Below are 57,671 nucleotides of genomic sequence, written 5' to 3'. Positions count from 1 at the left end.
TCGGAAAAATGGGGCCTAATCCAGTATAGTTCCAAAGAGATGAATCCAACTCGCTTACTTCTTCCAGAGTATGAGAGGACGTACCCAAATAGAGTTTAGATTTAAAGAGTGTATTCTTTTCTTCTAAATTCAAAGCTTCATAATCTTCTTTTCCGACATGAGCTCCAAAACAATTCCATTCAATAGCCTGTTTCCAGAAGTCGTTGACAATCCAAAACAAATCCGGATATAAATCCTGTAACGATTTTACTATAAATTCTAATTCATTTATAGAAGCTGACTTAGCCCGAATCTGTATAAAAGGAATTAGATCTGGATATTCTATCCAAAATTTCGGAAGACTGAAATAATCCAGATTTCTACTTTTACAAAAATCTAAATCGAGGATAGGATAAATTCCAGGCACTCGCCAAGGAAAACTGTTTGCTCTCACTCAATCAACCTTACGATTTGAAATCGATCCAATCCCATCTTTTAATTTGTAACATCGAATTCATAAATGCACCTTTTTGTTTCTCTAAAACCTGAAAACTATCACATACTACCTTTAGTTTCAAATATTCTAATAAGCCAAACTTCATTAAAAAAAGATAGATCATACTATAGTTTCACTAAACCCAATATCTTATTTACTATATTTAGAGAACCGGAGAATCACTAAGTTTTTTTCAATAAAGAACGCCTAGAATAAATTACTTTTGAATCTTCAATAAAATGTGGTAGTTCCCACAAAACCATTGTACTGTATAATTATAGTTTTTTAACATTCTTTTTTTATTATAATTTTTGTATGAGTTCCCATATTGAACGGTTTTGTAACAAACTCAAAGTAAGGCTCAATTCCAAAACATTACATAAGACAAAATACTCTTCAATTTAAGTTTGAAAAAATGAATTGGATTTTAATTCCATTCGTGAAATGGTTTCTAGAAAGTTTGGTTTAGGAATCTTTAAACGTCCAATCTTTTTTGATTTACGTAGAATTCCTACATTGGCAACTATACATTTATGAGGAAATTATTTTCGATCCTACTTCTTTCATTCTTCTTTTTCATCGTGATGTCAAACTGTAACGCAAGAAAGGATACCACGAAAGAAAAAGCGATTACAAACTATATGTTATCTTGTGGTCCAGGTGGAACAATCGATTCCTGTAACGCAGCTTGCGGAGCCACTTATGGAGAAACCGTAACAAACGCAAATTTACAGGCACTCAACACATGTACGAGTAATTGTTCTAATAACTGTAACGTTCTTAATTTGCTCATTCAATTCAACAATCTCAACAAATAGTAGAATAACGAAATAACGAGGCCGTAAAAACTACAGCGGTCTCTATTTTTAGAATTGTATCCCCTACCTTAATTCCAGGTATATTTCTTTCTTGGAGCAAAAGAATTTCCTTCTCTCGAAAACCACCCTCCGGACCTATGATCCAAATTGCATTTTGAAAGAATTCAGGTTTTAGTTTCCATTCCCCTTGCGGATCCAATCGATAGATAGAAAGATTTTGTTTCTTTTGCGAAATCAAAAATTCTTTCAACGAAACCGGGGAAACTATTTCTGGAAGAAAAATTCTTTTTGATTGAATCGATGCCTCTTCCACGATCTTTTGAGCCCGATTCAAATTGAAATCCTTTCGATCCGATTGTTCGAAATTTAAAAAATAAAAATGAGTCAAACCCAATTCGGTTCCTTTTTGTAACAACCACTCCAATCGATTTCCTTTAGGAATAGCTGTCGCAACCGCGGAAACCCTTTCCGATTTCAAATGAGTGATCGTCTTTTTGAAAATCCCTTGAACTGAATTTCCTGGAATCTCATAAATCCATTCGGTTCCAATTCCGTTCAATACTCTTAAATTTTTATCTTCTGAAAAAATCCGAAGCGCTTTTAAATGGGAAATTTCTTCTTTGTTTAAATGAAAAGGATATTCTTCATTCCATTCTCTTCTGAAAAGAATCGCCTCTTTCAAAATAAAACCCTATCGATTTAAATTGGCTAGATCAAAAAGAGAAGGATCTGGTTTTACTTCCTTATCTATTTCAATATATTCTAATACACTAACAGATCCGGTATTCAAATCTAACATCTCAAGTCGATTTGCGTGTTCTTCTTTTGTAGTCTTTTGATTTTGTTTCACTTTTACGGGTCCGTATTTGATATTCATCGTTTTAAATAATACTCCGTCCCGATCATGAAAATCCAATCTTGTAGGTTTTAACGAATCCAAACTCAAAAGCAAAATTAACTTAGAATAAAAATACGGTATGATTGGTTTGAGAGAAACTCTTTTAAAAGATTGATCCGCGGTTTTAAGATCACTCTGTACGATAGGATTATAATTTGCCTGATAGGACGCTCCGGATAAATCCATAAAACTAAATCCGGTCGCCAAATGAGATTCGTATTTCTCCTCGTCTACTTTTCTAAAAATCTTTTTAGAAAGTGCATTAAATATGTAAATCTGTTCACCTTCATCCTTAATTAAAATTTTATATTCGAGTCCTTTCCCACTACTTTCAAATAAATAAAGTGTATCATCTTCTTTTCTGAATATACTTACATCCCAATTCCAGGTTTCTCCGTTTCTTCGGATTAGAATCAAATTCCCTTTGATCAAACCTTGATTTGATTTTACGAGAACCTGATCGAGCCTAGCAACTAATTCCTGAGCGACTCTTATAGCAGATCCTTGCGAGTTTATTTCTTTGCTCAATACTACAAGAGCAAAAAAACCAAACGTAAACGCAAGAATCCGATCCAATTACTCCGCCCTCATAGTAGGAGCACTAAAAGAATAGAGTCCATGTACTGAACCCTGAGCCTGTGCGGATTCGGACCTTCTTTCAAAACGCAGTTTCCCATCCCTAAGAGCTTTATGAATTTCGGGTATGGATTTATAACCCATATCTTGAAAGGATAATCTGAGACCTTGAGATAGGTAAGGAATAAAATTCAAAATCGATCCTCTGTCTACTACGGACCCACTGACTCCTTGAGCCACCTTTACTTTTTGACCTTCGTTAAAATAACGTTTATCTCCACCTGCTTTCATAGCTTCGATGGACGCCATTCCTCTGTATTTTTTAAGGCGAATCCCGTTCTCATAAAAATATTCTCCGGGAGCTTCTGTGGTTCCGGCAAACATAAACCCCATCATACACGTAGACGCACCAATCGCGAGTGAGTTTGCAATATCTCCTATGTTAGAAATTCCACCATCTGCAATTACAGGAACGTCATACTTTGCGGAATGTTTTGCAGTTTGATAGATTGCAGTCGCTTGAGCACGTCCCACTGCCATTGTATCTTGAGTAATACAAATAGAACCGGGGCCCATTCCAATTCGAAGCCCATCCGCACCCGCACGAATTAGATTTTCTGCTTGAGCACGTGTCACTACGTTTCCTGCAACTATGTCTAGATTTTTAAATTCCTTTTTAATGAATTGAATCATTTCGATTTGGTAATTAGAATTTCCTTGGGCAGAATCGATGATGATCACGTCTACTCCCGCTTCATACAACGCAGCCACTCTATCTCTAGATTCCAGCAAAGTAGAAACTGCAGCTCCACAACGAAGCCTTTTTCTTTCGTCTTTGGAGGCATCTGGGAATTCTTTATTTTTCTTTAAATCGGAACGACTTACAAGAGATACTAATTTTCCTTGAGAATCTACAATCGGAAGTTTTCCGATCTTAGATTTTTTGATGATTTCGTTTGCGTCTTGTAAAGTGATCCCCTCTTTTCCAGTAATTAGATTGGTAGTCATCACTTTGTCCAAGGTGATTTCTCTATTTTTTTCGAAATCTATATCTCTGTTTGTTACGATTCCGATAAGTTTAGAATTTCTTGTTCCATCCTCAGTTACCGGAATTCCTGTAAATCCTTTACGTTCTTTAATTGCATCTAAATCACGAATGACGTTTTTTGGCCCTAAAATCACCGGATCTGTGATAAATCCGTTTTCAAAACGTTTTACCTTTTCTACAAGTGCAACCTGTTCTTCGATCGTATTGTTATAATGAATGATCCCGATCCCTCCCATAAGTGCTTGGGCAATCGCCATCTGGGATTCGGTAACTGTGTCCATAGGAGAACTGATAAAAGGTCTTTTCAATTTTATATTTCTGGTCAGTCTGGTTTCAAGCTCAACTTCAGAAGGATGGAAGTCGATAAATCCAGGTAGAACGAGAAAATCTCTGTAAGTTAGACCAATCTGAAGATTGAATAATTCCTCTCCAGATAGTCCGTCTAAATATTCGGAGTCGCGGTAAGTTTGGTTTGACATTACCTAGTACATAAAAGGTAAACTGAGAACTAAGATCAAGAGAATTTCCCCTCGTTCGCTTTGAAAAACTATGGAAACAATTCAGAGAAAAAAAAGAGAGAAGGAAACGATCTCGGACCCTACTAAAAAGTTTCATATTATTTCTAAATTTCTAGTACAAACAGATATTATAGCCCAAACTTCCAATTCCTTAAAACAAATCGTCAAAATTCTTCAAGTTTCTAAAGACGCCACAAAAATACTGGTTCAAACACAAACGCCTAACGCACTTCCGTTAAACTCTCATGTTACCCTCGCAAAACTATTGGCAAAATATGTAGAACTCAGTTGTGAGGTTATCGATGAAAAACCTAACAATCAATTTATTCTTTCCGTTTCGGAAATTTCGATCGCGAGCAAAGAAAGAAGTCTCAACCGAATCGTACCTCCAGAAGGAACCGTTTGGATTACGAATATCCGTACTAGCAAAACTACAATCGACGCAAACTTATTTAACATCCCCACTTCCGTAAAAGTAAATTTTGCAGACTACGAAACAAAGCTGAAGTCAAAATACGATTTTCTAAAAGTAGACGTATTTGGAACGATCGGAGATAAATTCGATCTGGTAAAAAAAACTCGTAAGATTCTTTATATTTCAAATACTCAAAAAGAACAAAGTTATGCGGCATACAATCAAGAGGACTTTATAGACTACGCCGCAGAGTTGGGAGATGAAGAAGACGTTCATAAAAGAATCATTGAATATGCGAATCAAAAAATAAAATCAGAGCTAATCGTTCCTGTAATTTACTTAAGTCATGAAGAGCAAGCAATCCCGATCGGATTTGTACACGCTCAAAACCGTAGCAGAGAAATTGATATTTTAGAAGTAATGGAAATCAAAACTCTTACTTTCGAAATGGTAGATCGAATTCGCGAGTCAAACACCATTCTTGTAAAAGAAAGATTCCCAATCGTAAATATTTCTACGGGAGGTTTGAAAGTGAAAATCAATCATCCAGATTTAAATCAAGACTTTATCAAAAGAGCCGGATTTACATTTGATATTTTTTTCAAAATGCAAGCACCACTTACAGCGTTTGGAGTCATTCGTTCGGTCACTAAAGATACAGAAGGAAACTTATACGTTGGTCTTTCTATCGAAGGAAACTCTTATAGGCCGGGAGAAAGAAAGAAATATATAGATAACGTCAATAGACTTCTTGTAGAAGCTAACCCAATTCAAAGCCAATTTTGAACTCAAACGTTATCCTGAAATTTCAAATACTCATTCCTACAAAATTAAATATTAGAGTTGTTGAAAAATTAATTCTCCATCTACTTCCGTTACATTGAAAAGAACATTAAAGCAGTTTTGTTAATTTCCACTATGAATTTTTCAATAACTCTATTATATTATTGGAAAGTCGTATTTCAATGCAAAATGTTAGTATTTTATTATATATCCGAATAACGTAAGCTTCGCTTATTATTCAACCTAAAGTTCGACGTAATTCTGGAAAAAGTTGGAATTTGAACTTTACAAATTGATTCTTTAAATATGGGAATTACCAGAATTTATAAAGAGTTTGTCCCAAAACCTCGAAAAATTTATGCGATAATTCTTTAGAAATTTTTAATGAAATGCAGTAGTTCCTACAAATTAAGTCGTATTGGTAATTTGTGAAGTTTCGAGTAGTTCTAATGTCGTTAAATTCTCGTAGTAGTTCCCACATTGGACGGTTTTGGGACAAACTCAAAATAGAAGTTTATAACAATTGAATCTGTCGTGTTCAAGTTGTGGGAACTACCACAAAACTTAGGTTTGTCTGTAAAATGGTGTGAGAACTACTGCAAACCAAGATTTTACAAACAAATTCTAAAATGGTAGGAACTACTACTTTGAGGAAATTTTTACTCGCACTGAATTCATGTTACTACTCGGACGCATGAATAGAATACTTGGGTTAAATTGTTTCAAAAATTTGAATATTTTGATCCTGCTTTAAAATGTAGTAAATCCCGAATGTGCGGTATTTTTTAAGTACCACTATTTTTTTCGTAAATTCAGCCGTTAATAACTTGGTACTATTTTCATGCGTCCGGGTAGTAAAATGGGATTTAAATTTTGATGATGGCCGCAAAACAGCGATTTGTGCAAAATCGTATTGTAAGATGATTCTTTTTGTATTTCCTAGTAGTTCCCACAATTTATAAAGTTTAACTGGTAAATTAACGATTTGTGAGAGTTCCCACATTTATTTTTTTACAAAAAAATTGACTTAGGATAAAACGAATTTCTCCACGAATTCACGTTATTCAAGAATTATATAAAATATCCAGAAATTTGTTTTCTAATTCATCTCAAAGTTTATAGTATTCTAAAGATTTTACTCATCCCTATTCTCAAATTTTTATAAAAAACATTATTTCAAAACAAAATATTGAATAATAGTTTATTATATATTTCTAATATTCAAGAACTTGAGCATCTACAAATAGTACATTTTGCTCAGAAATTTTTTTACTATACGTCACGAGAAGAATTCCGTAGCTGATGTCGTAATACGGATTACTAATAATCCATTCCGCTCGAGTATCCTTCATTGATTTATAAAGTTGTTCCAAAAAATACGGTCTCCAACTCCAATTTCTTCCTACAAAAGAAGAATCTATGTCTATAGAAGAATTTCCAATTTTCATATAGTTTGGAGAAACCTGGCTTCCAATCAGATTGGTAGCATAAATTCGAAATACAAAATTGCTCAGTAAGTTAGGGTTCTGGATTTGAATCGAACAAAGTTCTTCTTCTGCATTTACTATAATTCCGGAAAGATCCAGCTTCTCTTCCAATTCTTTTTCCAACTGAATTCTTTTTACTAACTGATTTCGTTTATGGTTTAAGAAACATTCATGAACAGCAGAAAATCTAAGTTTTAACTCCTCTTGACCTACCATATTCGGAAGGGCTTCTGCAAAATAAAATCCCTGTAAAAAACGTGCGCTGTAAGTAAGAGATTGAAAAAGTTCCGTCTCATTTTCAATCCCTTCAAACAATAGAGAACAACCTAGAGATTCAGAAAGTCTAGAAATTGTAAAAAGAATCTCCTGAAAATTTCTAGAAATGACCGAATGCCTAAGCATCTGAAGATCTACTTTCAAAATATCCGGATGGAAAATTCCAATTCGATCTAAATTAGAAGAACGAGAACCCAAATCGTCAATCGCTACTAAAAATCCTTCTTCTTTATAACGAGAAATGAGAGGTCTTAAACTTTCTATACTTCCGTCAAAATGTTCTTCTACAATTTCAATAACTATTTTGGAAGGATCTAAACCAAATTCTTTCACAAGTCGAATTGTATATGGATCTACCTCTTCTTCCTCGATATGATCCCTCATATACGCGGGGGAAATATTTACGAATAATTTTGCTTCTGGAAATCGATTCTGATTTTTTAAAAGATGGAGAAGTGCTTTTTTACGAATACTACGATCAATATCTCTTTTAAGAATGTAGATCTCTCTTCTTTCTTGAAGATCTTCTACCCCGGACAACGCATTCAAAAAGAAAGGACCTAAAGAATGGATTTTTCCGGATTGATCTCGAAACCTTCCCAGAGTTTCATAACCGAAAATAGAATCCCTTTCTACAGAAAGGATGGGTTGAAAAAAAGGAACAATTTCTCCGGATTGGAACCAAAGATCCCATTCCAATTTCGTTTTTGGAGAAATGCCGATCATTTAGATTAACACGTTTTTGGAATGTCTTAATCCTACAAGGAAATTCCGTGAAATATAAAAAAACAACATTACTTCCTGACATTGCTTATGAAAAAAGGAACACAATTTTGAAACGTATTTTATATTTTGCAATTAGTGTGGTATTAATTTTATTCGGAGTAACCACTTCTTATAGGATGCGTTGGATTTCGGATGACGCGTTCATTAGTCTTAGATACGCAAAAAATTTCGCAGACGGAAAAGGTCTAGTATTCAACGAAGGAGAATTTGTAGAAGGGTATACAAATTTTTTTTGGACGATTCTGCTAATTCCATTTCATCTTTCCAATCAAATTGATCCCGTAGAAGCCTGTTACTTTTTTGGAATTCTCTCTTTTTTTGGAACTTGTATTTACCTGATTTTATTTTGTAAAAAGTTATCTCCTATTCCATTTGCTCTTTCTTGTTTTGTTTTACTCTATCACAATCGGATTTTTGCAACGGGAGGATTAGAAACTTCATTACACGGATTTATACTTTTATCAGCTTCTTATCATTTAATATATTGTAGAACAACCAATTTCTATAAAATTATACCTGGAATCCTTCTTTCTTCTTTAAGTTGTCTCAATCGACCAGACGGAATTTTATTTCATATTCTCGCGGGCATTTATATAATTCTGAAATTTTTACAAGAATCTAAATCAAATCATACGAATCTTCGTTTCGATTTTTCTTTAGTGATTCTTTGTATTACCTATTTACTTCCAGTATTTTATTATATTTGGAAATTAGAATATTATGGAAATATACTTCCAAATACGTTCTACGCCAAATCAGGAGGAAGTCCACGCCTTACTCAAGGACTCATATATCTTTGGTATTTTTTAAAAATGTATTACGGTATGATACCGATTTTAGGATTTGTTCTTGTTTCTTTTTTTTGGACAATTCGAAAACAATGGATTCGTAAAAACATAGAAAAAGACTTTCGCTGGATTTTACTTGTTCTATTTCCAATTCTTTATGCGGGTTATTATACTTGGATTGGAGGTGATTTTATGTTTTCTCGATTTTATCTTCCCATTCTCCCTCTCATTTTTGTTTGGACCGAACAAGAAATTCTCTATTTAATTCAATCACACTCTAAACACAAAAAAACCGCATATTTGATTCTTTATTCTATCCCTATTTTAATTTTATTACGTTGGGACATTTACAAAGGCCTTTCATTACCAGTCGTATCCGGAATCGCAGACGAAAATCAGGTTTATAAAAGAGAATCTATGGAACGAATCCGAAACGAAATACTTCCTTGGAGAAAACATTTTGAAAAATCCAAAGTCAGAGTAGCGTTTGCAGGTTCCGAATGTTTTTTGATCTATTATCTAAATCCAATTCTGGCAATCGAAACGGAAACTGGCCTTACCGATCCAATAATTGCAAGAACAGAATTCAAAGATTTAGAAAGAGTAGGACATGGAAAATCTATTCCTCTACAATACCTCAAAGAAAGAAATATTCATCTCATTCTCTATTCAAATGGACTTCCAGAAAAAACGGAATACAACGAGTTTCTCACTGGAAATTTTTCCACACCTTGGAGGATTTTAACGTATTCACCTTCCGTAATGAAAGAACTTCTTAAAATTCCATCCTTTCACGCAGTAGATTTTGAATCCTATTTGGACACCTATAGATACGAATATAGGAAGTTAAATGTGACACAACGAAAAGAAAAATTTTCTGAATTTGATTCTTATTATTTTAAAAATGGAGAAGATAAAAATAGACGGGAATGGTATCAAAATAATTTATAATTTTTAAAAGTGTTACCTTTTTACAATCCGTAGAATCTTGATTGCTAAAATTGGGGAGCGAAGATACTCTGCATTTATCATTGTCCCAAAAAAGAACTAACAAAAGATAAATGAGTCAGTATCTCAATTTGAAAACCGTTCCTCTTTTAATACTCGTCTTTTCTCTCTCTCTATTATTTTTTTTCGATCCTTCCAACCCTTCTCTTTCTAAAGATTCTGTTGTATTTAGTTTTTTTATTTGGGCGGTATGTTTAGGAATTTCATTTCGAAAAAAGAGACGTAAAGTTCATCCTCTTTTCCAATTAGCATGTATCTTATTAATCGGACTTTCTACGATCAATGGAATCAACGGAGCTCCTGTTGTCTATTTTCCTCAGAAGTTGAATTTAAAACTTCTCTATGTTGCTTCTCTATGTTTTACAATTTATTTATTTCTTAAAAATGTTCATCCGATTTTTTTATTTATTCATACGGTTGCTTTTTCGTGTTCCCCTCCTCTTTTTTCCAGTATCAAATCGGTTCCTCTTTTACTTTTTGTAATTGCTTCTTTTTTTTATCTGATTCCAAAACGGATCCGAATCCACAAACTACACGCTATCATTTCGTTTTTTTTCTTCGTCTTACTGATTTCCTCCTTACTTTCTTATAAATCTCAATCTGCCCTTTTGCAACTTTGTCTTTTATTTTCCGGAGTTTTGATCTTCTTTTTACTTTCCTCTTATCCAAGTCGATTGATTAAAAAAGGACTTCTTTTGATTCTTTCTTTAAATTTACTTTTGAATATTGTAAATTTATTTTCTGCGGTTCATTTAATTTGGCCTTTTAATTTTTTTGTACCTCCTCTTTTTCTTACTTATGCAGGTTTTCCAGTATCAGCAATCGCAGTCATATCCGCATTTTCTGCGTTAGTCGTTTTTTATACTGCGTTCCAATATCGTATATATTCTTGGTTCTTAATCCCAGTAGGTATCATCTCTATCTATCTAGTGTTCTTTAATCATTCCCGGGCGAGTTTATTGGCTTTTATACTTGCGGCGCTTTATATCATATTATTTTTCTGGAACAAAAAAAGAATCTCTCTTAGAATTCTAATACCTATATCGATTCTATTTCCTTTATTACTAATCGGAAGTATACTTTTTACACCTCTGGAAACGGCTTCTCGTTATTTTAATGCTGAAACCCTTCTAATCCGATTTTCACTTTGGAACTTTCATTTTCAATCGGTCCTTCAAAACTTTCCACTTTTTGGAATTGGGTTAGACGCAGATTCTCTTTTGGCCCACCTCCCAGGAACAAATTCAGAAAGAGTCGGGTACGAAGACTTTTATAGATTTTTGCATTCCTTTAGATCTTATCCTCAAGCTCATAATCTTTATGTAGAAACGTTTACAAGTTTAGGGATTTTAGGTTCATTACTTTTTTTATGGATTGGGATCTATCTTCTGTTTATCACCTATCTAATGTTAACTTCCAAAAGTAAGGAGGTTACAAATTCAGGAATATTTATTTCGGGTGTTTTGGTGTTTGTTGCCGTTCATGAATTCTTCGATTACAATTTAGGGGAACAGCATTTTTTTATTCCGGTCGTACTTTCTTTATCTTTGATTCGGATAAAACTGAGTTTTCCAATCCGAAAATTCAAACAGAATCTTTCGTTTAAAACAGTTTATATGATCGTATTGATTTTGTTAGGTTTTCTTTCTTTTCAATTAATTTGGGAACAAAGACTCAAAAATCTAATTTTAGCCTCTACCCAAGACGAAATAGAACTTGATAATTTTCTAATTTACAAAGAGAAAAAACCTTCCGGAAATCGTAAAAAGTTCTCCCATCCATTTGAAGAAATATTAAAAAATCAATTTTGGATCCGTTCCGAGGAAAATATAGTTTTGGCGTCTTTAATTCTTCGTAAAAGTCCGGATTATCAGGATTTGGTAGAATCTCTTTTAAATCGATGTGTAATTAAAAATCCGTATTCATCCGTTTGCTGGAAAGAAAAAGCGGACGTTCTTAGTAAAAAAGATCAGAACGTTACGAGAGAACTAGAAGAAGGTAAAAAAACGGATCCTTTTCATATCATATTTACGGAATAAACCATGCTAAACCGTCTGTTTCATCCTTACTCCCGTTATTGTATCTATATTCTGGTAATATTATTTCTAGCTCTAAATCGTTCTAAACTGGATAATCAAATTCCATTTGTTTCCAGCGATTCCGAAATTAAATATTATCAAACTGTAATGTTTGCAGAAAAAGGAATTAGAGCGATCCAAGAATCGGAATGCCATTATCCAGGAAAAATTTACGATCCAGAATTTAAATATTTTCCATTTGACTATCCCTGGGCATTTCTCAAAGAAAACAAAAACCGGAAATGTCTTTTTCAATATCCTCCTCTTTTTGCTCTTTTAAACGGACTTCTCGCCTATTTATTGGGAACAAAAATCATTACGTTATTACCTCTTCTTTGTTTATTTGGATGTTTTCTATTTTTTGATAAAATACTTTTTTTATTTATCGATAAGGCATGGATAGTTTTGATTTCCACCTTAATTCCTTTTGTACTTAGTTTTCCGGTTTTATCTTCCGTGGAATTTTCCGAAGTTCCTCTCAATAATTTACTTTTATTATCATTTGGATATTTTTTGATTCGATCCCTTTTTTCAAATAAAATCAAAATCGAAATTAAAGATTCAAATTTTAGAATATTCTCATTTGTTTCTGGAATTTTAGCAACGACTTCATTCTTTTTAAGAACCGAATCTGTGTTCCCTGTATTTCTGTTTGGACTTCTTTCTTTATTTTCCGAAACGACTCGGAAAAAACTTAAAGAATATTTAATATTTTCCGGAATTGGAGCAATCGTTTCATTTGGATTGATAGGTTATTTAAATTTTATTTATTCTGGCCATCCGATGGGAATCCGTTTTCTTATCAGTTCAGGTGACGCGATGAATCAATTCTCGTTCGGAAAACAAATTTTAATCTTTCAAGGTTATCTTTTGGGAGATGAAACTAAATCTGGATTCCTAAAAGCATCTCCCTATACAATTTTGGTTTTAGGGATTTTTTCCAACCTAATTCGCAAAAGGACTCTTTCAGGCGAAACAATTTTCGGCCTCGTAGGAATCGGGACCATATTTGGGATTTCTTTTTTAAGCCCTTATACAGCGGGAGTTCATCATTTTGGTCTTCGTTATTTAGAATCGGGTTTTATATTTTTATCTGCAGGAATTTTTATATTTCTTTATCAAAGAAATATAGAATTTCCAAACGCTGGAAAAGTTTTAGTTCTTCTGGCTCTTTTTAGTTTATACTATAATTATAAATTTACGAGAGAGGGTTTTAAAATTTTATTCGGTGCTATAAAACCTTATACAGAAATTCAAAATGAATTTCAATCTAGAAAAATTATAGTTCATAAAGGACAATTCACAAATTATTTAATCGGTTATTCTTATCTAAACTCGATTCACTTTGCAGCAGTTACGGAAAAAGATTCAATCCAATTGGAAGAAACTTTCAAAAAGAATCAAATACAGTCTTATTCCATTTTAGAATACGATTTAGAACCGCCTAGAGACCCAAATCTTCCAGAAAAACAATTTAAAGAAAAAATTGCGGTTCGTTTTCCAGACCCAAGCTATTTTTATAAACAAAAAGATTCTAAAAAAATTCTAAACTTTACTTTAAAAACTTATCAACTTTCAAATCATTGAATATTCAAAAACTTTTTTATTTAGACAAAATGGCGCCCATAGAAACGAGACGCTGAATTTTCACCGACCATAGAAGCGATGCATTGAGTTCCACAAAAACGTAGGATCTACTGCATTTTATTAAAAATTTCTAAAGAATGATTGCGTAAATTTTTTTGAGGTTTTGGACAAGCTCTTAACTTAAATTTTACTCAAAAACTATATAATAAATTCCCTAATATTTTTTACTAAAACAAGGCTCTAAGATAGAATTTGGCGTAACGTAAGAAATCCGTTTTATCTTAGGTCAATTTTTTCGTAAAAAAATAAATGTGGGAACTCTTACAAATCGTGGATTTACCAGTTCAATTTTGTAAATTGTGGGAACTACTACGAAATACAAAAAGAATCAGATTTTTGTACAAAACTTCTGTTTTGCGATCATCATCAAAATTTAAATCCCATTTTAACGTGATTTAGGCACGAGTAAAAATTTTCTAAAAGTATGAGTTCCCACAGATTAAGTCATATTATAAATTTTTAACTCGATAGTAGTTAGATCGTATTGTAAAAATCTAAAATAAAACACGTAAAAGGAAATTAACCAAAAACGCTGATACTTTTTTGCAACTTCTTATTCAATTCTTTTAATGCTTTAACAATCACTTTACGATTTTTAGCTTCCTTTATCCATTTAGGAAGTCTTGCAACCATTGACCATTTTGTAGGATAAACAATACGTTCTCTCAGATCCGATTCTACATAATCAATTAAGTCATTTATATGACTTTCGTTATATACCCAAATTTGATGGTTACCGATTTTAAACTTTAACCATAACGACAAACCAAAATATGGATCTATTCCTTGCGTGGCTGAATAGTATTTTTGCCATTGTAATTTTTCTTCCGTCTCATAATTACAAACTGGACATTTACACTTTACAGTCTTTGGAGTATCAGAAGAAAATTTAACACGATAAATGTGTTTTTCCATCCATTTGTATCCGCAATTTCCACAAGGTTTTTTAAATGAACCATAAATCGCTCCCTTCCAAAAAGTATTTTCACTTTTTTTATAAAAGCCACACGCCAAACAAACTACTCTTATAGTTTCAGATTGAGAAATCGGATAATTATATCGAATATCCTGTACAGTAATGGTCGCTATCGATGAACAATTCGGACATTCTACAAAAATCTTATCTCGATATTGATAGAGTGATTTGCCCTGATCAAGGTTTCTTTTTTTCATAATGAGTATAACATTCAACAATCGAGATACTATTCAACCGCGTTGATGATAGGAGTAGAAATTCAATTGCCATCTTTATTAAATTGAATATCACTAATTTTTATTGCGAAACCTTGTTTGAATCGCAAAATATCAGGGATTTTATTCTATAACTCTGAGCAATCCATTATGTAATTTGAGCGAGTTGGCTCTGGTTTAGTTCTTTAAAAAAATCAGCAAAAGCTTAGTCTTTACAAAAAGTATAATTTTCTAATATATTAAATTCCAAAATCTCACTTATATAAGAACAAAAAAAGCATCTATTTTTTTAATTCTATCGTTTTTTCTGAACCCAATCGAAAAACCGCAATGCAGATTCCGTAAGTTACGTCCTTTTCAATAAGTGAGCAGTGATCGTTTGTCCAATTGCATTCAAAATTTGGACACTTAAAAAACTAATCATTAAAATTTCTTTCTCTAAATCCAAAAGCTGAAAAGAGTTTCTCCACCAACGAAATACAATAAAAGCAAAAAGTAAAATTACGACTAATATCATTCTCGCTGAATACCAAAACAAAAGATCTTCGGATAAGTGAATCAGTTTCGAATACAATTTGAGTTCTGGAATTTTTCGAGCGGCCAAAAATAACCCGATCGCCCAAACGGTCTGACCTAAAGTAGCGACTAATAGAGAAACAGTAAGAGAATGAATTCCAAAAATATGAAAAGGACCGATGGCAATAATTCCAGTAAAATACCCTAAAATTGTGACTACCCAACCTATCCAAAATAGAGTAAAGCCAGTGTAATAAAACAGTTGCTGAGAATGAATGAGTATCTGCAAAAGATGCCTCATCCCATCCCTCCAAGTTCTTAGATGAGGAATTCTTCCCGCTACGTCTGGGTGTAAACTAATTGGCACATGAGAAAGTTTAACTCCACTTCTAAGCGCTTTTACCAACATCTCAGAAGCAAATTCCATCCCAGTACTTTCTATCTCCCATTCTAGATATTTCTTTTTTAAAAAACAACGAAAACCCGAATTTGAATCTCTAACACGATTTCCTCTTTTAGAATATAATAAATTAATAATCCAATTGATAACCGGTGTTCCTAAATAACGATGTAAAAAAGGCATCGCCCCTTTATAAATAGTTCCGTCAAGTCTAGAACCAATCACAAACTCTGCACCTTTCTCCATTTCAGCAAGAAGTGCTGGTGATTCTAAAAAGTCGTAAGTATCATCCGCATCCGCAAAAAGTACAATTTCTCCGTTTGCGTTTATGATTCCAAAATTGAGAGCAGCTCCGTAACCTCTTTCTTTACAATGTACTACTTTAGCTCCATATTTTTTTGCAATGGATACGGATTTATCTTCACTTCCGTTGTCCGAAACCAAAATTTCCACATTATATTGTTTTAATTCTTTTTTGAGCCGAACTAATTTTTCTAAAACAAGAGGAAGAGTTTTTTCCTCGTTCAAACACGGGATTACATAGGTGATATTCTTTTTTTTCATAGTTTAAAATTCCGGAATTTACTTTTTGCGAATCGTGACGACTCTCATCCCGTAAAACAATTGATCTTTTCTATCAAAGTTACTACGCATAAATAATGATTCCAATTCTTCAGAATTCAAATACTTCCAAGAAGTTTCTAAAATCACTAAATTCTTTTTAGAAGAATCTTGAATAAAAAGATTTACTTCTTCTTTGGTGTAAAGTCTAGGAACAATCCCAGTAACCTTTGCAGTCTTTAGAAAATATTCCATGTTATAAGCATGAGAAGAACAAAGAAGAGTAAAATCTTTTGGGTGTCCTACAACGGTAGAAATAATATACTGAGAACTTTCTCTCCACTGTTCCTTGTACGGTTTATAATAATAACGAGTAAAATAATACAACGATACGAAAGAAATTAAAATGAGAACAAATTCGAGCCTTCTTCCCTTATAAATCGGAAAAATAGAAAATAAAGTTGCAATCAAAAAGTATAAAACCGGCGCCGTAACCAAGAGATTCCTAGCTGTAATCAATGGCTGAATTGAAGAAAGAACACAAAGTGCAATAGAAAAGATAGTAAGAACAATTCCAAACAATATTACAGATTTTTTATGAGCGAAATCCAATACCTCCATTTTCGTTTCCGAAGAACTTTTTTGAAAATAAATAGAAACAAATCCCACGAACAAAGCCACAGAAGCTACAATTCCAGGAATAAACTTCTTTAGAATTCCGGAATGAAAGATCAAATCGAAAAATACGATAAACGCAGTCGTTCCAGCTTCCGGTATCCAAGAGGCGATTCCTATCTTATCCGAATTGAATAATAGATAAAGCACTGGCAAAAACAACAAACCAAAAGAAATTCCGAAAAAGAAAAACTCCTTAGAAAATTTCCTTTCAAAAATCAGTTTTTCTATAAACATTCCTAAAAAAATAGAAGCGGACCAGATAAATCCAAAAAAATGAGTATAAGAAGCTAATAAAGAAATTCCTAATAAACTGAAACATAATTTAGGATTTTTTTCTTTTTCATAAACTAGTTTTAAAACAAAAGCCAGTTGAATCGTACAAAACAAAACTAAAAGACTATAGGATCTTAATTCTTGGGAGTAATAAATGAGTCCCGTAGATAAACTTAATAAAGCAGAAACGGAAACTTTGATTCTTCCTTTGAGTTCTACAGGCGCAAAAATGTAAAACGCAAGCGGTACCAAAAGGCCGGAAATTGCACTCAATAACCTACCTACAAAAACAGTCGGCTGTAAAAGTTGAAACCAAAAATATAAAAGAGTTTGATACAAAGGTGGATGAGGATCATCCTTCATCCAATTCCAAAGATCACCTAAAGAGGTTACAGAAGAAGCCCGGATAGAAAATAATTCGTCTTCCCAAGGACTTTGTAAATCCAAACGAAAAAGTCTAAAAAAAGCGCCTAACGTAAATACAAAAAGAAAAATCTTGAGATCTTTATTTTTTTTAATTTCCGTCAAAAACGAACTCAAACCGAACACCAATTACCAAATTCCCATAATTCTTCTATAGAGATCTGTTTCCAAAATTCCTTTTGGATCTAATTTCTTTTTTAAAGAATGAAACGTTTCCAAATTCTTTTTTGGAAACGCTCTTTGAACAGTCTCTGGTCTCAGAGTACTATCCTTTGCAAAATAGAACTTACCACCGAATTTCAAAACGGTTTCGTCTAACTCTCCCGCAAGCTCCCAGAGTTTTTTTCGATTTATAGAAGTTACTGGAAAATCCATCGCCATTGAATAACCGTCTAATGCATGTGTCAAAAGAAACGAATCTGGTTTATGTTTTTTGAATACTGCAAGCCAAGTTATAATTCCTCTTTTTTGACAGATTCGTAAAATTTCCGAAAATGCATCCACTGCATTTTCCTTAGGAATAAAACTCTGGTATTGAATCATAGAACCTGGTTTATACATAAATTTCCAATTCGGGACGTAATCCAATAAAAACGCATACTCCGCGTGGCCCTGTAGATATGGTTTATTATTTGTTAAATAACCGGAGATAAACTTTGCAAAATTGACAAACCTCATTCCTAAATTGTTGGCAAATGGAAGCATAAATATCCACATCCAAGCTTTTGGAACCACTCCTAAAAAAGTACTAGGTAAATTCTGTTTTTCTAATTTACAATTTTCAGGAAAGTCTGGGTCTTCTCCTTTTTTTAAATGAATTGCTTTATGAACTAAACCTCTTCCGAGAGAATTTCCAGATGCAAAAGCGTCCACCCAACCCACGAGATAATCTGAATTTTTATATTCCCTTTCAAAATAATCAAACATATCTTGAAGATTTGTGCTTACAACGGGCCAAACTTTCATCTTTCCTGCATAGATACGTTTTAATTGTATAGTGACCGTTAAAAAAACACCTAACATTCCGAAGCTGGAAATAGCAGCAAAAAACAGTTCCTGATTTTTTTTACGAGAACAAATATGAACCTTACCGTCCGGAGTCATAAACGTAAATTCTAGAACGTGATCACCAATCGGACCCACGGCAAAATTGTTCTTTCCGTGAATGTTCATAGATAAGGCTCCGCCTAATGTAGGAAACATGGTTCCGCTTACGACAGGGGGCCAATAACCTTTTTCGATTCCAAATTCCCAAAGTTGTTTGATCGTAACTCCGGATTCCGCTTTGATAATTCCGTTTTTAGAATCGAATTCCAAAATTCGATTATACTTAGAAATATCAATCACCGTACCTTTCGTATTGGTGGCTGCGTCCCCGTAACTACAGCCTCCTCCCCGAAAAGTCAATTTAAGCCCTTTTTGATCCGCATAAGAAAATATATTTTTAAAATCTTCTTCCTTTTCTGGAAAAAGAACCGGCGAAATAGAATGATGATTCATTCCCCAAGCTTCTACTTTGGTAGGTTCCGGAAGTTGAATTTCAATCGGAACTTTTTTTATATTCTTAACTTTCAAAGTCTTTGCAGAAGTTTTCTTTTTAGGAGAAGTTTTGGCCTTGGATGAAATTGCCATAGTATTACCCTTTAATAATCAAATGGAAAGACGTCTAAAAATAAAAGAAGGAATACAACGGATAATTAAACCTACAAGGCCCCAACGTGCCGGAACATAAATATTTTCTTTTCCAGAATCTGCCGCTTTCAAAATGATCTCTGCGGCTTCTTTTGCAGAAATCAACCAAAAAAGCCCCTTCATACCTTTTGTCATGGCAGTATCTATAAAACCTGGTTTTACGGTAAGTACTTGAACACCTAACACCGAAAGACGATTTCTAAGAGCTTCTAAATACGTGTTCATTCCCGCTTTAGAAGTATTGTAAACCGGATTTCCTCTCCTACCACGATCTCCCGCGATTGAAGAAATTCCTATGATCTTTCCACTTTTTTGTTTTTGAAAAAGATTTGCTGCTGGATTGAGCCACGCTACACATCCTAAAAGATTGGTATTCAACATAGAAATATCTTTTTCTACGTCGAACTCGTCCGGTTTAATATTATGCATAACACCAGAAGCGTAGTAGATTTCGTCTAAACCTTTCATGGATTTGATCGCTTTTTGAAACACAGTTTCTACCTGATCAAAGTTTGTGACATCGTGTTTAATTACAAATGCATTCATTTTTCCAGATGAATTGAAAGAAGCCAAGATAGACTTTAACTCCTTATCTCTGCGAGCCACAAGAGTGACTGTGTGTCCCTGTTCTAAAAGTAAAGTAGCTAATTCTTTTCCGATCCCGCTAGACGCACCTACGACGATGATTTTTTTTGCCATATCAGTCCGTTCTACGGGAATAAACGGAACTGACAAGTATGATTTAAAGGTAGAAAATTCTTACCAAGAAAAGTCAGAGTATCTTTTTTGAAAATCGTCTGTTTCAATCCAACGATTTTCATTAGAAACCGGTTCCCGAATTTGTGCAGGGGTCCAATATTTTTTATAATCCATATTAGGATGACCGGGAAGAAAATAACCTAGATGAAAGTATTTCATTCCTAATTCCTTTGCATAAAGAATAGAAGAAAGAATGGCAAAACTTCCCAAACTTCTATCCGGATAGTCCGGATCATAAACGGAATATACCGCGGAAAGTGAATCGGAAGCAAAATCTAAAATCATAAAACAAAGAATCTTTCCATCTAAAGATAAAGTCATCTCCAAAGAATTTTCCTTGTATTCAAAAAGATTCCAACGCATCCCTTCTAGAAGCTCCTGATCGGATTCTTCAATTACAAAATTTTGATACCTAGATCTTTGGTAGCGAAGGTAAAGAATTTCTTTCTCCAAAGTCAGATTCGGAGATTCAAAACAAATCTTAAGATCAGAATTTTTTTTTAGTAATTTCTTGCGATTTCGACTAGGAACAAACTGATCCAAAGGAATCCGATAACTCAAACAATCTTTACAACCGCAACAAGATGTACGATAAAGAATATTTCCGTTTCTTCTAAAACCAGAATCAAAAAAAAACTGCAAAACTTCTTTTGAAATTTCTTCCGGAAACGGAAAGTATTGAATCTGACTCAAACGCTCGGGATAATAAGAGCAACTTTTCTCAGGACTGATGGGGAGAGTATCCACAAAATTTTGAAGTTTATTCTGAATCATTCTAGGAAACGATGACAGACCATATTGAACTCGTAAAGTTTTTTAGGGAAAACTCGACGAAAGAGATAGTCATTTTCAAGATGGCTTTTAGAAACTGAAGTTCTATAATACAGAACTTCATCTAAAGAATGATAAAACTGATTCTTAAAATTTATGTCAGAATAGTCCCAATTTTTTGAAAAATGCAGGAAGTTATTATCAGTTAAATTGTTCAATGGATCACCACAGAATGTGGATTAGGATTACTGTATTATTATCTCTATAAAATTGAGTATCGTGAATTTTTATCACAGAGAGCAAAAGACTGGTACTTTTTTATATAGCTCTGATTAGAGCAAAATCTTGAATACAAATTACATCTAAGGAATAAAAAAACTCTCAGAATGCACAAACTACTTAAGAACTTCGAAATAAAAAAAAGAGGTCTTCGTATCTCTCTATTTTTTACCATCGTAAGTCTGATTTCTTTTTTTACCGGAAATACAATCTTACAATTTATTCTATTAGGACTTGGATTCGTTTCTTTCCTATTTACTCTGGTTCAACCGGAGGCGTTTCATTTTTTTACGAATCTGATTTTAGAATGGATCTTAATTTTTTTCAGCGGAATCTCAAAGGTTAGTTTATTGATCCTTTATATAATTCTATGGAAACCGATTCAAGTTGTGATCGATTTATTTCGAGGAGAAAAAAATTCTTGATCACCATTTACTGTGATGGAGCTTCCAAAGGAAATCCAGGTCCATCCTCGATCGGAATCGTGGCATATATCCATGAAAAGGAAGAATTTAGAATCTCGGAACGGATCGGAGAAACCACGAATAACGTAGCGGAATGGAGCGCCCTAAAAAAGGGGATCGAAGAATGTATTTCCAGAAAGTTTGATTCCATTCATGCTTACATGGATTCTGAACTCGTAGTCAAACAAGTAAACGGAAAATACAAAGTGAAACATCCCAATCTTTTAGAATACAAAAAGGAAGTGGACAAACTCATTTCTTCCTTACATAGTTTCCAGATCACTCATGTTCCTCGCGAAAAAAATTCAGTCGCGGATAAACTCGCAAACGAAGCCTTTCGAAAATAAAAAACTGCTTTGAAATTGAAATACAGTTTGGAATTTTTATCTGGTCCTTACGATTCGGACTCATGAAAATAATACCAGAAAATGAATGGGCGATTTTACAAAGACGCAGAAATTCCCCAAAAATTATCTAACTCAAAATCGTTGGCTTTTTTGTGTGAGATCCCACATTTTAAGTTTGAAACAGGCTTAAGAATCGTATTATTTCATGCATCCGAGCGTAATAACTAAAAAATGTAGGAACTCATACGCATATAACAACCAATCACTGGTTTAAAAAAATATAATTCACCGTAAGAGACGTAATTTGTGGGAACTATTACATTAAAAAAGTTTTAGGAGAAATTTTTGATAAACTTTCGTTTTAGAACAAAAAACACATTTAAACAGACGTTTTTTCTTTGGGCAAGAATATGGTTTTGTATAACTTTATTTTATCCGATCTTTCATTGTGGACAATCCCTAAAGGATAAACTGCTCGCTCTACAAAAAGAAGAAAAATTCGAAGAGATGCTTTTACTCTGTCTTTCCGAAAAAGAAACACAAGATACAAAAAAACTTTGTGAACTCGCAACGGAAAAAACTGCTTTTGAAATCGATAAAATTCTTTCCGAAAAAATTGAACTCCCTTTCAGTCAAATTACAGTAGATCCAGAATGGAAAAAGAAAATCGATACCATTCTTGAAAACGACCAGACTCTAAAAAATAGATATGGAAATCTCTGGAAAAAAATGATTCAAAATGACTAACGTAGATCCAGTTTTATTGATTCAAAAAATTCCTAAAATTTTTCTGGAAGATATACTTCATATTACACAAATCATTCGCAAAGAAGGCGGAGAATGTTATTTAGTAGGAGGTTCGGTACGAGATTTAGCACTTTCTAAAATTCCAAAAGAATTTGATCTTACTACTTCTCTTTTACCTGAGAAAATTCTTTCCTTATTTAAAAGAACCATTCCCACTGGAATCAAACATGGAACGGTAACCGTTCTGATACAAGATCGCGCTTACGAAATTACAACCTTTCGAAAAGACGCAGACTACTTAGACGGAAGAAGGCCGGAGATTGTAGAATTTGGAGTTTCATTAAGTGAAGATTTAAAACGAAGAGATTTCACTATGAATGCGCTCGCTTTTGATTTAGAAACGAAAGCTCTCATAGACGAACATTCCGGTCTCTTGGATATTCAAAATAAAATCATCCGTACAATCGGAAATCCAATCGAAAGATTTACGGAAGACGGACTTAGACCAATTCGAGCGATTCGTTTTGTAAGTAGTCTGGGTTTTCATTTAGAACCGAACACAGCAAAGGCGATCATTCTTTGCAAAAACGTAACCGCAAAGGTTTCCAGAGAAAGAGTTCATGACGAACTGAATAAAATTCTAAAAAGTAAAAATCCTACTCCTTCTTTAAAATTATTTAAGGAATTTGGAATTTTAGAATTGTTCACCAAACTCAAACTCTATCCTGTAAAAAATGAAATCGTAGAAAATAAAATCCAAGAAGTTCCAGCGTTTCCTCTTAGTCTCAGACTTTCTTTTTTACAAGCTTGGTTATTCGGGAATTTTCAAAACCGAAATTCTGCAAAACAATTTATGAAAGATCTACGTTATTCCAATCAAAACACAAAAGAATCAATCTTTTTCTCGGATACTATTTCCGTTTTGTTGAACCATAAAAACGATTCTACACTAACCGACTCGGAAATCAGAAAAATTTTATTACATCCCGTTTGTGTTTATTCCGGGAGAGAAAATCTTAAAATTGTAATTGAACACATTCTGAATCTTGCATATATCTATGAACCAACTCTAAAATCTGTTTTCAATTTTCATAAAATATTAGATCTATTATTACAACCACAAGCTCTTTTAGTTACCGAGTTAGCTCTTAGAGGCGAGGATATTCTTGAAGTTTGTCCAAATCTCCCTCCCAAAGAAATCGGTTCTGTTCTTGGAAAACTCCTTTCTTTTGTGCTCGAAAATCCGGAAGCAAATCGAAAAGATTCTTTGATTCCTCTACTTCCAAAGTAAATAACGCAAGTTCGGTAGAAAGAATTTTCTAAAAGTATGAAATTCCTACAGTTTTAGAATCTGTTCTTACTCGAAACTGCATTATAAAGAGCCTAATCCAATAAAAGTTTATACTTTAATAATATAAACTCAACATAAAAACATCTGGGCAAATCCGGCATTACCAGACCTCTCTTTCAATTTCAGTCAATAAATTGTATAAAAGAAACATAATACGATAATATTTCGTTTTTAGTTTCAATTTAGAACGCAATCTGTTGAGCGACCCTAGAAGCCTGAGTTTGAGAGAGCGTTCTGCTAAGTTCCCCTACGCTTCCAATCCTTTCGCATTGGGTTCTATCGAATTTACATGAAACGACACTTTAGAATAAAGACTTAGCACTCAATTTTATAGGAATGAGTAAAATAAGTATCAATACGATTCTAAAATTAATGTGAGTTCGGCGTAAAGAACTCATGATTCTGAAAAAAGTTAGAGTCTGAATTTTACAAATTGATTCTTTAAATGTGGGAATTACCACAATTTATAAAATAGAAGTTTATAACAATTGAATCTGTCATACTTACTATTCGGACACATGAATAGAATACTTGGATTAGATTATTTTAAAAATTTGAATATTTTGGTTCTGCTTTAAAATGCCGTAAATCCCGAATTTGCGGTATTTTTTAAATACCACTATTTTTTTCGTAAATTCAGCCGTTAATAACTTGGTACTATTTTCATGCGTCCGGGTAGTAAGTGCAAGGAACTACCACAAAACTTAGGTTTATCTGCAAAATGATATAAGAACTACTGCAAATCACGATTTTACGAACAAATTCTAAAATTGTAGGAACTCATACTTTTAGAAAATTTTTTCAACCACCGAACTCACGTTAAAATTATTTCGCAAATCCAATGTGGGAACTCATACAGAGTTTCTTTTACTAAAAGATATCAATTCTTACGAACCGAATGGGATCTTCATAAAAGTTTTTTGAAAATAAATTTCAGCAGAACCAAAACGTGGGAACTCACACAAAGTTTCTTTTTACTAAAAGATATCAATTCTTACGAACCGAATGGGATCTTCATAAAAGTTTTTTGAAAATAAATTTCAGCAGAACCAAAACGTGGGAACTCATACAGAGTTTCTTTTTACTAAAAATTTCCGTATTATGTTCCTAAAAAAACAAAAATTCAAAAAATCCAATCATAAAAACAACTTCCATTAGCTTAAATATTAAGCAAATGAATAAAAAATAATCATATACCACAATATATTTCCTATTTAATAGGCAAAAAATTTATTCTCTAATTCAAATTATGCCTTTTTTTGAGCTAAATTCTAAATTTTAAACTTTGGCATATATTTTGCATAGTCTGAGCATGGAGATTTAGGAGAATGATGAGAATAAAAACAATAAACCTCGTTGCTTCTGTTTTTTGTCTGCTGGTTTCATCCCAGTTACTTTCTCAAACTGGAAAGAAACCGGCGGCAGATACAGTTGCCCCCGCCCCCCCCCCTTCCCAAACGATCGAACTGGAAGAAAAAAAATGGTACGATCAAGTTGAATTTTCCGGATTTGCAGACGTGTATTATATGTACAATCTCAATCCGAAACAAGGCAACGATATTGATTCAACCAGAGCTTTCGAAACCAGCAATAAGAACTTTGCGGTAAACGCAGTAGCTCTTACCATTCAAAAAGCGGCTGAAAAAAGTTCTCCTTGGGGTTTTCGAATCGACATTCAAAACGGCCAGAATAACGCATTTCAAGAGGCGCCTTATTCTCAAAGCAACAGTATCTATAATTATAATATGCTAAAACAAGCATATGTAAGTTTGTATTTCCCTGTTTTAAAAGGAATGACTTTGGATGTAGGAAAGATGGCAACTCACATAGGTTACGAAGTGCTCGAATCCATGAGCAATCCTAACTATTCCATCGGGGCAATCTTCCAAAACACAATCCCATTTATTCATACCGGTGCTCGTTTAACTACTCAGTTCACGGATAAATGGGCAGGAACTTTCTATGTATATAACAGCGGAGCCGGCACTGGTTACAATTCCCCTGCAACCGTCACAACTGCTCCTTTCAACGTAATTACAGATCCAACTTACAGTGGTAATGCGGCAGGAAAAAGTTACTTTGTAGAAGGTCAGACGGAAAGAAAGGCGATTGGAACACAGATCAAAGGCCAGCTAATCGAAGATAAACTTTCTGTAACCTGGAACACCCTCTATTCCAGTGATGGCGCCTATGCTCGAGTCGATCCTTCTAAAGCAGCAATGGCTACGGAATTATCAAGTGCTTTGGGAGATCCAAACATAGCAAAGTACAACGTCACTAATCCCGCAAGGGCAAAATACAACAAAGACTATTGGTTTATGAATCATGCGATTCTTTCTATCACTCCAACTGATAAAATCACGATCGACTTAGATTATACTTGGAGTGAAAAATCAGGAGCACTTGCTAATAACAGTTTGGATCAAAAACGGTATAACGTAGATGCAAATACCGCGGAAGTTTTCAACAAAGACACTCTTTTCTGGGGTCTGAACAATAAACGAGATTTGAAAACTACTTACAAAGCCTACGGTATTTTCGCTAAATTCAAAATTAACGAAAACTGGGGAGTGAACGTCCGTGCAGAATACATTGACGATAAACATAACAACGGCGCGTTAACCATTTTCAATCCGTTTATGGGACCCAATACTTACTTGAGTGAATTTAAAAAACTCACAGATGCTGCAATTGCAGACGCAGTCGTTGCAAGTTTAGCAGCAGATCCCAATCTTGGTCCATTAGGAATTACTAAAGAACAAATTCTTGAAGTAATGAGTGACGATTATAAAAATTACGGTGGAACCAGAAACGCGGGTCAATACAAAACCTTTACAGTTACACCCGTTTGGAACTTTACCGAAAACTTATTGATCAAACTCGATCTTCGCAGAGACTGGGCAACCGGAAAACAATTTGTAGATCAAAAAGGTGATAAGACGGATCATCAATACGGTATGACCTTAGGTATTGTAGCAAAATTCTAAAACAAAGCTACCTACTGTTTCGAATTAAATCAAAGCGCCTTTTGAAAAGAAGGCGCTTTTTTATTCGTAAAATAAAAAATTTTCATAAATTTTGTTCTGTTGTCTTGAAACATAGATCCGATGAAAAGTTTAAATGTATTTAATGTGAGTTCGATACAATAAATTCCATTCGATAAAAGTTTGTTATCACGAAAAAAATAAATGTGTAAACTTGTTGATCGCACATTGATTAAAAAATCTTGGAATCAAATTTTATTCTAAATATTTCTATCACTATTTTAACGTGAATTCGATATAACATGAAAGGATCCGATGCGAGGGAACTCAGCAAAACAATCTTTCAAACTCAGCGTATCAGGGCGCTCGACAGATCTCGTTTTAAATTGAAACTAAATAAGATTGTTACATAACCTTTCCTGTATATAATTTATTTAGCAGCGCCAGTCCGACTTAATCACAGGCAAGCCGAATTCGCCCTGATTTTCAACCGTCTAACTCACGTTATTTTAAAAAAATCATTTCTAATTTTTATACAAACCTTTAAGATTTCTTTTTCTTCTTTGTCTTTTTATCAGAAGTTTTCTTTTCCTTTCCTAAGTTAGAAGAAGATTTTGTCTCCGTTGATACATCCAATTCCTCACTCTCATATTCTTCTAATGGATATTGATCCAGATAAGAATATGGCTCTAAGTTTTGTTTTTTAGGAACGTAGTCTCTTTCCCCTACTAAAATCAAATACAAAGAAGGTAAAACCGTAAGAACTAAGAACAATGCTGAAAAAAGACCTCCCACAATTACGGTAGCAAGAGGTCTTTGCACATCAGAACCTACACCGGAAGCTAAAGTAGCTGGAATCAATCCTAAAAGAGCCAAAAGTATAGTCATAAGCATTGGCCTAAGCTGAATCACGGCTGCTTTTTTCACTGCTTCTCTTACGCTGATTTCGTCGTCTTCATGTAACAAATGATTGGTTCTAGATACAAAAAGAACTCCTGCCATGGTAGCGATTCCAAAAAGTGAAATAAAACCAACTCCACCGGATACGTTAAAATAATATCCTCTTAGCAACAGAGCGTAGATCCCACCAACAAGAGACAGAGGAATACAAGCAAGAGCAACATAAACATACTTTAGATTTTTATAAAGTAAGTACAAAACTCCAAATATAATTCCAACCGTAAGAGGGATCACAATTGCAAGCCTTGTCCCCACTCTTGCAAGATTCTCATACTGACCTCCATAACGAATTTCATATCCTTCTGGCAGTTTTATTTTTTTCTGAACTCTTTGTCTTAGCTCCGCTACAAAACCACCTTGATCTCTACCTCGTATGTTGGTTCGAACGGTTACCGTTCTCCTCCCTTCTTGACGAAAGATCATCGTTGGCCCGTCTTCTAAACTGATCTTTGCAAGTTCGGAAAGTGGAATTCTCTCTCCTTTGGGAGAAATGATCGGTATATTTTCAATTGCTCTTTTAGAACTTCTGTAATCCTTTGAAAAACGAACTACGATCCCAAAACGTGCAGGAGTTTTAGGAGGAACATCAGAAGGTCCTTCGTAAAGAGTATCGATCCTCTGCATTCCGATCGCTGCTTCCACCATTTGTTGAACGTCGTTCACATTGATTCCATAACGTGCTGCTGCTTCACGATCAATTCGAACGGTCAATTGAGGACTATCCGCTTCTTGTTCGATTCCAAATTCACTTGCACCTTTCATATCTTTAACGATTTCCAAAACCTCTGAGGCGATCTGTCTCATAATTTTAAGATCGTTTCCGGATACGAATACAGCGAGGTCTGCGATTGTTCCCATAATCGCCTCGGAAAGGTTATCCATAATCGGCTGAGAAAAACTTACCCTGGCTCCGGGCAATCCAGCTTCCAAATCATTTCTCATTCGAATGAGTAACTCTTGTTTGGTGATTTTTTCCTTCCAATCGTTGTAGTCTTTCAAACTTACTAACACTTCTAAACGATTTGGAGGTAATGGATCGGTTCCATCGTCATTTCTTCCTAACTGAGAAAGAACTACGTTAACTTGTTCATTTCTATAAATCATCTCTCTAATTTTTGGAATAAACTTTCTAGACTCCGGTAAAGAAATTCCAACCGGAAAGAAAATTCTAAGATTAAATCCACCCTCATCCATCTCAGGTAAAAATTCAGTCCCAAGAGATAATCCTCCCGCTACCAACAAAGTTCCAACAATCGAAAAACAAATCACTACAACTCTTTTGGATCTTTCTACAAGATATTCAATCAGCCTTTCGTATTTTCTTTCCACCCAATCGTAAAACGGATTGTGCCATTCGATCGGTCCCGGATTTTGAGATTCGAAATAATTGCGATAAATATATGACATCAACACAGGAATCGCGGTCATAGAAAAAATCAATGCTCCTAAAATCGCAAAAGAAATCGTAAACGCCATAGGTTTGAAAAGTCTTCCTTCGATTCTTTCAAAGGAAAAAATAGGGAGATAAGCTAGAATAATGATTAAAATGGAAAATATGATTTCAGTTCCCACTTCGGATGCGGCATCCACCGTAAAGCGCACAATTCCCTTTTTCTTATCCGTAGGAGAAGCGTCCCGGTAACGACGCATAACGTTTTCAACCATCACTACGGCCCCGTCTACGATAATCCCAAAATCAATAGCACCTAATGAGAGTAAACTGGCTGGAATACCAGTGATATTCATTAATAAAAAAGCGAACAACATCGCAAATGGGATAGTAGCGACCACAACCATAGAAGCTTTGATACTTCCGATAAAAAAGATCAGAACTAAACTAACTACTACCACACCTTCTACTAAAGTTTTACCGATCGTTCTTAAAGTATAATTCACTAGATCCGTCCTATCATAGGTATTTCGAATCTGAACTCCATCAGGAAGATAGTTATCATTAATTTCTTTTACTTTCGCTCGAATCCGTTCTCCCATAATGTTCGGGTCTCCCCAACGACGAATTGCCACAAGCCCTTGTACGGAAGAATCTACATCGATAAGTCCTTCTTGATCGTTTTGAATCGTATAACCTAAAACACCACTCGGGATCGGATGTGAAATTTCAACACTTCCTAAATCTCGTATAAAAACGGGAACTCCGTTTTCCGTTTTTACTACTATGTTTTCTATATGTTCCGGAGTACGAATCGCTCCTAAGGATCGAATAGGAAATCCCTGTTCTCCTTGTAATAATAAATTCCCTCCAGTATTTAGATTATTTTTTTGAATCGCATTGATAACGTCTTCTATCGTAAGTTTATAACGAATCAAACGATCCGGAGTTGTAACCACGTGAAATTGTTTTGGTAAACCTCCAAATGTAACCACATCGGCGATTCCAGGAATTGAAAGCATCTTAGGCATGATGTTCCAATCTTGAATCGTCCTAAGTTCCATCGGAGTATGATTGGCTTTTGACTCCACTACATATCTATAAATTTCACCAACAGGGGAACTCATAGGACCCAAAGTAGGTTCCACTTCCGAAGGAATATCCGCGTCCCTAACTCTTTCCAAAAGTCTGGTTCTTGCAAAGTAATCATCAGTTCCGTCTTCAAATACAAATTGAAATACTACAAGACCATTGATCGTTCTAGACCTTCTAACTGCAACCTTGGGAATCGCGTTTAAAACCCTTTCAATTGGAATCGTAACTCTTTCTTCTACTTCTACGGCGGCCTTTCCTGGAAATTTAGCGATCAGACAGACCTGTGTATCAGCAATATCTGAATATGCTTCTTTTCTAATATCAATCCAAGCCCAAATTCCGAAAACGATTGCGCCTACGGAAGCCGCCAAAGTAGCGACACGAAAACGCATCATCCCTTCCAGTAAATTTCTGATCATAATTTCAATTCCTTGGTTAGGAATAATTTGAGATTTTTATCTTAAAAACGAAAAATTGAGCCTTCCAGTTCATAAATGAAAGACATTTCTAAGAGATATTCGTAAATTTTAATACGTTAAACGGTGAAATTTCTCAAGTTCTTTGTTTTAAAAACCCAGCAAACGAAACGCAAAAATTGATTTGTCAACACATTTTATTAAGATCCCATTCGAAGAAATATCTAAAAATTTCACCGTGAACTCTGTTATTTAAAATTGTTGTGAAAAATCTGTGAATTTAAAAGAAGTGCAAGCATTTTTTATAACAAAATGCAATTTGAAAAAGAAATCAAAACTTTTCTAAAACAATAGAGTTGTTGAAAAATTCCATAGTGAAAATTCGTAAAATTGCTTCAATTGTCCATTTCAATTCAACAGAAACAAATCAAGAATTAATTTTTCAACAACTCTAATATTTAAAGCCAAATTTTAGTTCGAACCAAAAAGAAAAGGATTCACCTTGGCGACTTCAACCCACAGTGAATCCTAAAAAAACTAAATATCCTTTTTAGTTTTTTTATCTTTATTTGATTTTAACTTCTTTCTGCTTTTCTCGGTTGGAGCTTGATATTCCTCATCATCACTGATAGTAGAATATTCAGGTTCCGGATAAATAGAAGCATAATCACCGCTTAAACTTTTGGAAGAAGAACCTTTACTTTTTACATCTTCTTTACTTCCCATCACTAGAATATAAAGACTAGGCATTACGGTTAATACTAAAAAAAGCGCTGAAGCAAGCCCACCCACCATAACGGTCGCGAGAGGTCTTTGCACATCTGAGCCAACTCCGGACGCCATCGTTGCAGGAATCAACCCTAATAGCGCCAGTAACATAGTCATCAATCTAGGTCTAAGCTGGCTGACCGCAGAAAGAATAGAAGCTTCTCTCACAGACATCATAATATCATCATGACGAAGATGATTTGCTTTGGAGACAAACAAAATCCCAGCCATCGTAGCAATTTCAAACAAAGAAATAAATCCTACTCCCGCGGAAACATTAAAATAATATCCTCTTCCAAGAAGCGCATAAATTCCTCCTAAAAGAGAAAGAGGAATACAAGAAAGGGCAACAATTACAGATTTCAAATTACGATAGAGCATAAATAAAAGTCCGAAAATGATTCCAATCGTTACAGGAATTACAATGGCTAATTGCTTACCGACTCGGGCCAAGTTTTCATACTGACCTCCATATCGGACCTCGAATCCTTCTGGAATTTTGACTTCTTTTTTGACCTTTTCCTGTAATTCAGCTACAAACCCACCTTGATCCCTCCCTCTTACGTTCAATCGGACCGTAATGGTTCTTTTACCATCCTGTCTAAAAATCATCGTAGGAGAATCCTCCTGAGTGATCTCCGCCAACTCGGAAAGAGGGATCCTTTCTCCCTTAGGAGAAATGATAGGAATGTTTGCAATCTCTCTTGCAGACTGACGATAATCTTTTGCAAAACGAACAGCAATGCCGAATAACGCCCTTTCTTTGGGAGGTGTATCCATAGGACCTTCGTACAAATAACTGATCGGTTCCATACCAACCGCAGCCTCGATCACATTTTGAATATCGCTGATGTTGATCCCATAACGAGCGGCAACGGCTCTTTTCAAACGAATCACAAGTTGTGGAGCAGGTCCTTCCTGTTCAATCCCGTATTCACTTGCCCCTTTCATTTTAGAAACTATATCTAAAATTTGTTGAGAGATATGACGCATCTCTTTTAGATCCTGACCAGAAACGAAAACCGCAAGATCGGCAATAGTTCCCATAATTGCTTCGGAAAGGTTATCCATAATGGGCTGGGAAAAACTTACCTTTACACCTGGTAATCCTTCTTCTAAATCGTTTCTCATTCGAATGAGAAGTTGTTCTTTAGTAATCTTCTCGTTCCAGTTTTTATAATCTTTTAAACCAACATAAATTTCCAATCGGTTTGGAGGTAGCGGATCCGTCCCGTCATCATTCCTTCCATATTGAGAAAGAATCATATTTACTTGTTCGTTTTTATAAATCATCCCACGAATCTTAGGGACAAATTTCTTTGCTTCGGGAAGAGAAATCCCCACAGGAAAATAAAGACGAAGAGTAAATCCACCCTCATCCAGAGAAGGAAGAAACTCAGTTCCAAGAGACATGCCCCCTACGATCAAAAGTCCTGTGACTCCTGTAAATGCAATCATCACTACTTTTTTAGAACGATCTACTAGATAGTGTACGATTTTTTCGTATTTTCTTTCCACCCATTCGTAAACGGGGTTATGCCATTCAATCGGTCCAGGATTTTTAGATTCAAAATATCTTCTATAAAAGAAAGACATTAGAACCGGAACTACAGTCATCGTAAACAATAAGGCACCGAAAATCGCAAACGACAAAGTAAAAGCCATAGGCTTGAAAAGTCTGCCTTCAATTCTTTCAAAAGAAAAAATAGGAAGATACGCCAAGATGATGATTAGGATCGCGAATAAAACTTCGGTTCCTACTTCGGTTGCACAATCGTAAGTGAAGCGGACAATTCCTTTTTGTTTTTCCGCGGGAGTAGCGTTTTTATAACGACGCATGATGTTTTCCACCATCACCACGGCGCTATCCACTACGATCCCAAAATCTACGGCCCCCAAAGAGAGAAGACTTGCGGAGATCCCGGAAGAATTCATCATCGTAAACGAAAAAAGAAGTGCAAACGGAATCGTGGCGACTACTACAATAGAAGCTTTCAAACTTCCGATAAAAAAGATCACCACCAAACTCACGACCGCAATCCCTTCGAGTAAAGTAGTTCCCACCGTTCTAAGGGTATATTTTACCAAATCTCCACGATCGTATGTGTTTCTAATTCTTGTACCTTCCGGCATATAACGATCGTTAATTTCTTTGACCTTGGCTCGGACCCTTTCTCCAAACGCGTTTGGTTCCACCCATCTTCTCATAGCGACTAACCCCTGTACAGCGGAGTCTACATCGATCAGACCTTCTTGTTCGTTTTGAACCGTATAACCTAAAACACCACTCGGAATTGGATGAGAAATTTCCACAGAACCAATGTCTCTCACATAAACAGGAACTCCGTTCACGGTTTTGACTACAATGTCCTCTATGTCTTCCGGAGTTCTAATTGCACCCAAGGAACGGATCGGAAGGGATTGTTCCCCTTGTAAAAGAAAATTTCCACCTGTGTTTAGGTTATTACTTTTGATCGCTTCGATCACGTCGGCAACTGTTACGCTATAACGAATCAGTTTTTCGGGAGAAGTTACAACGTGAAATTGTTTAGGCAAACCTCCAAACGTAACTACATCCGCAATTCCAGAAACCTGAAGTAGTTTTGGAATTACGATCCAATCTTGAATTGTTCTAAGCTCCATAGGAGTATGAGTTCCAGCAGTAGACTCAACCACATATCGATATACTTCACCTACAGGAGAACTCATAGGCGCAAGAGTCGGGGTTACTTCTTCCGGAATAACAACGTCTCGCACTTTTTCCATCAAACGCATACGAGCAAAATAATCATCCGTTCCTTCTTCAAAAACGAATTGGAAAACCACAAGACCATTGATCGTTCTAGATCTTCTTACGATCAAGTTTGGAGTAGAATGAAGAACCCGTTCAATCGGCATCGTTACCCTCTCTTCTACCTCGAGAGTGGCTTTACCAGGAAACTTTGCAACCAGACGAACCTGTGTGTCCGCAATGTCAGAATATGCTTCTTTGCGAATGTCAAGCCAGGACCAAACCCCAACCGCCAATAATAGAGCCGCTGCGACTAACGTAAAAAATCTATATCGTAAAGCCGATTCAATGAGTAAGTTTAAAAATTTCATGAATATTATCTCGTATCAAACAAATAGCCAACTTGAATGAGCAACTGAGGATTTTTATAATCCCCTTTGCCGATTCCTCCACCGAGCTGAAGAAAGAAATTACCTAATAAAAAGTCGTAAGTCAAACCCACGTATTGTTGATTCAAATGTACTTTCTGTCTATCTCGGCTTTCATACTCTAAATACATGGCCAAGTCAGGAGATTGTTCCGTTACATAAGAGCGAATGATCAAATCTTCATAAGTAGGATCTCTATGTTGATAACCCGGAAACGAAGAACCACTCGGATATGAATTTTGACCACCTCTACCAATTTCGGGTTGAAAAGGATCTACTTCAAAAGCCCCAAATACAATCGAAACACTGTGAGCAATCACTGGAGTTTTCCAAAAACTATACCCAATATCTACCTGGCCCCCCCCACCAATGAGTATTCCATTTTCCACCAGAAACACGAAACACCACGTCTTTGTAGTAATAACCTAGATTTAGATTGATACTACCAGGAGAGCCAATGCTTGCACCATAAACTAAAAAATTGGTAGATTTAGGAAGGGATTTGCCTTTGAGAACGTCTTCTGTATATTCTTCCTTGCCGATTTTAGTTTTTTTATCTGGATCTTCTACCCATTCGGGAGAAGGATCCGACTTAGAATCGGAAGGGGATTTTTGATTCTGGCTCTGAGCCCAAACAGATACATTCAAAAAACATAATATTATAAATAAGACCAATTTTTGCATATTAAAAACCAAAACTGAGTCCCTTTAAAAGAATAGAACCTTGAACGACAACTCGATCGCCTTTGGTCAAACCTTCAATAACGTTCACTCGATCTGTAGTCGAAATGCCTAAAGTTACTTCGCGTCTTACAAACTCATGCGGAGCCTCTTCTACAAAAACATAGTTCTGGCCTTCTACTGTAACAATCGCGTTAAACGGAACCACAACCGTGTCGTTCGCCGTGTCTTCCGGAAACTTAACATTGGCAAACATACCCGGTTTGAGTTTGTAACCTGCATTAGAAATCACGATCCGAACCTTAACGGTTCTAGTCATAGGATCTACGTTGTCGCCGAGAGCTTCCGCGGTTCCGGACCATTCTTCGTTTGGAAAAGAGGAAAAACGAACCTTTACCCTTTTTCCTTTTTTAAGTTTAGAAAGTTGAGATTCAGGAACATCACTAATGATCCAAGCGCTCTGAGCTCCGGATTTACCAAGTAGAGCCGGGTTTAAACCGACTGCACGTAACTTCCCTTCAAACTCAGCCAGCTCGGCCTGATCATTGTTCCTTTGAGTTTCGGCTTCGATAAGATCCTTTTCGGTTGCCACTCTATGTTTAAACATATCTGTAATCCGTTCGAAGTTTTTAATTGAACGAACCAAACTATTACGAGAGTGAACATAACCTACATAGAGATCGTTAAGTTCGGCAGATTCAAAAAGAATAATCCTTTCTCCTCCACTCACAGAAGGAGAAGTAGAAGCAATTAGACGCGCAGGAGCGTCTACGTTGATAAACTCTCCATCCTTTCCAATTTCTTTTGTTTGTATAATTTCAAGACCTGGACTATTTTCTTTAAATTCGATTTTTTCTCCGTTTTCTGAAATGATCGGTTTGCTCGGAGGAAGTTTTGTCTTTTTATCTACTCGATTGGAAAGTCCCAAAATCGCCAAAGAAACAATTGCGATGACTATCGCCGCTCCGGTAATTAAAAGTGTTCTACTTGTAAAATGTATCTTCATATCGGTTTCCTCACTTATTCTCCGTGCCGCTCTCGGCTGACTTGAGTTTTGGAATCAGGACTCCCTGCCCAACGGAAAAATTAACTCCTTCAATAGCATCCATTCGATCGGTCTGAAGTTTTAACATTTCGACTATACTGGAACGATACGTTTCAAAAAAATCGGCAAATTCTAAAATTGTAATATAACGTTTTTCATAACTTAGAATCATATCCTTAGAGAGATCCGTATATTCTCTCGTATAAGTATTTTTGAATTTTTTATAAAGTTCGTCTTTCACTCGAGCGGTTTCAATGGAAACGGCCACTTCATTTTCGACTTCTAAAAGAGTGTTTTTAAGTTCCTGCTTTCTGGAAAGTACTGCCTTTTCAGAAGCTTTAATATTTCCCTGGTTTCTATCGAAAATCGGAACGTTTAACTGAGCCGTAATCCCCCAATAGTTCTGAAACGCAGTTCCTCCCCGATTGTACATGGGCCCAAACGCAAGATCCGGAATGGCGTTCGCGTGTTGCAATTCTAGATTGGCTTCTTCATATCGAAGAGCTTGAACCGCTTTTTTAAGATCGGGTCTTTTATTTCTTGCGACTTCTAAAAGTTCTTCCCTTTTTAATTTTGCAGGTTCCAATAAATCTAAATTTTCTTCTACGATTTCCGGAACGATTTTAGTTTCTGGATTTTTAAGAGAATCGTCGTTTAACAAAACCCTTAGATCGGCTTCTCTTTCCAAAATTCGAATATTCAAATCTTCTCTTTCTTTTTTCAAAAAGAAATAAAGAGCTTTTAAACGAAGTACTTCCGCTTGAAGAATTGCCCTTCTTTTATAACCCATTTCCGCCGAAGATACGGTTTTACCCAAGGCCTCCAAACTTTGATCATAAAAGGAAATCGCCTGTCTATAGTAATAGATCGCATAAAACAACTTCCTTAATTTTGTAACAAGTCCTCGAGCCAAATCATAAAATTCTTGTTCGCTCATTCTAGCGTTCAGTTCGGCCACACGAACTCGTTTACCAATTTTCCCGCCTAACAAAAAAAGTTGCTGAATTTGAACAACTGTTTGTCCTGATCTTGAAAAATCAAAATAACGTTGTGTAGGTTCCGCGTAGATACTCTGATCGATAAAAATATTCGGATTCGCGTAAAGTCCCGCTTGTTCAATCCCTGCTTTACGCGCGTCTATGTTAAAACGAGACGCGAGTAAAAGTAAGTTGTTACGCCAAAGTTTTTCCTCTGCGGTTTTTAAATCTAAAACCCTTTCTTTTTCAAAGGTAGGTTTTTCTTCCCAGTTCAGTGAATTTTTAGATTCTTCGTTTTCTTTCGGGAAGATAGCAGAATCCAAAACTTCTGTTTTCGATTCCTCCGAAAAAACACAAATCGTAAAAACAAGGAAAAAAAGTAAAATGAAAATCTTTTTCATAGGTTTTCCAGAAATGATGGTTTGCTGATTCAGTGTACAGTTCTCCACGTTTATATTTGATTTTCCTTATACTTCGCGTACAAACCGAGTTTGTAGTAAAAGTTTATCGTAAAGATTTGAGGAACCTGATAGGGCTCCGTAAAAAAATCAAACCGTTGGAGGTGGTAAATTCAAAAGGAGAGAAGATAATAAATAGCTAAAATAGGTTTTAGGTGCGTTGAACTTTCCGGAAAAGTAATGAACTTCCACTTTTGAAAGTTCGAAAGAACCGGAGAATACGAGATCTAAAAAATCGTAACGTCCTCTCGTATAAATTGTAAGATCCCTGGTTTCGATACCGGATTGAATTTCAGAACGCGTCTTATGTTGCGATTGACTGCGAATCTTTTTCGCAAGAGTGGAATGAACTTCCCTACCTCGAACGTCTAAAAAAGCAAGATCAAAGGTTCCATCTTCTTCACAAGGTAATACAATTACCGCTGTAAGAACAAGAATCAGAAATCGATGGATCCAACGGACCTTCATTCCTCCACGATTCTAAGGCTAAATCTGACTTACAAACGTTTTTCGATTTTTAATGCTTAAAAATACAGCACCGGTTTGTTTTTTTAAGGTCTAACTCGATTTAAGGAGCTACGTGTTCTACTCGTACTACAGTTCCATTTCGCATCAAAACTCTGATTTCTAAATCAGGTTTTACGCCAAGTTTATGTCGACTGACCGGTCTGGTATAAATATAAGCTTCTATTCCGTTGGTTCTAAACTGAACTTGATCCGGATTTCCTAAAAACTCTTTTACAAAAATTCGATTTTGTCCCTGTAAATTATCTTTGATTTCGGATCTAAGTCTGAGATTCTTTTCAATTTCCGGATCTAAAACAGTAGTTTGATTCTTTTCAGTTTCCGTTTGAATTTCGGTCTTATCAGAACCTAAAACTTGTTTGAGAACTAGTTTCTCACATTTTTCAGAGTCCTGAAATGTTTCCATACAATCCGAATAGATTTGTTTTGCGGTTCCTTTTTGAGGTTCTGTTGTTACACAATAAAATAGAACGCAGGACAAAATCGAAATGAAGACAGAAAACCTCAGCGTTTTCTTCTCCGGCTTGTCTTTCTTTCGGTTCCCCCACCAGAGCTGGTAGTAACCGTTACACTGGAACCGTTGGACTGAGAACGATTTAAATTGCCACCTGAAAATTCTTGAAATCCTCCGGTAATTTCTTGCCCTACTTTTTTATATTCTTTTTTTTCTTCCGGTAGTTTAGAATTTTCTGATACTTCCACTCGAAAGATGAAGTTTACAATTTCGTTTTTTAAATTTTCGATCGCAGTGTCGAACATTCTAAAACCTTGAAGTTTATATTCTACAAGAGGATTTCTTTCACTATAACCTACGGTCCAGATTCCTTCTCTTAAATGATCCATGGAATAAAGATGTTCTTTCCAACGATGATCTAAAATATCCAAGAATATATTTCTTTCGAGTAACTTCCAAATATCTTTGCCAATCTTTTCTGCTTTGGATTCGTATTTCAACTTTGCAGTAGAACTTACTTTTTCAAAAAGAGATAGTTGTGGGTTTTTAGATTTTTTAAATTCTACTTCGTCAATCTGTAGGTTCAAATCTAAGCCATCGGACCATTCTTTCAATGATTCTAAATTCCAAGCAGACGGATTATTTCCCTCGCAGTGAGTTACGATTTGATTTTCTACAGTCTCTTCGATAAAACCTGAAATTAAAGGAGAAATATCTTCGTTTTCAAGCACCTCGTTTCTCATTTTATAAATTACGATTCGTTGACGATTCATCACGTCGTCGTATTCAAGAAGGTGTTTACGAATATCAAAGTTATGACCTTCCACTCGCTTTTGCGCTCTTGCAATCGCGTTACTCACCATTTTACTTTCGATCTCTTGACCTTCCGGCATATTGGCCCATTTCATAAGCCCGGAAATTCGGTCTGAACCAAAAATTCTCATAAGATCGTCTTGAAGGGACAAATAGAATCGACTCGAACCAGGATCACCTTGACGACCAGAACGACCTCTAAGCTGGTTATCAATCCGTCTCGCCTCGTGTCTTTCCGTTCCTAAGATATGAAGCCCTCCTGCAGCCAAAACTTCCTCGTGATTTTTTTTCCAAATTTTTACGGAACTTAGAATTTCAGACGCACGTTTTTGTTTGGTTCCAGAATCCATTTTTTGCATTAGAGATTCTGCATATTCAAGATTTTGTCTTAAAATGGATTCTTTAAACTGTTTTACAATTTCGTCTTCATCTTTCCAAGTTTCTAGATTCTCTTTATAAAGCTGAGCTCCTCCTAAAACGATGTCGGTTCCTCTTCCCGCCATATTGGTGGCAATCGTAACGGCGCCAGGTTTGCCAGCATTTGCAACGATTTCGGCTTCTTTTTGATGAAACTTAGCGTTTAATACGTTATGCTGGATTCCAGCCGAAGCTAACATTTTAGAAAGAACCTCCGACTTTTCAATGGAAATAGTTCCTACAAGAACCGGCTGTTTTTTAGATTGTAGCTCTCGAATTTCAGTTAAAATTGCTTGGAACTTTTCTTTTTCAGTACGATACACACGATCTGGAGAATCCTTTCTTTGAACAGATACGTTAGGCGGAATTACAATCACGTCTAAGTTGTAGATTTTTTTAAATTCCTCCGCTTCGGTGTCCGCGGTTCCAGTCATTCCGGCAAGCTTATCGTACATTCTAAAATAATTTTGGAATGTGATAGAAGCGAGAGTTTGAGATTCTTTTGCGATTGTAACGTTTTCTTTGGCCTCAATCGCTTGATGAAGTCCGTCGGAATATCTCCTTCCTTCCATAGGGCGACCGGTAAATTCATCTATAATTACTACTTGACCTTGTTGAACCACGTAGTCCTTATCCACTCTAAAAATTTTATGTGCCTTCAAAGCCTGGTGAACGTGATGAACTAGATCGACGTTCTCAGGAGCGTATAAATTTTCGATCGAAAGTATTTCTTCAACGTGAGAAACACCTTTTTCAGTCAAAAGAACGTTACGCGCCTTTTCATCTACTTCGAAATCTTCACCTTCTGAGAGTTTAGGAATGATTTTATTGACACGAACGTATTTATCAGTCGCTTCGTCGGAAGGACCGGAAATGATCAAAGGAGTTCTTGCCTCATCAATTAAAATTGAATCCACCTCGTCTACGATCGCAAAAAAATGAGATCTCTGAACCTTATGATCCTTATGAGAAACCATATTGTCTCTTAAATAATCAAAACCGAATTCGTTGTTGGTTCCATAGGTGATGTCTGCGGCGTAAGCCACCTTTCTTTGTTCATGATCCATATCGTGTTGAATTACACCGACTGAAATCCCTAAAAAGTCATAAATTGGTTTCATCCAATTCGCGTCTCTTTTGGCAAGGTAATCGTTTACTGTAACAACGTGTACACCATTTCCCGCAAGAGAATTGAGATAAACTGCAAGAGTAGAGGTAAGAGTTTTTCCTTCTCCAGTTTTCATTTCGGAGATGTTTCCACCATGCAGAGCGATTCCGCCCATCATCTGCACGTCAAAATGTCTCATCCCCATTGTACGAAGAGAAACTTCTCTTACTGTGGCAAATGCCTCTGGAAGAATTGAATCTAAGGATTCTCCTTGTACAATTCTTTCTTTAAACTTTTTCGTTTGAGAAGAAAGAGTGGAATCGTCCATTCCCTTTATACTTTCCTCTAAAGAATTAATTTGTCTAACGATTGGGATGAGTTTTTTTAAATCTCTCTCAAATTTACTTCCGAAAACCACCCGGAGAATGTTTTGAATCATATTCATTTTTCCGTATATTCTATTGTTTGAATTATTACTTTTAAGACAATCGTGCCGATTCCAAAAATATTTTAACTCTTAGGATAACAAGATTTCTTCTTTAAATTTTATCATCCGCTTTTAGCAGTCATAGCTTGAGAACTCAAAAGAGCACGATGATTTGTCTCAAAACCAGTAGAATGATCCAATATTTTTTCAAAAATACTACCTCCTACTTTCTCCATCTGAGACCTCAAAAATTCCGTTTCCGGTCCGGGAATCCAACCCGCAGAACGAATAAAATCAGAATGTGCCTTCTGCCAAATGGAAAGCATAGAAGCAGTAATTTCTAAGTGGCATTGAATTCCAAAAATTCGATCTTCGAAAGAAAACATTTGATTGGAATACTTTTCACTTTTTAAAAGACGTTTTGTTCCTTCAGGAATCGAAAACACGTCCTCATGAAGATGAAACGCCGGAAACGAAGAAATTCCATCGAATAAAAAATGAGGCTCTTGAACCTGAACGTCGTAAAATCCGACTTCGGGTCCATTTTCCCCTCGTTTGACTTCACCACCCAGTGCCTTAGAAATAATTTGTGAACCAAGACAAATTCCGATTACTTTACAATTTGGAATAGATTTCGCATAACGCACTAAATTTAACCAAGGTTCAAAAAAATCGGCAAGAGAATGATCTGTGACAGACTGTGGCCCACCTAAAAGTACAATTAGATCAAAAACGAGATGAGCGTCCGGAAGTGGTTTTACTCGTAAATCGTATGCGTTGTGATAGGTAATTTTATAATTTCTTTTTTTTAAAGAATTAAGTAGAATTCCTGGACCTTCACAATCCTTAAATCGAACGATCAAACTTCTCATGAAGACCCAGCCATCCTTTTAAAAAATAGTATCTTCTGATCTATGCTTAGTCTTTCTAGATTTCCCTCTTCGCTAATGGGTCCAATAAAATTATAATATAGTACAAAAGGTTTTGTTTTAAAAAGAAGGGTTTCGGGAGTTCCTGTAATGATAGAATTGGTTCTACTAACTCGAAACGGCTTTTTCATTAAAATCGTCGGGACTTGAATTTTATATTTCTGAATTTCATCCTTTACCAATGGTATCGCCTTGGTCAACATTTCATCTTCCGACATCACCTCCGAGTCATCGAAAAATAAAGATGGGTCAATCGCCATATAAAATTGGACCTTAGGATCCTTTTGCATTTCCTGATAGAGATAATTGAGAGCCGGTATTTCTTTAATACAAGGAACGCAATTAGGACCGTACACGTTTAAAATCAATCTAGATGCTTTCACTTCGGAAAGTCGAACGGATTGTCCATCTAGGGTTATTCCTTGAAATTCCTGAACGCCTAAGTTGGATTGTTCCGACAGCGCACAATAAAATCCCGACAAACTGAAAATAAAATAAAGAAAAAATCGATGGATCACGTTACGAATACGAGAATTGGATTCCAAATTCATGGATAATACCAGTAGAAAGCCTAATAGAGGGAAATTCAAGGAATAAAAATCAAAGGCCATCGTAGCTTAAAAATAACAGCGACCGTTTTCTATTTTGAAAGAAACAGAAAGTTGGGTCAAAATTCCATTTCTAAATTTGTAAGAGTTCCTACATTTTCAAAGTTCCACTCTAAATCTAAAACCTTGTAAGAGTTCCCACAATTTTAGATTTTGAATATTTATTTCATTTTTCTGGAGGAAGAACGATAAAACTTAGATTAATTTTCGTTTTTTCTTCCCCTTCAAAAAGAGAAGAATTGAATCTAAATTCCACTTCTGCCGGAAAGATAGAATTTGTATAAGGAAAGGAAGAGAGGCGATTTTCTTTTTTTAATTTTTCTTTAATTATAGAACCCAGATACTGAAACGAACCAACCCAATCTTCTCCCATTTCAAAACCTTCCATCCTTTCTACAGTTCCGGAAAAACTCATCGTGGCGTAATAAGAATCTTTGATCATTTTAGATTCGGAAGGAGTCAACTTTCGATTAAATCGAATCAGAAAACCAGGAGTTTCTCTCGCATGAAAGTAAAGATAATTAGAAAACTTTTCCCAAGTATCCGGTTTTTTGTGATTTGGAATTTCTATTTTATAATGATGATTTCTTTCCACAGGTTCGAGACATTCTCCAACCCGATTGAAATGATCACAAAGAATCATAGAAACGATTTCCAACCTCGAAGGAGCACAACACCCAAACAATAAAAAATAAACTAAAAAGAAAAATAGAATATTAATTTTTACTAATATTTTGAACATAGGATTCTCTCAAACTTGTAAAAAAATAAACTGCTTCGGGAGTTTTGAAAAATGGAGGAGCAGTTTCTTTAAAAACCATCTTTTGTTTTTGATAGTTATAAACCGTTTCCGCATAAACTCCGTTAAAAAGATAAATTCTATGAAAATCGTCCTGGATACTAGAAATTACAACAGAATGATTACAAAGGTATCCTGGAAAAATTCGAACCCCTCTATCCTTTTCCACGGCGGAATTCTGAATCAAAAGACATTCTTTTTGAATAGAGGGAAGCTCTTCTCTGTGAATTCTTCTTTTGAAAGAAAGAATTTTAGTATTTCTTCCTGGAAACGAATTCCAAAAATCTGCGTCCGGTTCCTTCCAAGTAGGCATAGGATTACTTTCATACAAGGTTGCGGAGAATTTTTTTTCGGACCTCGTTTTGATGGAATAAAATATTTCCGCTTCTTCAAAAGTAACCACAATAAAAAAGGCCGCACCCGGAGGGCGATTGAGTTTTTCCTTTGTGATAGGATTCTTTTTAGAGGAATTCATCGGATAAAGATCAGTTTCCAGAATCTACTTTCAAATCGAAATAATCCAGAATTATTTTATTCAACCATCTTCCGTCTGGAATTTCCGGAGTCGGGTTCGTCAGAAATCCGACGTGGCCTCCTTTAGGGCTGAGAATCGTTCGTATATGAGGAAGTCTGTTCCATTCTATCTTTTCCCAATCAAAAGGAGGAACCACAGGATCATCCTCCGAATGAATTATAATTCCAGAATGACGAATATCCGGGATATAACGAACGCAAGAACAATCCATATAATATTCTTTCGCGTCTTTATAACCGAAAAAAGGTGCCGTTACACGATCATCAAATTCATAAAACGTTTTGGTTTGAAACGCATTTTTTTCTAACTCAGGAGGAAGTTGAATGATTTTGTTTTTGATTTTTTTACGAAAACCAGACACAAATCGATCCCTATAAAACTTTCCTTCTTTCGAATCGATAAACTCACAACCTTTAAATAAATCCAAAGGAGGGTTGGTAGAGGAAAACGCTTCCACTTTATGATTCCTCCTTTCACCTAAATATTTTAAAACTAAACTTGCGGAAAGAGAAAACCCGGAAAGAAAAATTCTATGAGAAAGTTTTTTCCATACAAAATCGATCACATCCTGAACGTCATTCGTCTGACCGATGTTATACGTTCCTTTAGAAAATCCCTGGCCTCTACCGCAGTTTCTAAGATTCATTCGAATACATCCGTATCCGCGAAGTAAAGCATTCTGTGCCAAACTGACTAGATAAGAACTGTCCGAGGTTCCTTCCATTCCGTGAATCATTACTATATAAATTCCGTTCCAAGACGGACCGGAAGAATACTGAGAAATAGGAGGATTGTGTTCTAACCAAAGAGAATCTCCAGAACCATCCCCTAATTGTAGAAGAATATCTTCGAAATAATATTTGCTCCTAAGATAATTTTTAGGAGGAAAAAAAGTATTATAAACAGTCTGAAGGTGTTTGCCTTGAACGAATCGTTTCGGTTTAAAGGCTTCTGAACTCATTATAATATGCGTTTTATAGAATATTAGAGTTCTTTAAAAAATTCGTCCCAGTCTTCCAATTATTCTTTTTTGATATAGGGACTTTTTTTGGCGAATTTATAAAACCTTCTTAAAAAATCAATCCCACGTTTTACAACTGTCGGGTCGTCAGGATGCATATCGGAAAGGTAAAAATTTACAAACTCATCCAATTCAAAAGAACCTATATCTTTTAATAAAACTCCTTCTTGAATTTGCTCTTCTCCTTCCAAAAACAAAAGTGAAACAAATTCTAGAAATATCTCACTTAGGTTTTGATCTACTTCCGAATTTCTTCCCTTTTGTTCGGAAGAGACTAAAAATTCTTTTAGGAATTCTTCTAAGGAGATTGGTTTAGACAAGGTTTTATTCGAATCAATTAAAATCGATTTTAGTAGCGAGTTTATCTACGATTCCGTATTTGATCGCTTCTTCCGCGTCCATGTAATAATCTCGGTCCGTATCCTCTTCCAACTTAGAAATGGGATGTCCACAAGCGTCCGCAAGGATTTGATTCAATTTCGTCTTTGTTTTGAGAATTTCTTCCGCGTGAATTTTCAAATCCGTTGCAGGTGCTACAATCTGTCCACCAATACTAGGTTGATGAATCATCACTTTACCGTTCGGCCAAATAGAACGTTCTCCTTTAGTTCCTGCTGCAAGTAGAACAGAACCCATAGAAGCAGCCATTCCCATACAAACCGTGTGAACTGGAGAACTGATCATCTTGATCGTGTCAAAAACGGTCATTCCCGAAGTTACAACTCCACCGGGACTATTGATATAAAAAGTGATTTTTTTACCTGGATCTTTCATTTCCAGATAAAGTAGTTTACCAACTAAATCCTTAGAAGATTCGTCTGTAACAGGACCCCAGAGAAAAATCTTTCTATGGTCGAGGAAATTTTTGGAAATTTTACTTCCTGTGAGTTCTTCGAATACTTCTGCGATTTTTTCTGTTTCTGGCATGAACCTTTCCTTATTCGTTTCTAAAGTCCAGTTTCTTCTTCCTCATTTTTATGAAAACTCCAATACAAATGAAACTAGAGAAGATTGCATAGAAAATCCGAATAAAATGGATGGGGGGAACTGGAAACTGTTTTCCAGGACGAAACGCGTTTAATCTGGACGCTAAAACCGGTTTTAGTTCGGACCGATTTTCCGTTTCTCTAAATTTAACGATATGAGCGTTTTCACTCAATAAATAAAACCGTCTCGCTTCTCTTTCCAGTGCAACTTGATCGTTTTTTAAAATCTTTTGTTTTTCTTCCAATTGCCTATTTTCATAAGAGAGTCTTTCTATATCGAGTTGTAAAGAAGCAAGTGATTCTTCTAATTGAGAACGCACTACAATCCCAGATTCTCCCAAGACGATAAAATAAAAAAGTCCTGAAAGAAAACAAGAGAACAAGAAAATTTTCGTTGGAAGTGTGATCATAAATTTATACTGCTTTCGAAATTTTACCCGTTTTGATTCCAACAGTCCTTAAAGTTTTTAAATAAAAAATCTTTTTGAATCTTTAAAATTTCAAATCTATTCTTTTTAAACTCGATCGCCCCAAACACCAACTTATAAGATCTTAAAACTATAATCTTATAAATCAAATTTCTGCATCTAATCCTTGTTCTATGATTGCTATCCAATAAAAATCGCAAATCTGTTTTATAGAAACTTGTATTTGTTTGCTTTAGACGCGTCTATTTTAAACTAAGACGCGTTTTTTCCAAATACAAAAACAATTTTATAAATTATAAAAAGTTTCCCTACCCTTATAAACTGCTGACTTTCCGAGTTCTTCTTCGATCCTTAGAAGTTCGTTATATTTTGCAATTCTATCCGTTCTAGAAAGAGAACCGGTTTTAATCTGTCCTGCGTTAGTCGCAACTGCAATATGAGAAATCGTAACGTCTTCCGTTTCCCCACTTCTATGGCTTACGACGTTTGTATATTTCGCTTTTTTCGCCATTTCGATAGAAGAGAGAGTTTCAGAAAGAGAACCGATCTGATTTACCTTGATCAGAATCGAATTTCCAACTCCGGAAGAAATTCCTTTGGAGAGTTTCTCTATATTTGTCACAAAAAGGTCGTCTCCTACGAGCTGAATTTTCTTTCCTAATTTTTCGGAAAGAAGTTTCCAACCATCCCAGTCATTTTCGTCCAAACCGTCTTCGATCGTAATAATCGGATATTTGGAAACCAAATTCGCATAATAATCCACGAGTTCGGCACTGGAGAACTCTTTATTATTTTCGGCACCGAGTACGTATTTCTTTTTACTTTTGTCATAAAATTCGGAAGAAGCCGCATCCAAACCGAGTAAAACGTCTTTTTCAGGTTTATATCCTGCTTTTTCAATAGCTTGTAGAATAACTTCGATCGCTTCCACATTACTAGTCAGATCTGGAGCAAATCCACCTTCATCTCCGACGGCAGTGTTCAATTTCTTTCCTTTGAGTACTGATTTTAAAGAATGAAATATTTCCGCCCCCATACGAAGAGCTTCTCGAAAACTTTTGGCTCCTACGGGAAGAATCATAAATTCTTGAAAGTCTACGTTGTTATCCGCATGAGCGCCTCCGTTGATGATATTCATCATAGGAACGGGTAGTTCTCTGGCAAAGTTTCCTCCTATATAACGATATAATGGAAGTTTAGAATGAGCAGCAGCAGCCTTGGCTACCGCGAGAGAAGTTCCTAAAATTGCATTCGCGCCTAGTTTACCTTTGTTTTTGGTTCCATCAGCGTCTAACATGAGTTGGTCGATTCTATTTTGATCGATCGCATTTTCTCCTTTCAATACTTCCTGAATTTTCAGGTTTACGTGTTCTACCGCCTTAAGTACTCCTTTTCCAAGATAACGATGTTTATCTCCGTCTCTAAGTTCTACGGCTTCGTATTCTCCAGTAGACGCTCCGGAAGGAACCGCCGCTCTTCCAAAAGAACCATCTAAAAGGATTACGTCCACTTCGACCGTAGGATTTCCACGGGAGTCCATAATTTCCCGAGCTTGAATTTTCTGAATTTGAGAGTGATGAGACATTTTATTTCCTGAAATTTATGTATGTTTTGTCTGCTTGAGTTGAAAAGGTTGTAAAACAAAAAACCGATTTTTACTTCCAAAGAAAAACAATTTAGAACGTTTTCCAAATCTTAAAGTCACCCTAACAAAATGTGTGAGTTCCCACATTTTCAGGTTTTACTACAAGTTTTTTGCTTTTGTTCCTACGATCTTTCAAGTCAGAATCAGGATGATTAAACGGGCCATATCCAAGAAATCAAGCGGGAAACACGATCTCTAATTTTGCTCCAGTTAAGATTTGAAAATCCAGTTTCATTCTTAAAAAATCGACACACAATTTTCATGTGTGGGAACTATTACAAAATAATGTAACATGAATTCGATGTAAAGAATCCATGGTTCCTTTTTCTAAAAAAAATGTGATCTTGATTTCTAAAATGTGGGAACTCCCGCAAATCAGGATTTTACGAACAAATTCTAAAATTGTAGGAACTCATACTTTTAGAAAATTCTTTCTCGTTTTCTTACGCCGATTTCAAAGACATATTTTCTGAAACTGTAGGAACTATTATAAAATTCCGATTTTACTGACAGATTCTGAGAACGTTCTTTCGAGAAACGGCATTTTTAAAACCATCTAAGAGAATCAAGTAAAAAAGTGAGATTCTCAAAAATTATAGAAAGAAGCAGTTGACAACTATCTTTCTACTGATTTCGTGGTATTTTGAAGTTTCTTTCCAATCTATTCAGGGAATCCGAATGAACCAAAATTCAGAATTTGACATCGTCACTCTTATCGAATTAGCAAAACGTAACAAATATGAAAGAGCTGTTGCTGGATTCCATACACTAGATCGAATCGAAAGACTAGAATTGCCTAAAAAGATCAAGGCTAGAAAATTAGCTGTTCAGGCAATGTTCGCACTCGCCAGCGAAGAAGTACAATATCAATATTTTACAAAAGAAGAAAGAATCCAACTCGATAGAGAAGCAAATCTTACAAACGAGTCCTACTCTAAATTCAATGGACTTTTCGAAGCTCCTCAAGCTCCAATTGCAGAAGAAGATACAGAAGAAGATTTCATTCCGGAAGAAGCACCTCGCCCAATTCTCGATGGAGAAGATGACGAAGATGAAGATTCTCTTGATGAAGATGATGATGACGACGAGGATGAAGATGAGGACGATGACAACGAGGATGAAGACGACTTTGACGAGGACGAAGAAGATTCCGAAAAAGAAGAGGATTAGAGTTCATCTACCAGCTCGTTACAAATCCAAACGGCACTTTAAACTTAAAGGAAACCCAATCGGGTTTCCTTTTTCATTCTAGATTCAATCCAATTGCAGAAGGAGAAAGAATCGCTGAACAGATTCCGGTCCCACTCTCAGACAAAGAAACTGTTCTCATCTTCGGTTTTGGCTTAGGCTACCACTTAGAGTCTTACCTCCAAAAAACAAACCAACCAGTAAGCATTCTAGTACTCGAACCTATCGGAATATTAAAATCGATTGCGGAAAAATTTTTTGATAGAATCTCAAAATCATACGAAAACAAAGGACATCATATCCAAATCGTTTTTGGCCTGGACGAATTTTTATCTCACCCACTCTCTTTCTGGCTTTCCGAAAAAACAAACCAAGTCTCCCCTTTTTTACATCCCGTTTATTCTAGAAAATTTTCCGATCTAACATTGAGTTTTTTGGATTCACTCAAACAAAATTCTCAAAATAAAATCGCCAAAGAATATTTTCAAAAAATCTGGATACGTAACTGTGTCCGAAACCTTACGAGTTTATTCCAAAATTCGAATACTTCTCTGATTTTTTCCGGAGCCAAAAACAATTTCTTTCAAAACCAAACCTTAGTTTTTACAGGCGCGAGTCCTACTCTCGAAAAAGAAACGGACTGGATTTCTAAAAACAGAAACCAATTTCATCTACTCGCTTCGGACACTTCTTTGGGTTGGATTTTAAATTTCGGAATCGTTCCTGACGCGGTTTTGAGTATAGATTCTTCCAGAGGTACGTTATTTCACTTTCGAAATATTCTTCCCAAAGAAATTCCAATCCTTACTTGGTTTGGCGGTTGTACTTATCTTTTTGATCTTCCAAATCCAAAATGGATTTATTTTTCCACTCATCCTTTAGATCAAGTTTTAAGATCTCTTTTTTTTCAGAATGCGCCTATCTTGGAAAATCCGTCTTTAAACATGGCGGGAATCGCCGTGTCCTTCGCCAAACATCTTAAATACGATAGGTTAATTTTAAAAGGTGTAGATTTTCATAGAAGCAATGGTAAAACTCATTGTAGATCCAGTGGTTACGAAGTTTATGATCGCTTTTTTCTTTCCAGAAAAGTAAGTCTGTTTAAGACGCGGTTTCAAAAATCAAAGTCGTGGGAAAAAAGATTTTCCATTTTAGAAATATTAAAAGAAGAATCTCCGGAACTTTTCCAATCCAATCCTATGTCTAAAATCACAAAAAAACTCGGAGAAGGTTTGATCTTAGAAGATCCAAAAAAGATTCAGTTCGAAAAATGGATTCAATTTTGCGTTGCACATTTGGATCTAAAAGGTTATTTTTCCTCTCGGATTTTGAATATTCCTTCGGTAATCAAACCCTAAGTAAATCTTAAAGATATACTCTTGACGCAATTCTATTTCTAAAGATACTTTCCGATTTGGGACAAAGATTATGAATAAAGGTTATATCATTTGTGTCGATGATGAAATATCGGTGCTGGAAACGATTCAACAGCAACTCCGTAACGAATTCGGAGAAAGCCATGAAATCGAAATTGCAAACAGCGCAGAAGAAGCTCTGACGCTAATGGAGGAAATTCAAAATTCCGGGCATGTAATCGAAGTGATAATTACCGATCAAGTAATGCCCGGTATGAAGGGTTCTCAGTTTTTAGAGGAAGTTCACAAAAAACTTCCAGACTCGATCAAGATCATGCTTACTGGTCAAGCCGGTCTTGATTCCGCGATCCACGCGATCAACTACGGAGGCTTAAGTCGTTATGTGGAAAAACCTTGGAATATAGAAGAACTTACAGGAGACATCCGTTTCTTGATAGAAAAGTTCCGTCAAAATTTAGAGAATCAACATTTAATCAATGAACTCAGTAGAAAAATCCAAGAGCTGGAAGAACAAAATCAAAAATCTCAGCAAGAAATCTAAAAAAAAACTTAACTTTGTGAAACATATTCTTTTTTTTGCATATATCCTCTTTTTATTTTTTACGCAAATTTCTGTATTTGCTCAATTAAAATCGGCTAAACTTTCCGAAGAACAAATTCTAAAGAAAAAAGAAGTTCTTCTACAAGTTTTAAAATTCGGAACTACAAAAGAAAGGGCCATGGCGCTTCGAGAACTTGAAGGGTTTCCGCCCGAACATTCTGGAATTCTAATAGACCAACTCGGTAAAATTTTAGATAAGGACCCAGATTGGATGATGAGGGTCTATACAATTAGAACCGTTGCCACATTAAAACTTACTCAATATGAAGAATCCATCCTTAAACTTCTAAAAAACGAACAACCGGATATACAAAAGGAATCCATCTACGCCACTAAAAAATTAAAATTCGAGAAAGCAGTTCCGATTCTTTTTGAGATACTAAAAACACAGGACTTTACTAAAAATTCTAATCTTACCGTAGGACTTTTAGACGCGTTAGGCGATTTTCCTCCTCAAGAAGAATCTTCTGCTTTCTTACTCGCTCGATTGCATGAAAACTTCAACGATCCGGAAATCAGAGCCCAAATCGCTCTTTTTTTTGGAAAGAACAAGGATAAAAGAGCGGAGAGCACATTACTCGAAATCTATAAGGACTCTAAAGAACCAATCACTCTTAGAAGTTTTTCCGTTAGTTCTCTTGGTAAAATGAAATCCATTTCCTCAATGCAGACAATCAAGGAGGAATTGGAAAAAATTAGAAATCTCAAAAATAAACAAGAAGTTAAAGACTTTCAACCTCTAAAAATCCATTCCATTACGGCACTCGTTTCTATGGGCGACAAAGATATATTAGAAGAATTGTATGCATATGCAAGAGACGATGATCCCGTCGTAAGACTTAGAGCGATCAAACATCTTACCGATACGGGAGATATGTCCGTTCTTGAAATTTTAGAGTATAAGGCTCAGAAAGATCCGAGCGAAAAGGTTAAAAAAGCCGCAAAAGCAGCGATCGAAAAATTAAAAAAAGGAGAATCCGTAAGAGATTCGGACGACTCACTTCCTATCAAACAACCCAAGTCAGGGCATAGAGAAAAACCAATTCGCTCGAGTGATCCCTCTCCATTACCCGGCACTTCCAGTCCTGATCTAAGACCTTCAGGAGGAGAAAGTGGGTCTCCTCCATCCGGAGGCAAACCCGAATCCGAAGATTTAGAGGATTAACTTATTGTTACGCTTTTTAAATATTCAAAAAATATTATGGATTAACTTTCTTTTTTTATATATTTCGAGTCTATCCGTATTTGCTCAGGAAATACATAGGGCCGCTTCTACGTATCGAAGTTCGATCTCTCTTTCAGAACCCAGAATTTCCGATATTAAAGAAGCCTTATCTTCCGAATCTCCTAATTTTCCAAATTCCTTGAAACTTTTTTTTCAAGAACTCAAGGGAAACTATGCTATTTTTTACGACTGGAATGGAGAAACAGTATATTATAAATATAGAATTAACAAATTTGACAAATCTAAACTCAAACAGGTTCGTAAACTTTCGGAAGGCGCCGCATACGAAGTGAACGGCCTCTGGGAAGGTTTAATCGTATTTCAAGTTTCCACCGTTCCACTTTTTAAAAAAGCTTCCGAAATTAGTTTAGAAGAAAAAAAAGAAAAATCTTCCATTCCGGTTTTTGATCTTGTCGAATTTAAGGAACTGTCTCTGGATGAAATTCTTTATTAAAAATAAAATTCAAAACAATTTTTTTATAAAGAAATTTCTAACTTTTTCAATTTCTCTAAGCAGTTTTATTTTTTCTTCGTTCTTTGATTTACTCGCACTGGATCCGTTAGACCCAAATCTATCGTATCATTCGACTCCTTTTGTTTTAAACATAGTAAAAATTCGTTTTCCGGAAAAAGCGGAAGTTCTAAAACTTGGAACCGGAAATCACTGGAAAATAATCCCTACTCGAGGAAGAGCTTGGATGTTGATTTTACGAGAATGGGATGGATTTCCTTCCAACGAAGAATCTCTCAGATCTCTTTTGAAAGATTTATTTCCGAATTCTAAAGACTTATCGGTTCCTACGCTTGCCAATTTAAAAACGATTGGCGGTGAAAGAAAAGAAATCGGTTCCGGAACTCCTCTTACCATTCGTTATTTTCTTTTGGAAAAAAATAAAAAAATCGTTTCGATCTATATCTGTTTTGATTCAGAAAATAAAATCGTTTCCGATTTTTTTCAAGATCCGAATCAATTTTTGATACCAACCTCAATCGATTCTTTTTGATCTCTTTTGAGAAATTCACTTGAAGAACAAGACTTATCATAAAAACTGGAATCACTCCGGGCCTATAGCTCAGTTGGTTAGAGCGGCAGACTCATAATCTGCGGGTCGAAGGTTCAAGTCCTTCTGGGCCCAACGGAGTATCCCCCTCTTCAAACAAAAATCCTCAGAAAGATTTGAAACTTTCTTGTGAGAGTATTTCAAGCGATCCGTGGAGAGCAGAAACAAATCCATAGAGTTAGCAAGAAAGACGCCGTGGATCTTAGAGTCGGTCTCAAAACTGGTTGTACAGAGAAAGCGCAATCATATCAATGTGAAATGGGCAAATATTATTCAGAAATCCCCGACGCAAAAATAGTACCGTTGATCCCGAAAGAAAAGGAGAATCTTCAAGAAGGTCGCAATCGTGTTCCTGCAAGAATAGTAATGGCAGGAATCATCTATCGAATGAAAACAGGCTGTCAGTGGCGTGCAATTCCCAATGAATTTGGATCTGGTCAAACTTGTTATAGAAGATTTCAAGAATGGGAACGAGCAGGAGTATTCAAAAAAATTTATAATTCTATTTTAAAATATTATGATGTAAAGAATAAGATAGCATGAAACTGGGCTTCGATGGATTCGGCAATGGTTAAAGCTCCCTAAGGGGAGTTTAACCGGGAAAAATCCTACGGACCGTGCCAAATTAGGAGTTAAACGGCATATTCTTACAGATGGAAATGGAATTCCTTTGGCAATTACGTTGACTGGAGCTAACGTTCATGACAAACACGGTGTAAAGGATACGTTGAATTCAATCCTAATATTTTCCAGAAAAAATAGAAAAAAACCAAAACACCTTTATTTAGATAAAGGTTATGATTTCAAAGATATAGAAGTTTTAATCAAAAAAAGAAACATTCAATCTCATATTCGAAAAAAAGGTGAAAAACCTCTTATCGGTAAATATAAAGGAAAATCTAGACGTTGGGTCGTTGAAAGAACAAACAGTTGGCACAATCGATTCAGAGCCATCTTGATTCGTTGGGAAATAAAATCTGAAAATTATCTTGCATTTCTTTATCTGGCAAGTTCCATTATTACTTTCAACTTTTTTAATAGGTAGTTTTGAGACCGGTTTTAAGTTAAAATCGTTTTATTAAAATAGAATAAGAATAATTTATGATCGAAAAACAATTCAAATTAGGAACTGTAATTGCAGAAAGAGAACTTTTCTTTCAATCAAAAAATAAAAAACAAAAGATCATCGTAAAAATCGGCAAACCTAAATACCTTCAAAAACCAGACGATTGTTGGTATTGTCCGATACAGATTACAGGAATTGGATCCCAAAAAATACGTGCAGTCTATGGAGTAGATTCGATGCAATCTCTCCAGCTTGCAATCAAAATGATTATAATTGATCTTTCTCATTTTCAAAAAACTCAACCGGGAAAATTAACTTGGCTTGGACAAGAACGAAAAGTTATTTCAAAAATATTCCTGGTATCAAACGCAACTTTGTAAGTAAATTCAATAAGTTTAATGTGCTCTGATAAAACTAAATCCTCCATAAAATGAAAAAGTTACCATAAATCACGTTTCATTATTTAATTTAGAATTGTCCCAAAACCTCAAAAAATTTTACGCGATAACCCTTTAGAAATTTTTAATAAAATGTAGTAGTTCCCACATTGGACGGTTTTGGGACAAACTGTTATTATGGTTTAAGAAATTTCTGTATAAATTGGATTTTTGCACGAGTTCCCACGTTTGAAACCAATCTTGTTTTGATAGATTGAAAAAAGATAGTAAACGAACCCTTATTATTGAAAATAATACCCTACAATGAAAAATACTTATCGACTGGGCACAATAATTGCGGAACGAGAAATTCTCTTTCAAGTCGGGAAAAAAAAATCTGAGATTCATATCAAAATTGGAAAGCCTAAACTTCATCCAGACCCGGTCATTCGTTGGTACTGCCCTCTACAAATTATAGGTATCGGTTCTGAAAAAGCACATGGAGCGTTTGGCTCTGATTCAATTAGGGCAATTGAAATGGCATTCCAGATGGCAGGATTACTACTCGTTCGGGACATTCAAAAATTATATAACTTAAACTGGTTAAAACCGGAACATTTATACTTTCCGCCTCCCAATAATTTGGAAGAGCTTTCAAAAAATGAAATTCATTTGCAAAAAAAATTAAAAAAACATAATATTCAAATTCAATATAAATCTAAATTTTTAAAACCCTTAATAGGTTAACTTAGAGTAAAATTTTATCTACACTTTCATTCGATTTATTGAGTTTAAATAATTTATTAAAATATTTTAAATTTATAAAATTCAATTCTACCAAAAACCATATAATAGAATGTCAAATATTTTTTAATCAAACAAGGCTTGTGATAATAATTAATAGCACCTAATCTTATTCAGATCAACAAGTTAACATGAATTTCAGTATAAAAAATTAAAAATTATTTTCTAAAAATATAATTTCTATATTTTCCATGTAGTTATATAAAACGTAGTTTCTCTATAAACTTAGGTCCAATGATTTTATAAAATTTATCACTGTAAAGAAATCTATTTCTAGATTCCATGAAAACAATATGTGACGAACTTGTTTCAAAAGTTAGAATGTAAAATCTCTTTCAAAATTGCCAAAAATTCCAGATTAAGCCTAATTTATAAAAACTTCTACATCTTCAGAAACTTGGTCGTTGATTTTTGTACATCCGAGTAGCAAGTTGTGTTCAATCAAAAAAATTGAATTTTTTGAAATCTCACTTAAAACATTTAAACCCACGACCGTGTCCAAAAATTCGATAAGATTCAAATAGATATTTAAGTTTGTTTTTTATACTTATAATTTCCGTTTTTAAATTTTTAAAGTCAAATTTTTATTGACATTCTATACAACACCTCATTTTTTACTGGCATGAAAAAACATTCTATCAGTAAAATCATTATAACTGCTTGTTGCATTTTTCTTTTAACATACGGATGCAAACAAGATCCAGTAGATTACAATAATAAAATCATGGAAATCATGAACGCTTCTACAAACGATTTAGATGCGTTAAACGCAGCCATGGAAAAGGAAGACCTTACAAACGCAGAAAATGTTAGAAAAGCTTGGGAAACAAAGCTAGTTTCTTCACTCGATAAGCTTAAAGGAATCAGTGATTTTAAAGGAGATTCCAGTTTTAAAAATGCAAGCGTCCAAGCTCTCGAAACTTATTTAAACATAGTAAGTAAAGACTACAAACGTTTGATCGAATTACGAGGATTAGGTGACAAAGCAGACTCAAATGAAATCAACCAAGTTCTCAATCGTATTAATCAGGATTTTGAAAAAGCTGTAAATACTCTCAATGCTGCTTCTGATAAATTTGCGAAAGAATACGCTTCTCAATAAATTTTTTATTAAAAATACATCGTGATCTAACTTAGTGGCGTTTCCAAGTAAACGCCACTTTTCGAAAAAAGTTCTATTATATTATTAGAGTTGTTGAAAAATTCCCTAGTTCCGATTAACAAAACTGCTTTAATTGCCCGTTTCCATAAAATAGAAACAGATGGAGAATTAATTTTTCAACAATTCTATT

Annotated in this window: 49 protein-coding genes, 1 tRNA gene and 1 pseudogene (1 of these 51 running past the window's edge); 22 read left to right on the top strand and 29 right to left on the bottom strand. The window is 35.3% G+C overall.

Annotation, left to right across the window (positions count from 1 at the left end; translation table 11 throughout):
* Positions 1-433, bottom strand: the 5' portion of a protein-coding gene (locus BW942_RS13535; RefSeq protein WP_001202539.1) for a thiamine phosphate synthase. 212 nt of this gene lie to the left of the window's left edge; the window shows 433 of its 645 coding nt (coding positions 1-433); the start codon lies at positions 431-433; the stop codon falls past the left edge of the window.
* Between the two features lie 575 nt (positions 434-1,008).
* Here BW942_RS13535 and BW942_RS13530 point away from each other — a divergent pair.
* Positions 1,009-1,293 (top strand): hypothetical protein, encoded by a 285-nt coding sequence (locus BW942_RS13530; RefSeq protein ID WP_001228481.1) that lies wholly within the window; start codon positions 1,009-1,011, stop codon positions 1,291-1,293.
* On the opposite strand, the gene BW942_RS13525 is transcribed toward BW942_RS13530, so the two are convergent.
* From BW942_RS13525 to guaB, 3 genes are read right to left on the bottom strand one after another with little or no spacing between them, the layout of a single operon-like run.
* Positions 1,283-1,975, bottom strand: coding sequence for a 16S rRNA (uracil(1498)-N(3))-methyltransferase (locus tag BW942_RS13525; RefSeq protein ID WP_000656570.1), 693 nt, complete (start codon positions 1,973-1,975; stop codon positions 1,283-1,285). The genes BW942_RS13530 and BW942_RS13525 overlap by 11 nt on opposite strands.
* Before the next feature lie 9 nt (positions 1,976-1,984).
* On the bottom strand, positions 1,985-2,767 hold the full coding sequence (locus BW942_RS13520) for an outer membrane lipoprotein-sorting protein (protein WP_000374062.1): 783 nt from the start codon (positions 2,765-2,767) through the stop codon (positions 1,985-1,987).
* Positions 2,768-4,294 carry an IMP dehydrogenase gene (guaB, locus tag BW942_RS13515; RefSeq protein ID WP_000070955.1) on the bottom strand — a complete coding sequence of 509 codons (1,527 nt, stop codon included), beginning with the start codon at positions 4,292-4,294 and terminating at the stop codon, positions 2,768-2,770.
* 70 nt (positions 4,295-4,364) lie between these two features.
* Here guaB and BW942_RS13510 point away from each other — a divergent pair, with 70 nt between their 5' ends.
* Positions 4,365-5,534 (top strand): DUF1577 domain-containing protein, encoded by a 1,170-nt coding sequence (locus tag BW942_RS13510; protein WP_000447930.1) that lies wholly within the window; start codon positions 4,365-4,367, stop codon positions 5,532-5,534.
* Between the two features lie 1,211 nt (positions 5,535-6,745).
* On the opposite strand, the gene BW942_RS13500 is transcribed toward BW942_RS13510, so the two are convergent.
* Entirely contained in the window at positions 6,746-8,020 is a 1,275-nt protein-coding gene (locus BW942_RS13500) for an EAL domain-containing protein (protein ID WP_000579450.1), read from the bottom strand.
* 47 nt (positions 8,021-8,067) lie between these two features.
* Here BW942_RS13500 and BW942_RS13495 point away from each other — a divergent pair, with 47 nt between their 5' ends.
* The 3 genes from BW942_RS13495 to BW942_RS13485 all read left to right on the top strand — a co-directional run bounded on the left by BW942_RS13495 (position 8,068) and on the right by BW942_RS13485 (position 13,541).
* On the top strand, positions 8,068-9,819 hold the full coding sequence (locus BW942_RS13495) for a hypothetical protein (RefSeq protein ID WP_000875640.1): 1,752 nt from the start codon (positions 8,068-8,070) through the stop codon (positions 9,817-9,819).
* A gap of 110 nt (positions 9,820-9,929) precedes the next feature.
* Entirely contained in the window at positions 9,930-11,915 is a 1,986-nt protein-coding gene (locus tag BW942_RS13490) for an O-antigen ligase family protein (protein ID WP_000085100.1), read from the top strand.
* Between the two features lie 3 nt (positions 11,916-11,918).
* Positions 11,919-13,541: an LA_3751/LA_3752 family putative glycosyltransferase gene (locus BW942_RS13485; RefSeq protein WP_000934683.1), complete on the top strand. Its 1,623-nt coding sequence runs from the start codon at positions 11,919-11,921 to the stop codon at positions 13,539-13,541.
* Between the two features lie 579 nt (positions 13,542-14,120).
* On the opposite strand, the gene BW942_RS13480 is transcribed toward BW942_RS13485, so the two are convergent.
* The 6 genes from BW942_RS13480 to BW942_RS13455 all read right to left on the bottom strand — a co-directional run bounded on the left by BW942_RS13480 (position 14,121) and on the right by BW942_RS13455 (position 20,868).
* On the bottom strand, positions 14,121-14,774 hold the full coding sequence (locus BW942_RS13480) for a hypothetical protein (RefSeq protein ID WP_000747126.1): 654 nt from the start codon (positions 14,772-14,774) through the stop codon (positions 14,121-14,123).
* Between the two features lie 364 nt (positions 14,775-15,138).
* Positions 15,139-16,272, bottom strand: a complete 1,134-nt coding sequence (locus tag BW942_RS13475; protein ID WP_000728671.1) for a glycosyltransferase family 2 protein — start codon at positions 16,270-16,272, stop codon at positions 15,139-15,141.
* An 18-nt stretch (positions 16,273-16,290) separates the two neighbouring features.
* On the bottom strand, positions 16,291-17,772 hold the full coding sequence (locus BW942_RS13470; protein ID WP_000231203.1) for a glycosyltransferase family 39 protein: 1,482 nt from the start codon (positions 17,770-17,772) through the stop codon (positions 16,291-16,293).
* A complete protein-coding gene (locus tag BW942_RS13465) occupies positions 17,773-19,275 on the bottom strand; it encodes an FAD-binding oxidoreductase (RefSeq protein ID WP_001018374.1) in 1,503 nt (500 codons plus the stop codon).
* Positions 19,276-19,293: 18 nt separating this feature from the next.
* On the bottom strand, positions 19,294-20,034 hold the full coding sequence (locus BW942_RS13460) for an SDR family NAD(P)-dependent oxidoreductase (RefSeq protein WP_001074690.1): 741 nt from the start codon (positions 20,032-20,034) through the stop codon (positions 19,294-19,296).
* A gap of 60 nt (positions 20,035-20,094) precedes the next feature.
* A complete protein-coding gene (locus BW942_RS13455) occupies positions 20,095-20,868 on the bottom strand; it encodes an arginyltransferase (RefSeq protein WP_000615647.1) in 774 nt (257 codons plus the stop codon).
* Positions 20,869-21,251: 383 nt separating this feature from the next.
* On the opposite strand from BW942_RS13455, the gene BW942_RS13445 reads away from it, so the two are divergent.
* The 5 genes from BW942_RS13445 (at position 21,252) to BW942_RS13420 (ending at position 27,040) form a co-directional block, all read left to right on the top strand.
* Positions 21,252-21,569, top strand: coding sequence for a hypothetical protein (locus tag BW942_RS13445; protein WP_000549325.1), 318 nt, complete (start codon positions 21,252-21,254; stop codon positions 21,567-21,569).
* Complete coding sequence (locus BW942_RS13440; RefSeq protein ID WP_000628813.1) at positions 21,566-21,955, top strand: ribonuclease HI family protein; 390 nt, start codon at positions 21,566-21,568, stop codon at positions 21,953-21,955. Before BW942_RS13445 ends, BW942_RS13440 begins: the two co-directional genes overlap by 4 nt.
* 345 nt (positions 21,956-22,300) lie before the next feature.
* A complete protein-coding gene (locus BW942_RS13430; RefSeq protein WP_000606905.1) occupies positions 22,301-22,702 on the top strand; it encodes a hypothetical protein in 402 nt (133 codons plus the stop codon).
* Positions 22,695-23,993 (top strand): CCA tRNA nucleotidyltransferase, encoded by a 1,299-nt coding sequence (locus BW942_RS13425; protein ID WP_000185977.1) that lies wholly within the window; start codon positions 22,695-22,697, stop codon positions 23,991-23,993. The genes BW942_RS13430 and BW942_RS13425 overlap by 8 nt, the downstream gene beginning before the upstream one ends.
* Before the next feature lie 1,391 nt (positions 23,994-25,384).
* Entirely contained in the window at positions 25,385-27,040 is a 1,656-nt protein-coding gene (locus BW942_RS13420; RefSeq protein WP_001220786.1) for an outer membrane beta-barrel protein, read from the top strand.
* 29 nt (positions 27,041-27,069) lie between these two features.
* On the opposite strand, the gene BW942_RS13415 is transcribed toward BW942_RS13420, so the two are convergent.
* The 18 genes and pseudogenes from BW942_RS13415 to eno all read right to left on the bottom strand — a co-directional run bounded on the left by BW942_RS13415 (position 27,070) and on the right by eno (position 48,621).
* On the bottom strand, positions 27,070-27,264 hold the full coding sequence (locus BW942_RS13415; RefSeq protein ID WP_001258003.1) for a hypothetical protein: 195 nt from the start codon (positions 27,262-27,264) through the stop codon (positions 27,070-27,072).
* Positions 27,265-27,580: 316 nt separating this feature from the next.
* Positions 27,581-30,901, bottom strand: a complete 3,321-nt coding sequence (locus BW942_RS13410) for an efflux RND transporter permease subunit (protein WP_017861703.1) — start codon at positions 30,899-30,901, stop codon at positions 27,581-27,583.
* 534 nt (positions 30,902-31,435) lie between these two features.
* A complete protein-coding gene (locus BW942_RS13405; protein WP_017861704.1) occupies positions 31,436-34,768 on the bottom strand; it encodes an efflux RND transporter permease subunit in 3,333 nt (1,110 codons plus the stop codon).
* A 5-nt stretch (positions 34,769-34,773) separates the two neighbouring features.
* Positions 34,774-35,509 (bottom strand): annotated as a pseudogene (locus tag BW942_RS21815) (hypothetical protein).
* 1 nt (position 35,510) lies between these two features.
* A complete protein-coding gene (locus tag BW942_RS13395; protein ID WP_000690698.1) occupies positions 35,511-36,512 on the bottom strand; it encodes an efflux RND transporter periplasmic adaptor subunit in 1,002 nt (333 codons plus the stop codon).
* Between the two features lie 10 nt (positions 36,513-36,522).
* Entirely contained in the window at positions 36,523-37,929 is a 1,407-nt protein-coding gene (locus BW942_RS13390; protein ID WP_000718034.1) for a TolC family protein, read from the bottom strand.
* A gap of 147 nt (positions 37,930-38,076) precedes the next feature.
* A complete protein-coding gene (locus BW942_RS13385) occupies positions 38,077-38,454 on the bottom strand; it encodes a hypothetical protein (protein ID WP_000868435.1) in 378 nt (125 codons plus the stop codon).
* A 100-nt stretch (positions 38,455-38,554) separates the two neighbouring features.
* Positions 38,555-38,992 (bottom strand): hypothetical protein, encoded by a 438-nt coding sequence (locus tag BW942_RS13380; RefSeq protein WP_001278053.1) that lies wholly within the window; start codon positions 38,990-38,992, stop codon positions 38,555-38,557.
* Positions 38,993-39,015: 23 nt separating this feature from the next.
* The gene (secA, locus tag BW942_RS13375; protein WP_000615621.1) at positions 39,016-41,742 is read right to left on the bottom strand and encodes a preprotein translocase subunit SecA; all 2,727 of its coding nucleotides are present in this window, start codon (positions 41,740-41,742) and stop codon (positions 39,016-39,018) included.
* 110 nt (positions 41,743-41,852) lie between these two features.
* Positions 41,853-42,602 (bottom strand): type 1 glutamine amidotransferase, encoded by a 750-nt coding sequence (locus BW942_RS13370; RefSeq protein ID WP_001257136.1) that lies wholly within the window; start codon positions 42,600-42,602, stop codon positions 41,853-41,855.
* The gene (locus BW942_RS13365) at positions 42,599-43,210 is read right to left on the bottom strand and encodes a TlpA family protein disulfide reductase (protein WP_001971487.1); all 612 of its coding nucleotides are present in this window, start codon (positions 43,208-43,210) and stop codon (positions 42,599-42,601) included. Before BW942_RS13365 ends, BW942_RS13370 begins: the two co-directional genes overlap by 4 nt.
* Positions 43,211-43,433: 223 nt before the next feature.
* The gene (gene lcpA, locus BW942_RS13360) at positions 43,434-44,009 is read right to left on the bottom strand and encodes a complement regulator-acquiring protein LcpA (RefSeq protein ID WP_000472812.1); all 576 of its coding nucleotides are present in this window, start codon (positions 44,007-44,009) and stop codon (positions 43,434-43,436) included.
* The gene (locus BW942_RS13355) at positions 43,984-44,541 is read right to left on the bottom strand and encodes a DUF4416 family protein (RefSeq protein WP_001088908.1); all 558 of its coding nucleotides are present in this window, start codon (positions 44,539-44,541) and stop codon (positions 43,984-43,986) included. The genes lcpA and BW942_RS13355 overlap by 26 nt, the downstream gene beginning before the upstream one ends.
* A gap of 10 nt (positions 44,542-44,551) precedes the next feature.
* The gene (locus BW942_RS13350) at positions 44,552-45,562 is read right to left on the bottom strand and encodes a YheT family hydrolase (RefSeq protein ID WP_000093473.1); all 1,011 of its coding nucleotides are present in this window, start codon (positions 45,560-45,562) and stop codon (positions 44,552-44,554) included.
* 59 nt (positions 45,563-45,621) lie between these two features.
* Entirely contained in the window at positions 45,622-45,942 is a 321-nt protein-coding gene (locus BW942_RS13345) for a hypothetical protein (RefSeq protein ID WP_002971123.1), read from the bottom strand.
* A gap of 13 nt (positions 45,943-45,955) precedes the next feature.
* Positions 45,956-46,549, bottom strand: a complete 594-nt coding sequence (locus BW942_RS13340; protein ID WP_001115288.1) for a ClpP family protease — start codon at positions 46,547-46,549, stop codon at positions 45,956-45,958.
* A 10-nt stretch (positions 46,550-46,559) separates the two neighbouring features.
* Complete coding sequence (locus tag BW942_RS13335) at positions 46,560-47,018, bottom strand: septum formation initiator family protein (RefSeq protein ID WP_000631734.1); 459 nt, start codon at positions 47,016-47,018, stop codon at positions 46,560-46,562.
* A 304-nt stretch (positions 47,019-47,322) separates the two neighbouring features.
* Positions 47,323-48,621 carry a phosphopyruvate hydratase gene (gene eno / locus BW942_RS13330; RefSeq protein ID WP_000018115.1) on the bottom strand — a complete coding sequence of 433 codons (1,299 nt, stop codon included), beginning with the start codon at positions 48,619-48,621 and terminating at the stop codon, positions 47,323-47,325.
* A gap of 669 nt (positions 48,622-49,290) precedes the next feature.
* Between eno and BW942_RS13325 the strand changes: the two genes are divergently transcribed.
* From BW942_RS13325 to BW942_RS13270, 12 genes are all read left to right on the top strand, one after another.
* Positions 49,291-49,851, top strand: a complete 561-nt coding sequence (locus tag BW942_RS13325) for a hypothetical protein (protein ID WP_000207444.1) — start codon at positions 49,291-49,293, stop codon at positions 49,849-49,851.
* A 260-nt stretch (positions 49,852-50,111) separates the two neighbouring features.
* The gene (locus tag BW942_RS13320) at positions 50,112-51,227 is read left to right on the top strand and encodes a 6-hydroxymethylpterin diphosphokinase MptE-like protein (protein ID WP_080011828.1); all 1,116 of its coding nucleotides are present in this window, start codon (positions 50,112-50,114) and stop codon (positions 51,225-51,227) included.
* Between the two features lie 70 nt (positions 51,228-51,297).
* Complete coding sequence (locus tag BW942_RS13315; RefSeq protein WP_001032649.1) at positions 51,298-51,786, top strand: response regulator; 489 nt, start codon at positions 51,298-51,300, stop codon at positions 51,784-51,786.
* Positions 51,722-53,011, top strand: coding sequence for a HEAT repeat domain-containing protein (locus BW942_RS13310; RefSeq protein WP_001089511.1), 1,290 nt, complete (start codon positions 51,722-51,724; stop codon positions 53,009-53,011). The genes BW942_RS13315 and BW942_RS13310 overlap by 65 nt, the downstream gene beginning before the upstream one ends.
* A 4-nt stretch (positions 53,012-53,015) precedes the next feature.
* Positions 53,016-53,525, top strand: coding sequence for an LIC_11959 family protein (locus BW942_RS13305; protein WP_000943435.1), 510 nt, complete (start codon positions 53,016-53,018; stop codon positions 53,523-53,525).
* A complete protein-coding gene (locus BW942_RS13300) occupies positions 53,509-54,075 on the top strand; it encodes a hypothetical protein (RefSeq protein WP_000667710.1) in 567 nt (188 codons plus the stop codon). Before BW942_RS13305 ends, BW942_RS13300 begins: the two co-directional genes overlap by 17 nt.
* Before the next feature lie 58 nt (positions 54,076-54,133).
* Positions 54,134-54,207, top strand: a tRNA-Ile gene (locus tag BW942_RS13295).
* Positions 54,208-54,390: 183 nt separating this feature from the next.
* Positions 54,391-54,675, top strand: a complete 285-nt coding sequence (locus BW942_RS21810) for a transposase (protein ID WP_042709618.1) — start codon at positions 54,391-54,393, stop codon at positions 54,673-54,675.
* A gap of 16 nt (positions 54,676-54,691) precedes the next feature.
* Positions 54,692-55,177, top strand: a complete 486-nt coding sequence (locus BW942_RS21805) for an IS5 family transposase (RefSeq protein ID WP_151314046.1) — start codon at positions 54,692-54,694, stop codon at positions 55,175-55,177.
* Between the two features lie 56 nt (positions 55,178-55,233).
* Positions 55,234-55,578 carry a DUF6968 family protein gene (locus tag BW942_RS13280; RefSeq protein WP_000570763.1) on the top strand — a complete coding sequence of 115 codons (345 nt, stop codon included), beginning with the start codon at positions 55,234-55,236 and terminating at the stop codon, positions 55,576-55,578.
* 321 nt (positions 55,579-55,899) lie between these two features.
* Complete coding sequence (locus tag BW942_RS13275) at positions 55,900-56,322, top strand: DUF6968 family protein (RefSeq protein WP_000799826.1); 423 nt, start codon at positions 55,900-55,902, stop codon at positions 56,320-56,322.
* Positions 56,323-57,001: 679 nt separating this feature from the next.
* Positions 57,002-57,481, top strand: a complete 480-nt coding sequence (locus BW942_RS13270) for an LIC11966 family lipoprotein (RefSeq protein ID WP_000716642.1) — start codon at positions 57,002-57,004, stop codon at positions 57,479-57,481.
* Positions 57,482-57,671 lie beyond the last annotated feature (190 nt).

The organism is Leptospira interrogans, assembly GCF_900156205.1.
Lineage (GTDB): Bacteria > Spirochaetota > Leptospiria > Leptospirales > Leptospiraceae > Leptospira > Leptospira interrogans.
The sequence above is the reverse complement of the archived record's forward strand: the minus strand, read 5'-3'. Positions and strand labels throughout refer to the sequence as shown.

What these genes read in the sequence shown, in the direction of transcription:
- BW942_RS13480 (WP_000747126.1), bottom strand. Translation starts at nt 14,774, where the DNA reads ATGAAAAAAAGAAACCTTGATCAGGGCAAATCACTCTATCAATATCGA.
- BW942_RS13410 (WP_017861703.1), bottom strand. Translation starts at nt 30,901, where the DNA reads ATGATCAGAAATTTACTGGAAGGGATGATGCGTTTTCGTGTCGCTACT.
- BW942_RS13530 (WP_001228481.1), top strand. Translation starts at nt 1,009, where the DNA reads ATGAGGAAATTATTTTCGATCCTACTTCTTTCATTCTTCTTTTTCATC.
- BW942_RS13395 (WP_000690698.1), bottom strand. Translation starts at nt 36,512, where the DNA reads ATGAAGATACATTTTACAAGTAGAACACTTTTAATTACCGGAGCGGCG.
- BW942_RS13500 (WP_000579450.1), bottom strand. Translation starts at nt 8,020, where the DNA reads ATGATCGGCATTTCTCCAAAAACGAAATTGGAATGGGATCTTTGGTTC.
- BW942_RS13315 (WP_001032649.1), top strand. Translation starts at nt 51,298, where the DNA reads ATGAATAAAGGTTATATCATTTGTGTCGATGATGAAATATCGGTGCTG.
- BW942_RS13365 (WP_001971487.1), bottom strand. Translation starts at nt 43,210, where the DNA reads ATGAATTTGGAATCCAATTCTCGTATTCGTAACGTGATCCATCGATTT.
- BW942_RS13300 (WP_000667710.1), top strand. Translation starts at nt 53,509, where the DNA reads ATGAAATTCTTTATTAAAAATAAAATTCAAAACAATTTTTTTATAAAG.
- guaB (WP_000070955.1), bottom strand. Translation starts at nt 4,294, where the DNA reads ATGTCAAACCAAACTTACCGCGACTCCGAATATTTAGACGGACTATCT.
- BW942_RS13370 (WP_001257136.1), bottom strand. Translation starts at nt 42,602, where the DNA reads ATGAGAAGTTTGATCGTTCGATTTAAGGATTGTGAAGGTCCAGGAATT.
- BW942_RS13425 (WP_000185977.1), top strand. Translation starts at nt 22,695, where the DNA reads ATGACTAACGTAGATCCAGTTTTATTGATTCAAAAAATTCCTAAAATT.
- BW942_RS13340 (WP_001115288.1), bottom strand. Translation starts at nt 46,549, where the DNA reads ATGCCAGAAACAGAAAAAATCGCAGAAGTATTCGAAGAACTCACAGGA.
- BW942_RS13475 (WP_000728671.1), bottom strand. Translation starts at nt 16,272, where the DNA reads ATGAAAAAAAAGAATATCACCTATGTAATCCCGTGTTTGAACGAGGAA.
- BW942_RS13280 (WP_000570763.1), top strand. Translation starts at nt 55,234, where the DNA reads ATGATCGAAAAACAATTCAAATTAGGAACTGTAATTGCAGAAAGAGAA.
- BW942_RS13275 (WP_000799826.1), top strand. Translation starts at nt 55,900, where the DNA reads ATGAAAAATACTTATCGACTGGGCACAATAATTGCGGAACGAGAAATT.
- BW942_RS13420 (WP_001220786.1), top strand. Translation starts at nt 25,385, where the DNA reads ATGAGAATAAAAACAATAAACCTCGTTGCTTCTGTTTTTTGTCTGCTG.
- BW942_RS13455 (WP_000615647.1), bottom strand. Translation starts at nt 20,868, where the DNA reads ATGATTCAGAATAAACTTCAAAATTTTGTGGATACTCTCCCCATCAGT.
- BW942_RS13490 (WP_000085100.1), top strand. Translation starts at nt 9,930, where the DNA reads ATGAGTCAGTATCTCAATTTGAAAACCGTTCCTCTTTTAATACTCGTC.
- eno (WP_000018115.1), bottom strand. Translation starts at nt 48,621, where the DNA reads ATGTCTCATCACTCTCAAATTCAGAAAATTCAAGCTCGGGAAATTATG.
- lcpA (WP_000472812.1), bottom strand. Translation starts at nt 44,009, where the DNA reads ATGTTCAAAATATTAGTAAAAATTAATATTCTATTTTTCTTTTTAGTT.
- BW942_RS13335 (WP_000631734.1), bottom strand. Translation starts at nt 47,018, where the DNA reads ATGATCACACTTCCAACGAAAATTTTCTTGTTCTCTTGTTTTCTTTCA.
- BW942_RS13510 (WP_000447930.1), top strand. Translation starts at nt 4,365, where the DNA reads ATGGAAACAATTCAGAGAAAAAAAAGAGAGAAGGAAACGATCTCGGAC.
- BW942_RS13350 (WP_000093473.1), bottom strand. Translation starts at nt 45,562, where the DNA reads ATGAGTTCAGAAGCCTTTAAACCGAAACGATTCGTTCAAGGCAAACAC.
- BW942_RS13405 (WP_017861704.1), bottom strand. Translation starts at nt 34,768, where the DNA reads ATGAAATTTTTAAACTTACTCATTGAATCGGCTTTACGATATAGATTT.
- BW942_RS13465 (WP_001018374.1), bottom strand. Translation starts at nt 19,275, where the DNA reads ATGGCAATTTCATCCAAGGCCAAAACTTCTCCTAAAAAGAAAACTTCT.
- BW942_RS13485 (WP_000934683.1), top strand. Translation starts at nt 11,919, where the DNA reads ATGCTAAACCGTCTGTTTCATCCTTACTCCCGTTATTGTATCTATATT.
- BW942_RS13390 (WP_000718034.1), bottom strand. Translation starts at nt 37,929, where the DNA reads ATGAAAAAGATTTTCATTTTACTTTTTTTCCTTGTTTTTACGATTTGT.
- BW942_RS13460 (WP_001074690.1), bottom strand. Translation starts at nt 20,034, where the DNA reads ATGGCAAAAAAAATCATCGTCGTAGGTGCGTCTAGCGGGATCGGAAAA.
- secA (WP_000615621.1), bottom strand. Translation starts at nt 41,742, where the DNA reads ATGATTCAAAACATTCTCCGGGTGGTTTTCGGAAGTAAATTTGAGAGA.
- BW942_RS21810 (WP_042709618.1), top strand. Translation starts at nt 54,391, where the DNA reads ATGGGCAAATATTATTCAGAAATCCCCGACGCAAAAATAGTACCGTTG.
- BW942_RS13310 (WP_001089511.1), top strand. Translation starts at nt 51,722, where the DNA reads ATGAACTCAGTAGAAAAATCCAAGAGCTGGAAGAACAAAATCAAAAAT.
- BW942_RS13355 (WP_001088908.1), bottom strand. Translation starts at nt 44,541, where the DNA reads ATGAATTCCTCTAAAAAGAATCCTATCACAAAGGAAAAACTCAATCGC.
- BW942_RS13445 (WP_000549325.1), top strand. Translation starts at nt 21,252, where the DNA reads ATGCACAAACTACTTAAGAACTTCGAAATAAAAAAAAGAGGTCTTCGT.
- BW942_RS13270 (WP_000716642.1), top strand. Translation starts at nt 57,002, where the DNA reads ATGAAAAAACATTCTATCAGTAAAATCATTATAACTGCTTGTTGCATT.
- BW942_RS13385 (WP_000868435.1), bottom strand. Translation starts at nt 38,454, where the DNA reads ATGAAGGTCCGTTGGATCCATCGATTTCTGATTCTTGTTCTTACAGCG.